The organism is Acinetobacter sp. YH12137, from assembly GCF_013418535.1.
Taxonomy (GTDB): domain Bacteria; phylum Pseudomonadota; class Gammaproteobacteria; order Pseudomonadales; family Moraxellaceae; genus Acinetobacter.
In genome coordinates, this window is record NZ_VPBW01000024.1 from 1 (window position 1) to 44,654 (window position 44,654).

Genomic DNA, 44,654 nt, shown 5'->3' on the forward strand with positions numbered 1-44,654 from the left:
TCAATTACGCAAAATAATTCGGTACTATTAAACATCGGGACTAGAGTTTTAAGTTTTGTGTGGTAACTCAACTGATGGCTCTAGTCCTCTTATTTTTCAAGTCAATTTTTTATCCGCGATTCGGGTTAAATAGTCTAATAAATGACTAAAGTTCTCAATCGTATACTTGGGCTGCGCCTGCTGTAATTCAATTTCTGAACCATAGCCGTATTTGACTGCAATCGACTCAATCCCATTATGGCGGGCACCAAAAATATCATGCTCACGGTCATCCACCATAATGCATTGATCAGCCTGTATGCCTTGTTGTTCCAGGATATACTGAATCAGTTCCCCTTTATTGGTCCGGTCGCCATTCAGCTCACTGCCATAAATCTCAGTAAAATACTGGGCCAGATTAAAATGTTCCAGAATCTGTTTGGCATAAACGGTTGGTTTTGCTGTTGCGAGAAACAGGCGATAACCACGGCGTTTAAGTTCCACCAGAGTTTCAGCTACGCCTTCAAAGACGTGATTTTCATATAAGCCAGTCACTGCAAAACGCTCGCGATATGCCATTAGTGCCTGTTCAGCTAGAGTATCATCCGCATCTACATTCAGAATTTTGGCTAACGAAGCTTTTAGAGGAGGCCCGATAATCCAGTCAATATTCGTGTCTTCACTAATCGGATGACCTACCTTTTCCAGACCATAGCGGGCAGAAGTTGTAATCCCCACTTTCGGGTCAGTTAATGTACCATCCAAGTCAATTAAAATATTCTGAATCACACCTTGTCCCCTATGTTTGCAGCCGACATCAATTCATATCGTGAGTATAGCCAGATTTGTCTACCCTAAAGCAATTATTAGGCCATAAAAACAAGCCCAAAACGTTCATTTCCAGGGTAATCAATCCTGTATTTTAATCAGATAAAACATATGAAATTTTGCCTAACAGACAGTTCTTGCAAGTGATAGAAATTAATATCGAGAGTTTGAATAAATTTGCCTATACTAAGGCAATTTTAGTGAATGAAGGACATCATTTTGCGACCTACCGTACTTTGCTTTTCAGGTTTAGATCCTTCAGGTGGAGCAGGCCTTCAAGCAGATATTGAAGCCATCGGTCAAAGTGGTGCTCATGCTGCAATTGCCTGTACAGCCTTGACCATCCAGAACTCGCAACAGGTCTTTGGTTTTGAAGCAACTTCAAAGGAACTACTGCTGGCTCAGGCCAATGCCGTGGTAAATGATCTGCCGATTCGCTGTGTTAAATCAGGTATGCTGGGAACGACTGAAAATATTGAAGCACTGGCAGAATTTCTAACTGCGCATCCGGACTATCAGTATGTACTGGATCCAGTGCTGGTAGCCAATAGTGGTGGCTCACTCGGCAATCAAGCCACACTGGTCAAAGCGTTTAAACAACTGATTCCGCTAGCCACGATTTTAACTCCAAATACAGTCGAGTTGCGCGCTCTGACAGGTGAGCAGGATTTAGATCAAGCCACGCAGAAACTGTTCGAAATGGGTGCCCACGCGATTCTTGTTAAAGGTGGCCACGAAGATACTCCCGACTATATCCAGAACCGTCTATATATTCAGGGTGAATTGATCAACGAAACCCGTTGTCCGCGCCTGGAAGGTGAATATCATGGCTCAGGCTGTTCACTGGCGAGTTTCATTGCCGGACGTCTAGCCTTGGGTGAACAGTTGAAAACAGCCGTACAACATGCAGAAACCTGGTTATTTGGTGTATTAAAAAATGCGGAAATTCCGGTACCGAATGGTCAGCGCATTCCAAAACGCTTTTAATCTTCCCTAAATAAAAAAGCCTGAACGATTCAGGCTTTTTTATGGCGATTTTTTTCAAGAATGGACAAATAGATGTGATCATCTTGTTTCAATGAAATTTAAAACTTTTGCCTTAACCTGCCAGTTTCACAGGGCGCAGTTTTTCAGTCTTCTCCTGAACAGGGACAGAAATATGTTGATAATGCAATTGCCACTGATCTTGCTGCTTGCTCAAGACCATGCTGAAGCGACACCACTGTAAAGGAAAATATCGCTCCATCGCCGCATAGGCAATCCGGACATAACCATATACGAAAGCCATGTCATTATTGACCTGAATGGTGACCTCCTTCCGTTCAACGCGCATACCATTGTTGCGCATATATGGGCGGTACTGTTGCCATGCAGCCTGATAAGCCTCGATCCCTTTCAGTTCGGAGCTAATATCAATCAGACAGACATCTGGTCGGCAAAGTTGACGAATTTCGCTGAATTCAAGTGAACAAATAGCTTGATCCCATTTTTGTAAAAATGTCCTGACTTCCTGAGCCAGACATTCTTCCCCTATTATTTTCATTGAATACCTCTCTATAAGGTTTTATTCAGACTTGAAAACCGAGATTTCAAGCATCTCATTACTTTCAGTCTTTCTTGTTTTTCATTATTTTTAATTATGTGAATGGGTCCTTACCCATCCCCCATATATCAGGTCAAAAGTGTGACCTAATACCTAAAATTACACTATTTTTTTAATTATAGGCAAAATTTTCTGATCAACTGCAATAATCAGGTGAATTTTGACTGATTATTTAAATTTTCATGCTCTAGTTTTATTTATCGTTCTTTATATTTCAAAATCGCTTTGATACTTCTCAATTTTTTGTTTAGTTCTTATGCATTCAAGATAAAGAGAGGAGCTCAGAAAACTTTATTTCCTAGTCCTCACTTCAATCTAAAAAAATCAAATAATAGCTTTAGTATAAGTCTCTTTGTCCATTTCCAGAATTTCAACACAGAGCTGAATCTTTAACCCCGGCTGCGAGACAATGTGCTGCTGCATGACCTGAAGTACCAGCTTGGAAATTGCCTGGCGGATGTCCAGACTACGACCAGTCAGGAGAGAAACTTTAGCATGCACATAAGCCTGATCTGTCTCCTGCTCTAGTCCAATCACAAAATCCTGCTGTACAATCGCCCTACTTTTTAAATCATTCGGGTCATTAATATAACCGGCGTTAAATAAGGCCTGGTGAATTGCCAACATTAAAGGTCGGGTTTCAAGCTGCTGAATATTATCTGAATATTCAAGATGAAGATGAGGCATAAAGCATAGATCCAAGCATGATATGGCAATCAGAAGAGATTGATCTTCGAGTTTGAGGAATAAGCATAAACCTTCAAACACGAAGACCGAAAGCACTCATTCGTATAAGAATGTATCAGGCTTTTTTCACATATTCAGATTTGAGCTTCATGGCGCCAATGCCATCAATTTTACAGTCAATATCATGTCCATCAGTTGCATCGGGTAATAGACGAATATTTTTGACCTTAGTCCCGACTTTAACCACTGAAGAAGATCCTTTAATTTTAAGATCCTTAATCACCGTAACTGTGTCGCCATCAGTCAGCAGATTGCCATGCGCATCCTTGATGACCACGGTTTCCTCAGTTGCTTCCCCTTCTTTCCACTCATATCCACATTCTGGGCAGATTAACAAGTCACCATCTTCATAAGTATATTCAGACTGGCATTTTGGGCATTGTGGTAGAGCCATAGCAACCTCAACAAAATAAAAAATAAAAGAAAAAACAAAAAATTAAAGCTGAATTATAGCATCTTTGGGTGGGCTCATGCTCAAGCTTTAAAAGGATCTCCCGCTCAACTTAATTAACTGAACCTAACCATCCAAAATATGTGGATTGACCAACCAGGACAAAAGCTGCAATGACTCCTGCCAGCTTAAGTGGCATGCAGATGGCGGTACCAGATCCGGATAACCCACCTGAATCATATGCAGACTGGTGCCTACAGACACTTTTTCAAAGATGAGCGTGACTTCAATTTCGCCTTTGACCTCAGGTGTAGAAAAGCAATCGGTATAACGCAGTAGCTGGTTGGGAATAACTTCATGATAGGTGCCATGTAAATGATGCTGGGTACCAGTAGCAAAATTGGTCAGGGTAATTTTATAGTTGCCTCCCGGTTTGACTTCGGCATGCTCAACTCTGGCAGTGAAGCCATGCGGTGCCAGCCATTTTGCGATGGCATCTGGATGAATAAAGGCCCGGTACACCCGTTCCGGTGGCGCACTGAATACGCGATGCATTTTTAGGGTATAACTCATTTCAGCCTACCTTTTTTTCTTGTTCTTACTGAAAGATTATTTTTATTTATTATTCGGACGGATCATCCCGATCTCGTTGGCCTCAGTATTTAAATAACTGCCCAACATACTGTACGGCCTAAATATAATTGTTATCTATCCATTTTATAGGATGTATAACAAAAAACTACAGTTGACCCGACCGATACCGCAGGCCATAAAAAAACCCGGCTTAACCGGGCTTGAATAAGGAAATTTTGATTAGCTGCTACGCAGTTTGCTTTCACCTTCTTCCGGGTCATCTTCATCATCGTAAACATAGGCCATACAGCCCCAGCCATCATATTCACCCTGAAATTCAGCAGCAATTCTGGTAAACCATTGTTCCAGATCGACAATATTTTCATAGGTAGGTTGCATATAGACATGAATGGTAATTGTCCATTCCAGCGTATCGCTCTCCTCATCCTGATATAGGCTTATCTTTTGTTCTTCTTTGAGTAAATGCAATGCACAGCGGTCAGCCTGCTCTTCACTATTAAAGGCTATCGAGAATTCTATTTCATGGTCGTCCTGCAGATCATCACCATCCTGATACATTTGCCACAGTACATGACCATTTTCATCGTCAGGGAATTTGTCATAATCGCGTGCCATAGAGATATCCTTATTATGATGTTTTATTATTCGATTCAGCTTAACTTATTTTATTTGAATTATCGAGTACAGAATATGAAAAAAAATTGAATTTCTCTAAATAACCAACTGAATTTTATCAATATAAATTTAAGAATTTGAAAAAAAAAGCTGCATTTTCATCTAATTAAAAATACCTGCATATCAATCTGCAGATTAAAAAATTTCATCGGTTGATCTGGATTTTTTAATTGTAGTTAGGAAGTGATCACTACAGGTGGCTCAGATACTTGATTCTGTCGTAACTGTAGTAAAACGGCGGCGAATTTAAGCTCTTCCAGACGTAAGTTCAGATAGGACTCCTGAATCATGGCCTGGCTCAAGCTTTGTCCTTTATAGTTCATCAGGCGATAATCATCTTTTAAGGATTGCAGCATTTCACCCAGATTATGAGTATTTAACTGGGACAAATACAATTCTGCCCTGCTATTAAATGCCAGACTCAAAATCGCAATGGTGCTCTTGCGACGGTCTTCATCAACATAGTTGCAGCTGGCCACCTGCTGCTGTTCTTTGGCCTGCTCAATCTGTGTTCTGATAGTCAGTAAATGCCGGGCTGCATCAGTATCGTTGTAGCCACTAATGAGCTGATCCAGAAGCTGCGTGACCGGCAGATCAAAACCATGTTGATAGCCCTTGATCTTATGCTCGAGAGCTTCAACTACTTCTTGCAGTCGCTGTTGTTCTTTAGCCTGCTGATAATAAGCCTGTAAAGCTTTTCGAGCCTGTCGCTCAATATCAGCTTCGGCCTGAGTCTGTAAATTCTGTAAATACGCTTTGACCTGAGCGATATAGGCTTTGAGATCATCCAGCATAATGGAAGCATCAAGCTTGGTTACTTCTACGAAATTTTCGGCCTGCAAGCTGCGGTTAATAATGTATTGTTCGATGTCACAGATATCCTGATATTGTTTATATTTATTCAGTTCAGTTCTGGCACTTCCCAGTTGCATCCGTAGCTGGGTCATTTCATAATTTAATTCATCAACTTGTGTTTCATAATCAGCCAATTTACTGCGTGAATGATCCAGATTTTCCTGTAAGGACTGAATATTGTTTCTTGATAATTTCAGGCTATTGAATACCCCTAGTAATACAATGATTAAAACACTTGCGAGAACAAAGAGCGCGCCACTTAGCATCATCCTGTCCCTTACCCCTTGCACCATATATAGGCACTAAAAAAATTAAAAATTTATGATGTTTTAAAGTTATTCTGCATAATTTAATGATGAGAATCAAAGATAAAAAATGACCATAAACATTTAATATAATTGATCTTTTAAATGATTTTTTTACCTATAAAACCTTAATATTTTTATGCCTATCAATTTACTTAAAATGAATCTGTTGGTGATAATCAATTAAAGGGGTTTTTATTTTTATATCGAATGTTATAAGAACAAACCCCTGAGAGACTGCAAATCTTGATAAAAACTGAATAAAAATAGATAGATCAAACAGTTAAACTAAAGATAAAGTGATAAAGTCCCTTAAATGATTCCTGAAATTTTTCCGGGTACACTTTTTTAATTTCAAAAAATCATTACTTGATAAGACATGATTCAGAACATAATTTTTCTAGAAAACTGCTTAAATTCAACTTCATAATTTTCCGATGACTGAAACAAATTCTGACATTTCTGTTGCAGCTTACTAAAATTTAAATATTTATCAGAATCCATATTCATTTTTTGAATGCTTAAATTTTACTAAAATGGTGCAGGTGCAAGAATTTCAACTTTATGACCACTCAAGGGTTGAGTAAAAGTCAGTTCACTGGCATGCAAGGCCATGCGATTAAGAGGACTACGCGTTGGTTCCGGATGATAGATTTTATCGCCCGTAATCGGATGACCAATATGCAGCATGTGGACTCTGAGCTGATGTGAACGTCCGGTAATTGGCGTTAGCAATACCCGGCTGATGTCTTGCTCAGGCAGATATTCCAGCCGTTGATAGAGTGTTTTGGCAGCTTTACCCAGTTCAAAATGCACTATTTGCCGTGGGCGATTTTCCCAGTCAGTAATCAAAGGTACATCGACACTGCCCTCGGTCTGAATTTCTCCCTGTACCAGCGCAATATAGTGCTTGCTGACTGTACGTGCCTGGAACATTTTACTGACTGCCACTTCAGCATCGCGATGTTTGGCAAACATCAGGATGCCAGACGTCGCCATATCCAGACGATGGGTAATTTTGGCATTCGGATAACGCTCTAGTACCCGTAAATAAGCACTGTCATGATGCTCAGGCAAACGTCCCGGAACAGACAACAAACCGGCCGGCTTCTCAATGACGACCAGATCATCATCTTCATACAGAATATGCAATGGGTCTTGAGGCGGCGCGTAGACAAAGTTGTCGTTAATAGGCATGTGCTTTAAGCATTCAGGAGAAAACGCGCAAAATAACAATGTCAGGGAATACTGTCAATCCAGCCCTGTTACAGAATCAGTGCCTGACTAAGCTTTGGACGCTGCACTGATGGGAGATACTGAATGACCCGACTGATACTGGGTTTTCAGGCTGTCGAGATCTTCATTTAAGAATGCCATAAGATATTGCTGAACCTGTGACATAGTCAGACTACGGAATGACACATAGTCTTTGTTCTTCAGGCTAAACAGTCCCAGAATTTTATGTTGAGCTTCGACTTCAATATCACTTTCCAGCCTGAACTCAAGCTGACCTGAGGGCGCCAGTTCATTCAGTGTGATCTGAATCGACTGTTCAGCATCGGAGTCTGTTACGGTAAAAGTGGTAATGGCGGCTTGCATCTGTAATTGTAAAACCCGTAACTGTTGCCAGTTAATGGACTTGAAAGTAGAGAGAATTTCTTCTGCCGATAAGCTGCCTAGCTGCTCTGCTTCGTCTTCTTCTTGATGCGGATAACTGATTTCTAATTCATATTTTTTCATGGGACGTGCCCCTTTCTTATATGCAAAATTATCATAGCATTCTGTTTTATTTTTCAAGGATATAATTTGTGAGCAAATATTAAACATATTATACTTTAAATTATTTATATCAAATACTTATAAACAACCAGCGACATTAGAGTAGTATTTAAACATAAAATAGTCGAAAGCTATAGGCTGTAAATAAAATAGATTAGATATGTGATTAAAATAGTATTTATTTGAATCTCAAATGAATTTACAGCTATTTAGGAAGAATATAAGTGACTGGGTAGGGAAGGTGTTCAACAGTTTGGAGGAGAAGATTGTTTTTATGAGAGGAGAAAATTTTGAGGGTGTTGGGAAAACATCTTGATGGTTTACTTCAACTATCACTCTTTGTAAGAAATGATCTTATAGCCTATAAACTTTTGGTCTATAGCGTCCTAAGCCGAATCGAGACCTTTTGGGTTCGTACTGCACTCGCGTTTTGCGCCACTCACAGCATGCTACTCTTTTCGATCCCATCACACCCTTGAGATATATAGTAGCCAAGCTGCGGCAAAATTAATTTCCTAAGATTTTTTAATTTTCCCGATTTTTGAAAATATTTTTCTTTAAATACATTTGAAGAAGAATTTTTTACCTTTCACCTCAAAATAAAGATCTTTTATTGCAGAAAGAGCAGAATTACTGGAATTTATCTTCATGTAAAACCTCATTCTGCTCTAAATTTTTTAGACCCCTCTATTCAGCTTTCCAGCCATTTAATCAGCCAGATAATAATCCACTGTAGAAACCACACGAACTTTCTTTAGATAAGGCGTATTGCTGTCACGGTCCTCAATGCTAAACAAACCTTGATTGGCCGTCTTGATTTTCCCGAGACGGCTTTGAGAATCCGCGGCAAACTTTTCTGCCACACTGCGGGCATTTTGCGTGGCTTCTTCAATCATGGCTGGTTTGATGTCATTCAATTTGGTAAAGATATATTCCGTTCTTTGCCCGGAATCATCACCACCAAAAGCAATGCCCTTTTTACCCAGAGCGACCAGACGGGTTTGCGCTGCACGGACTGCATCAATATTGTGGGTATAAACCGTAATGGTCTGATGCGCGGTATAACGTAAGGCAACATTGGCATCACCGCCGTATTGCTGGGCATATTTATCTGTAGTGACTGGAGAACCGGTGGTAATTTCTTCTGCCTTAAAACCTTCACCTTTTAAGAAAGCCTGAATTTGCTGGGTTTGCAGCTCCATAGTGTCATACAGTTCTGTCAGATCCTGACTACCGCCACTAAAACGGATGGGCCAGACTGCAACATCGGCTTTAACCTCACGTTCCGATAAACCTTTTACGGAAACAATCCGCTCATACTGTTTAATCTTGACCGCACTATTACCCAGAATGAATCCGGCAATAATCATTCCCAAGCCGATCAAAGCCCCTAAAATCAAGGCGGATTTAAACTGATTCATTGAGCCGAACTCCTTTTCCATATTGTTATTTTGTTTCGAGCATTTTAAGCGTTTAAACTGCTCTGTGTAATGCTGATGCGACTATCAGTTTTATTTATTCTTGAAACTTTGGAAAGTTTTATCTCCTAACTTTTCCCCATCAAATATATGGCAATCAGCGGAACCAGATTGAACAGGAATATCCCGACTTTATAAATGGCCATGCCGCTATAGTGAATGGTATCAAAAGTTGGATCTGAGAGCTGAAACCATTGACCATGCAATCGTTTCACCCAGTCTCGTGCAAAGACAATCAGCAAAAACCAGAGCATTAAAATGCTGTAATTCAAAGCCAATGTATAAAGTAAAAACCGACACCAGAAATCGAGATTCATAGTGATTCCCTGCCTGTAGAGCCATCTATCCTTAAGTTAACAGATTGATCAAATATTCAGGAACTGCTGATTTGTATCTGTGATCTAAAGGGAAATGGTTTAAATATTTTCAGCTAAAAGTTTCAGTTCTCACTTCCAGCGATCACTTTTTAGCGTACAAACAGATGACGGGTATGATGATTGATATAGGCATTTAGGCCATCGCCATACTGGGCCAGCTGTTTCATATTTTCCACATGCTGATAACCAGCACTGCTATAGCTATAGGTATACACTTTCGAGGTTTTCTTGAATTGAACCCGAATAAACTCATTGCCAATCTCATAATTGGCCACACCCGAGTCATGATTGAGATCAAGATAATGTTGCAATTGAGCAGCCCTAAACATGATAAATCTATAATTTTAAATGGAGTCAAATTGATCAATTTTCAAACAGAATAAATGATAAAACCCACTGTATAGCAAGTTTTAAATGACGCCCAATATATTTATAAATCTCATTCTGTACAGCACTTATGACAGCCCTCTACTTTTTCCCTCGGCCAGTTCATTCTTGCCCGTTTATAAGCCAAATCATAATTGGCAAAATATCCAATCAGAATCTGGTTATCAAATTCTGGCAGGTCTTCACAGCCTTCAGTTGCGTTATGAATATAGTGCACGCCTTGGGCAGACTCTTGTTCATCTACAATAAATTTAATCATTCACAGTTCTCCTAATATTATTTTTATAAAGTTCAACCACCAAAAAACCATACAAAAATTATGTCTTTTGCAATCCCATAATAAAATTATGTCTTTATTGAATAAAAATCAAGCAATTTAATGAACAAGATGAGAACCTTTCTTTAAGCAAATATTTCATTAAGAATGAGTGATAAATATTTATTTATCTGATTCTTATAAGGCGGAATTTTCTAGCTTGTTTTTCTTTTTTAGACGTATCCAGCGAATTGCCATGATGGCTAGCATTACAACCAGCAAGGCAGCTAGCACTGGCAAAAGCAATGACAGAATGGATAACAGAATAGCCCCGATCCACTCTCCGGTTGAGAGTACGGGATTCGCAACACCGCCTGTAGTGGCAGTTGATAGTCCACGTGCTGCAACACTGCTCAGTTGCACGGCCCCTGCTGTTCCGCCACCGACAATAATCGCTGCGGCCCAAGCTGCAAACTGGGACATTTCTCCACTGCTCACAGCCATCGTGGTCAGAGTTCCGGCGAGCATGGCTGCAGGCGTTGCAATCATATCGATGGCATTGTCCACCCACGGAATATAATACGCAGCAATTTCACAGAGGGTCGCGATGGCTAAAGCCAGACAGACTGCCGGCATGGCCAGCCATTTAAAACCGGTCATCGGTTCAAACCAGCCCATCAATGCGGCAATACTCATTATCAGCAAAGGCACAAAAACACGGAAACCAGAGGCTGCACTCAAGCCGATACCGATACATAAACCGAGGATTGTTTCCATGCTGTTTGTCCTTGAGATTTAAGCCATTTTTATGATCCAAATTCTACGCTAACAAAAAAGCCCTATCGGGTGATAGGGCTTTTATTTAAAACAGGATCTTCTGTTTTGAATATCGTGTGCTTAGGCAACCTTATCGTTATATTGGGTGCCGAGGCATTTGGTACACGGTGGTAGTCGGTCTGTACCAATTTCTAAGAAGACGCGATGTCCGCATTGAACACAAAAATAGAAACCTGTTCCCGGTTTTGAGCCAGCTGTAACCATCTTTGTTCTCCGTTGTTTTAGAAAATGGTCTAAGCAGTATAACTCTGTTGTGATGAATGTCTATTGTCCATTTTTGTAAATGATAGTGTCGTTAAAGCTAAGTGATATTTTTATTTGTGATTTAATGATATTCCGTCGCTGCGCCTAGTCACTTTCACTTTCTATGATAAATAGCTTGATAGCATTGGAATAAATGGAGCTAAGAAAGTATATATAGTGACATGATTAGAGAGAAAACTCATTAGCTCACCATATTGGGAAGTATATTCTGGTGTTCCAATTGAGGTTCCTAATTTTTCAATTCTTAGTTCTAGATCGCTAACTAACTCTTCCTCGATTTTAGATTTTCTCAACGTGCTTAATAAATTTAGAAACTCTTCAGGAATTTGAGAGTTATTAATTTCTTGATGGATAGTGCTGTGATGATTTCCTGAAGCTAAGTTTTGAACATTACCAGCAATATTAAAATTAAAAATCTGGGTGACTTTTTCTTGAGGAATCGGATTAGAATTCAATGCAGCTTCACCTGCTTGCGGATTTAACAGCTCAATTTCTAAAGCAAAATTTAAGATTTTTGTTTTTACTGTATCTATTATTCCTACTACAGCTGAAGCAGGTATTACTTTCCAAGCTTGCATACAATTATAACCCTCATACATCTTAGAACCGTAATGAGCAATAATCGCTGGATTCCAATCTTGAGTTAAGACCTCACTTTCATTATTTGTTAAACTCTCAAGGGTTGCAATAGGACTAAAAAAATATGCTTTTGATAAACTTTTTTGAAGTTGCTTTGGCAAACTGTAAGTCAACATATCTGCATTATTTAAAGCACTTCCAAAAGCACCTGCAAAATGGCCTTTTGAATTAACATTTAAGATTCTATAGTCAGGTACATTTTTTGGGTCTTGTGGATAGCCTTGCAATTCGAAGCTAATCCAATTCTTAAAATCTTCATTACCCAATCTATAAGCTAATATTTGACATTTTCTTAATAAATCTGAAATCTTAGCATTTGAGTTTATAGCATCAATTTGTATCTCTCTTAAAAGTGACATTTTTTTCTCTAAACAATTTCAACAACTTTAATCCACCCCAACCCTCCTTTAAAAAAGGAGGGAGTTCCCCTCTTTAGAAAAGAGGGGTTAGGGGAGATTTTTACTAGTAACTAGAAAAATTAAGCCACATTCCCTTCCAAGAAATCCTGCGCAAAGCGCTGTAATACCCCACCCGCTTCATACACAGAAACCTCTTCTTCAGTATCCAGACGGCAAGTCACCGGCACTTCAATGGTCTGTTTTTTGCCATCCTCAGTCGCACGCTCAATCACCAGAGTCAAAGTCGAACGTGGCGCAATATTACCGATCACGCTATATAGCTCAGTACCATCCAGCTTCAAAGTTTTACGATCTGTACCCGGCTTAAACTCAAGTGGAAGTACACCCATACCGACCAGATTCGTACGGTGAATACGTTCAAAGCCTTCAGCCACAATCGCTTCTACACCTGCCAGACGCACACCTTTCGCAGCCCAGTCACGGCTTGAACCTTGACCATAATCTTTACCTGCAACAATGATGAGCGGCTGCTTACGGTTCATGTAGGTTTCAATCGCTTCCCACATACGCATCACTTCACCTTCCGGCTCGACACGTGCTTTAGAACCTTGCTTAATGGTACCGTCGGAACGCACCACCATTTCGTTATACAGCTTCGGATTCGCCAAGGTTGCACGCTGTGCAGTCAGGTGATCGCCACGGTGCGTTGCATACGAGTTAAAGTCTTCCTCAGGCAAGCCCATTTTCGCCAGATATTGACCTGCTGCCGAATCCAACACAATCGCATTCGATGGAGATAAATGATCAGTGGTGATGTTATCGCCCAGAATGGCTAAAGGACGCATATTTGCAAGGGTACGCGGTGCAGCCAAAGCCCCTTCCCAATATGGTGGACGGCGGATATAAGTACTTTGCGGACGCCAGTCATACAGTGGACTTGCTGCCTGCTCACGCTCGCCCAGATCAAACATCGGAATATACACTTTCTTGAACTGTTCCGGCTTCACGGACTCTTTCACCAAAGCATCAATTTCTTCATCCGATGGCCAGATGTCTTTCAGGTAAATCGGATTGCCATCTTTGTCTGTGCCTAGTGCATCTTTCTCAATGTCAAAACGAATGGTACCGGCAATCGCATAAGCCACGACAAGCGGTGGAGATGCCAGGAAAGCCTGTTTTGCATAAGGATGGATACGACCATCGAAGTTACGGTTGCCCGACAATACCGCAGTGGCATACAGGTCACGGTCAATAATTTCCTGCTGAATCTTCGGATCAAGCGCACCCGACATCCCGTTACAGGTGGTACATGCATAGGCCACGATACCAAAGCCCAGTTTCTCCAGATCTTTTAGTACGCCTGCTTCTTCCAAATACAACGCCGCTGCTTTAGAACCCGGAGCAAAAGATGATTTCACCCACGGTTTACGCACTAAACCAAGTTCATTAGCCTTACGTGCCAACAAGCCTGCTGCCACGGTATTACGTGGGTTAGACGTATTGGTACACGAAGTAATTGCCGCGATGATGATTGCACCATCTGGCATTAAGCCATCCGTACGGTTTTCTACCACACCCGCAATGCCTTTTTCTTTCAGGTCAGATGTTGATACACGCGCATGTGGATTGGATGGACCAGCGATGTTACGGGTGACAGTCGATAGGTCAAAACGCAATACACGTGGATATTCTGCCTGAGTCATTTCTGATGACCACAGACCAATCTCTTTCGCATAGGTTTCAACCAGTTTGACCTGTTCAGATTCACGACCAGTCAGCGTCAGATAATCAATGGTGTTCTGATCAATATAGAACATGGCTGCAGTTGCACCATATTCCGGGGTCATATTGGAAATCGTGGCACGATCACCGACTGACATGCTGTCTGCGCCTTCACCGAAGAATTCCAGATAAGCACCAACCACACGTTCTTTACGCAGGAATTCGGTTAGAGCTAAAACAATATCCGTTGCGGTAATGCCCGGCTGACGCTGTCCTACCAGTTCGACACCGATAATGTCTGGCAAACGCATCCATGATGCACGGCCCAGCATCACGTTCTCAGCTTCTAATCCACCAACACCGACTGAAATCACGCCTAGCGCATCCGTATGTGGAGTATGCGAGTCAGTCCCCACACAGGTATCCGGGAATGCCACGCCATCACGGTTCTGAATGACTGGTGACATTTTTTCCAGATTGATCTGGTGCATGATGCCGTTACCCGCAGGAATTACATCGACATTTTCAAACGCAGTTTTAGTCCATTCAATAAAATGGAAACGGTCTTCATTGCGGCGGTCTTCTACCGCACGGTTTTTCTCAAATGCATCTGGGTCAAAGCCGCCATATTCGACTGCCAGCGAGTGATCGACAATCAGCTGGGTCGGCACCACTGGATTGACTTTAGACGGATCACCGCCTTGATCGGCAATCGCATCACGCAGACCGGCAAGATCGACCAGTGCTGTTTGCCCTAAGATGTCATGACACACTACACGCGCCGGATACCAAGGAAAATCATGTTCCTGTTTACGCTCAATCAACTGGCGTAAAGACTGTTCTAAAATCGCAGGGTCGCAACGGCGTACCAGCTGCTCGGCCAGCACTTTAGATGTATAAGGAAGTTTGGCATATGCGCCTGGCTGAATATCTTCTACGGCTTGACGCACGTCATAATATTCCAGCTGGGTACCTTGCAACGGTTTCCGGTAGTTATTGTTCATAGCTTGCCTGCCCTCTTTCATTACTCTTTTTATTCATCAAAATATCTTGATGACTTGTTTTTTAATAAAGGCATTGTACGCTGTCGAAAGTCCATTTCCCAAATCTTATAATTTTCAAAAGCTTAAATACTAAAAATGGTATTTTTACCAAAATTACTGACCCATACTTTAGAATTTTGACTCTAAATTGCATTTTTTCTGAAAAATAGGCCTAAATCTGTCTCATTCTTTAGTATGAGATGTTGATAACAGCATAAAAAATAATCAATTTCTTGGAATGAGTTTAAGGATAAATTTCATATGAAATCAAAGCTTAGAATTTTTTAATTTTAGAAATAGCTCATTTAATAAAAAACTGAATCTATATTTTTTTATTTCAGTGTTAAGCATAACTCTTAACCGAAAATGGTAAATTTCATTGCAGATATGGCTCGATGAGTGTAGGCGAAAAAATCATTTTTCAGGTTAGACATACCCCGAAATAAGTTACATTCTCAATTCCATATATTTTTTAAGACTTTCTTACAATTTTAGAAATACGTTAAATATTTATAGGACAATGATTCATAAACATGAGCTTATAAAACACATCCCTATCTAAAATACTTTACACACGTCATTTTAGCTTACCGTCTGTCGCCCTCCCCCTAATTTGGTGATAACAGTCTGTATCTCAACTTTGTAAATCTACCCTCGAATTACTTCACAACAACAACACTCATCACAAAAGCACATAAGGGTGATTACAATGATACAACTCGCCATTCTTGGTATCGTTGCTGCAGTGATCGCTGTACTGGCAGCAAGCTGGAATGGAGGTAAAAATCCCTCCAATCCTAAACCGCCAACTCCCCACAACCCTAACCCACCTACCACTCCCAATAATCCCAACAATCCACAACCTTCTCCAACAGCACCCGATACTTTGATTAGCAATCCGCCCCTATTGCAAAAAAATTCCAAGGGCACCCATGAACTGATCGTCGCTTATAAAACCGGCAAGATTTACAATCCGAGAAATAGTACCTGGGATCAACTGTTCGTCAGAGGTTATCTCACTAATGCCAGCTTGTTTAACAAGAAAAAAGCTGGAAAGTCTGTTGAAGACCTTTTAATTGGTCCGCAGATCCGGGTCAAACAAGGTGAAACCCTGAAAATTAACCTCAATAACCAGCTTCCACCTGAACAGAAAGCCACCTGCCCAGACAAAGTGGATAATGTGAATGATCCACATTGCTTTAATACCACCAACCTGCATACTCATGGCTTCTGGGTAAGCCCTCAAGGCAATAGTGATAATGTTTTCCTGAAATTTAAACCTCAGGAAAAATTTGACTATCAGTACAAAATGGAGCCGAATCATCCGGCAGGAACCTACTGGTATCATGCCCATCTGCATGGCTCAACAGCTATTCAGGTATCGAGTGGTATGGCAGGCCCATTAATTGTAGAAGGCTCAAGAACACCAAAAGTGAAAAATGGCAAAGTCACTGAAACAGGCGATATGGACATTTTATGGAAAGAAAAAAATAGCTATCCAAATGAAAACATCCTGCTATTCCAGCAAATTCAATATCGATGCTCTAACCCTGACCCGGATGTAAAATTCGATATTCCCAACAATTGCGAAGGTAAAGGCTTAGGATTACTTGAAGATTATACAGATATCGCTAATCCTGGCTCTTGGGCCGGCCAGAACTTTTATACGTCTATCAATGGTAAAGTTTTAGGGGAGATCAAAGTTAAACAGAATGCTTTTAATCGCTGGCGCATGATTCATGGTGGTGTACGCGACACCATTGGTTTGATTATTAAAGAACTGCCAAACTCCAGTAAATTTAGCGCCGCAGACACCCTTAAAGCCTGTCTGGCATATCAGGAAGCAGATCCAAAAGAGTTTAATGAGAGTTTAAAAAGCTTACCTGTTTATACGATTGCTCAAGATGGTTTGACCATGACTCAGGTACAGCGCAGAACACTGTCTGTGTTCCAGCCTGGTTATCGTCATGATGCAATGGTTACCTTCCCAACCACCAATAAATACTGTATTTATGACTCCAAATTAAATATTGAGGATGAAGTGAATGCACCGATCCCAACGGGTCAAATTACTCCTCAACTAGCTCCAAACCACCCTTTCAATGCCCAACTACTGGGATGGGTCAATGTACAGGCAAGCAAAACAAAAGCGCAGACTCCTGCCCAGTTCCTGCAAGAGCGCGCGAAAAAAATTGGTTTAAGCAAAGAGATTCAGACTCAGTTATCCAAACTTGATCTTACTGCCTTTACCGATCATCCATCCCTAATGACTCCTGCAATTGACAAGCTGGTCGCTTCCAGACCAAAACAGTACAGTAAATTTGAACTGGCTTTCGCAAATGGTCTTAAATTTGGCTTCCGCCATAAAGAAAATGGTGACTTACTCAGTTTTGGAGATGCATTTGATGGCGAAGGATCAGTCGGTCGGACACATGCCAAAGATCCGGATCGTGAATATGTACGTCAGTTACAAATTGGGCAGACGGATGAATGGGAACTGACGACCGAAGCTTTTGGTGGCCATCCTTTCCATATTCATGTTAATCCATTCCAGATTGTTAAAATCTTAAAAACTGTCACTGGTCCTAATGGCGAATCTAAAGAAGTTGATGTGAGTGAATTAGCGCCTGATGATAATGACACAGATGATGTGCAATATCGTGGCATGAAAGGACAATTCAAAGATACCCTGTTTATCAAAGCGAACTATAAATTTATTCTTCGCAGTCATTACAAGAAATTTGAAGGTGATTTTGTACAGCACTGTCATATCCTCGATCATGAAGATCAGGGCATGATGGAAACGGTACGGGTCTGTGGAGGCAAATTCCCTTGTGATTCACCTCTGCCAACCTCGTCGCATCATCACTAATTAGACACTCCTGAAAAGGCCAATGATCCCGATTGTTGGCTTTTTTGTTTGCCTCTATTAAATGCTTGCTGCACAATAGTTTGATTGATTTTTAGTATTCAAACTGAGGCTGATCATGGCAACATCTCCTGCTTTTACCTTATTTACGCTGAATGGAGTAGATGCGCAAAAATTCCTTCAGGGTCAAGTTACTTTAAATGTCGAAACTCTGGCTAAAAACCTGACTCGCTATACAGCGATCTGTAGCTTGAAAGGACGTATCCAGTTTGGTATCTGGTTGAAAAAAATTAATCCGGAAAGCTTTGAAATTGTCAGCCCTGAAGATCAGGCAGCAGAACTGGCCAGCCATATTAAAAAGTTTGGTGCATTTTCAAAAATGAAACTGGAACAGGTTGGCCCGGTTTATCCAGTTATTAATGATATCCAGACTGATTTTGTTGAAACTGAAACGGATATTACCCTTTGGCAACAGCAAGCTATTGCTTCAGGTCAGGCTTGGATTCAAGCAACTACTGCGACCCTGTTCCAGCCACAGGAATTGCGTCTTCATCAACGTGAAGGCATTCACTATGACAAAGGCTGTTATCTGGGTCAGGAAGTGATTGCTCGCTTATGGTTCAAAGCCAAGCCAAAACACTGGTTGCATTTGATTCAAGGTACAGGTGAAGCACCTGCTGTTGCGACCAAGCTGCACAATGACGTCGAAGTGGTCAATAGCATTGGTACAGATGAGGGTTATCAGGCTTTGGTAGTTGCCAAACCTGAAGCATTGGCTGAGCTAGACGTACAAGTTCTGGAATTGCCTGAAGCTTTAAGTGGTGATGTGGCACGTCCACAATAATAACCTGTTATCTTGATGCAAAAGCCAGAATTCAATTCTGGCTTTTTTATTTTTATTAGGCTAAACAATTAAATAGACAAAGATTGACTGAATAAAACACACCTTAAACCGAGCACGCTTTTATTGATTCATCTCCTATATGATTCTCAAATAATTTGTAATTAGTCACATATTCAGTATTTACAAAGCCTGAAATCGTCTTATGATGTAGATGAAAACGACAAAAATCGCACCATGGAATTAGGTGTTAGAAAAATTAAGGTTATCGGAACAATGAAAAAATTAGTACTTGCTGCAATTCTTGCAGTGTCCAGCCAATTTGCCCTAGCAAACACTTCAAATGCCCCAGTTGACCCTCAATTTGCCAAAATTGAAGAGATGGTGAATGCCAAGAATTTCAAGGGTGCCTACGATGCTTTAAGCAAACTGGCCAGCCAGGGAAATGCACAGGCTATCTATAACTTAGGCTATTTAACGCAAACTGGCCAAGGCACTGCCAAGGACGAAAAAAAGGCTATTCAGCTATATGAACAGGCCGCCAGCAAAGGTTATCCAGTGGCCAACTATGTACTGGGCAAGAATTATACCGGTGGTACTTTAGGCCTTAAGCAGGATTTGGGCAAAGCCAAACAATACCTGGAACGTGCATCGGCAGCCAATTTCGATGAAGCAACCGTAGATCTGGCTATACTTTTATTTGCTGAAGGTACAACAGCTTCTGACCAGCAGGCCTTGAAAAAATTACAGCCTCTTATTAGCAAAGGCAATATGCCGGCCATTCATGCCAAAGCCTTATATGACATCAGCAACGGCTTTAAAACCAAAAATGAAAAGCCGATCCAGCAAGGCTTGAGCAGTATTCAGGATCTGGCAAAAAAAGGCTATGTCCCTGCCCTGATGGCGATTGGCAATATGTTTGCCAACGGCAGTATTGTTGCGCAAAACCTGCCTGAAGCGAAAAAGATCTTTGCAGCCCTGGCACAGGAAAATATCCCAAAGGCCAGAGAATCTCTAGCAGCAGTGGATAAAATGATTGCTGAACAGAAAAAAGCACCTGCCAAAAAAAGTTGATCAGACTTAATCAAAATAAAAAAGCTCCTATTGCAGCTTTTTTATGGGATATAGATTTGTAAGTCAGCTTGTTTAACTCCACCACAAAGTAATAAGTCCACTGGCAACCACAAAACCTGCGATAGTACTCATCAATAAAGGGGTTAAGGTTCGCTCATTGAGGCCATACGCCTGCCCCAACATACCGAAAATCGTTGGCATAGGAAGTGCTGCGATCAAGGTCCCGGCATAAATCATTTCCTGACTTAGCTGACTCAGTCGACTAAGACCCAGATACATCAGGATCGGCATCAGGATATTGCTGGAAAATACCAAATAGAAACTTTGCAGATTCACATATTTCAGGCTCATGCCCACGATTCCGCCACCAATCGCAAACAGCGCCAAAGGTGAGGCAGTCTGTCCAATCATGGCAAAGACCTGGTCCAGATAAATTGGCAAGCGAATTTCAAAAATCGCACAGGCCATACCCAGCATCACCCCCATAAATAAAGGGTTCTTGAACAGCATGAGAATGGTACTTTTCACAAGACTACCCAGATTGGCTTGATGTTGGGTACCGAGTGCAGCCAGGATCAAGACCATCGGTATCAGAATCATGCTTTCAATAATGACCACCAATGAGGTATAGGTCATTGCATGCTGTCCCACCAATAAAGTGAGTACTGCTGTACCGATCAATCCGGTATTGGACATTGCTGCCCCTAAGGACAGAACAGCACTATGCGAGGAGGTATTCCGGAACTGACGGTGCATCAGCCAGAAGCTGAAACCATAAAGTAATAAAGTGACAGAGGTATAGACCGCAAAGTATTCAAAATACCAGATTTCATGCAGATCTTTAGAGGCTAAAAACTGGAAGAACAGTAACGGCAAGGCCACTTTGATGACAAAGGCCCCTACCATTTCGACCTGTTCTTTTTTTAGAATTTGACATTTCACACTCAGGTAACCTAGTGCCAATAATAAAAATATGGGCACAATTACCGCAATAATCATATGAAATGTCCTGTTGTTTGAGATGCGTTATTATAAGCCTTTCTAAGAAAAAATGGCCTTAAAACGATTCAAACAACTGATTTAAGCCATGCGGTGCAGAACGTAAATATTGTGGAGAAATGGCTATTTTCTCATCCAGCGTTACTGCGGCATGCCAAGGCCAGCGTGGATCATAAAGCAAGGCACGTGCAATCGCGATCGCATCAGCCTGTTTATACTCCAGTATGCCTTCTGCCTGCTGTGCATCGGTAATCAAACCCACAGCAATGACTGGAATATTCACGTCCTTTTTAATCGCTTCAGCAAAAGGGACCTGATAATTCGGATGTACATCAATTTTCTGATCTACATGTAAACCTGCACTCGAAACATGAATATAGACTGCACCTAGCTTCTCTAGTGCTTTGGATAGTTCGACTGAAGATTCTACATCCCAACTTTCTACACTATCCATCCAGTCCGTTGCTGAGATACGAACACCAATTGGAAAACCTTCTGGTACGGCGGCTTTTATTGCTTCAAATACTTCAAGCGTCAGACGAATACGGTTTTCAAATGAACCGCCATATTGATCCTGACGATGATTCGATAACGGTGACATGAACTGATGCAATAGATAACCATGTGCTGCATGTAGTTCAATCAATTCAAAGCCTGCTTCAACCGCTCGCTTGGCACTGGCTGCAAAATCCTGAATCACTTGCTGGATTTCATCAACACTTAAAGACTTGGGTGGATGTTCATGAGCCTGGAAAGGAATATCACTGGCAGAGACAGTTTGCCAGCCGAGTGAATGATCTGGGGCGAACTGCCCTTTGCCACCCCAAGGTTTATCTGTAGAGGCTTTACGGCCTGCATGTGCAAGCTGTATTGCAAAAGGCATAGGAGAAATTGACTTGACCTTTTGCAGTAAGGTTTTGATCTGGCTGGCCTGCTGGTCATTCCAAAGCCCTAAATCGGCATAACTGATGCGACCTTCAGGTTGTACAGCGGTGGCTTCCACAATGCAAAGACCTGCACTGGATAAGGCATAATTGGCCCATTGTTGTTCATGCCAGTAAGTGATTTCACCTTGCTCGGTTGCAGAGTACTGACACATCGGGGCAATCACAATTTTATTTTTAAGTTGCAATGATCCAAACTGAACCGGCTGAAATAGTAGTGACACGCGGTATTCCCTCTTTTTGTGAAGTGGCTTTTCAGAACTTTTTACCAAAAAATAAAAAACAGGCTCTGATGAGCCTGTTTATTTATAACGTGATTAAATTCTTTTTAGAAGATCACTCGTGTAGTCAAACCTAACACCAATGCATTATCCACTTGATTGCTAGACCCCGGATTTATAACGTATTGCAGGTTTGGACGTAGCATCAGCCATTTTGTTGCGTTATAGCTGTAGTTGAGTTCGATATTGTATTCGGCACTCGCATCATAAATTGGACGTGAATCTGCAAAGCGGTCATTTACATGTACACGGTTAACCGCTAAACCCAATATATCATTCGGCTGGCTATCCACCAGACCAATATATTTCAGACCCAACTGTTGTGAATTATCTACTTTATTGGTATCACGATCATGCCAGGTAAAGTTAGCGAATGAGTGTAAACCCTGACGGTCATTACCCGTTGAAGTCAATTGCTGCTCTACAGCTAACCAGCCCGCAAAGGTGCGGTTTTTTCCTTCACCTGTCGCAACATCTTTCTGGTTGGCAACATCATCAGCAGTGTTATACATACCGCCTACACGATAGCTGCCAGGCAAACCATTTACCAATGATTTTGGTGTCCAGATTACTTCTGCAGGAATGGTCACACCATCAGCATTGTCGGTATCCAGACTCCAGCCCTGACCTTCGGCTTTGGCATTACCATTATCTGGATTAAATTCATAAACACCGACTTGTACAGCAACGTCAGGATTTAACTGCTGTTTTACACGTGCACCCCATTGTGCGACTGGGGTATTCATCCAGATATTGCCCTGCCATTTACCCATCTGCGCAGCACAAAATGCTGTACTGGCAAAATCACAGGCCATCACATTAAAGTCCATACCGAGACCCAGACGACCAGCTTTAATGCTCAGTCCTTGATCCTTATAGTTCTTTTCGATTGAAAGTTCGGTTAAACGGCTGTCCTGGTTACCACGGCCAAATGTCCCTTGAACATTGGCCCATTGAGCTGCATCACCTTGTAAATCACGTACCGATGTACTTTGACCCTGACGCGCAGTCGCCACTGCACGAACAGTTACACCATCCCAGCCAGCCAGTTTTTCCATGTCTAACTGTGTACCCAACCATAACTGTGCAGAAGTTAGAGGATCAGCCCCTTCATTACGTCCGCCATCAGCCAGATACGCTGTATCTGTCAGTAAGTTTGCTTCAAACTTGACACCTTGTTGAGCAAGTTCAGTACGTTTTCCATTCCAGTCACCTAACAGGTACTGTCCTTGAGGATCAAATGCAGATTCAGCCTGCGCAGAGGTCATGGCTGCCATCAATGGCAATAAAGCTAGACTTAACTTTTTCATATAAAACCTAAACATATGGAGAGAGTAAAGGCAGCCTGATGCATGCCCTGTATGACTTGATACAGAACGTTACATAACTTTTCACTTAAAAACGCAGCAATTTTTTTATTATTAGTAAAACTTTGAGTTATAAGAAAAGATATCTTATATAACAATAAATTCTTCATAATTTATATTTTTCAGTAAGTTAAATACTAAAAATCAACCTATATATTTCCTATTTTTATTATTCAAATCTAAAACCTGCTCAATATTAAAGTTTATTTTTTAACCAAATGTTAAAATATTTTTGAATGTCCTGCCTATAACTTCTAGTCAAACAGGACTTGCATTCAGACTTAAAACGCCCAATATTAGCCTCATGATATTAGCTGCTAAGTATTATGCCCGAATTACCTGAAGTTGAAACCACCAAAACCAGCCTCCTTCCCCTTCTTAATCAGCAAGTGCTAAAAGTTGAAGTGCGTCAGCCTAGTTTACGTTGGCCAATTCCTGATGACCTCGCGCGCCTGCAAGGACAACGCCTGATTCAGCTTACGCGTCGCTCTAAATATATTCTGGCGCAATTTGAACAGGATACAATGCTCTGGCATCTGGGTATGTCAGGCAGCTTTCGCTTGTGTGAAGCCAATGAAGAATTACGCAAGCATGATCATCTGATTATTCAGTTTGAAGAGATTCAGCTGCGTTACCATGATCCGCGCCGTTTCGGCTGTATTCTCTGGTTAGACGCTCAATCACAAAGCAAACTGATTGATACGCTTGGGCCGGAGCCATTAAACGATGCTTTTAATGCCGAATATCTATTTGAAAAACTAAAAAATAAAAATGTTGGCACCAAAGTTGCAATTATGGATAACCATGTCGTGGTCGGCGTAGGCAATATCTATGCAACTGAAAGCCTGTTCAATATGGGTATTCATCCAGCCCAGCCAGCCTCAAGTTTGAGTTTCGAACAGGTTGAAAAACTGGTGGTTGAGATCAAGCGCATTTTAAAACAGGCAATTGACCTAGGGGGTTCTACTTTACGCGACTATACCAATGCCATGGGAGAAAATGGTTATTTCCAACAGACGCTGCTGGCTTATGGCCGTGCAGGAGAAATGTGCGTGAACTGCGAAACCACACTGGAAAATATCAAACTCGGCCAGCGCGCATCCGTCTATTGTCCTGAATGCCAGCCGCTGAAAAAGGTAAAACTTTCACCTAAGCGTATGGCTGCCGTACGAGGTAAGAAATCATGAAGACTGCAATTGTCCGTCATATTCTGGTTAAGGATAAAGATACTGCCGAACAACTCAAAAAGAAAATTCTAGCAGGTGCAGATTTTTCTAAGATTGCCAAACAATATTCGACCTGTAACTCTGCCAAACGTGGTGGTGAACTCGGTGAAGTGAAAAAAGGCCAACTTGTTCCAGTGATTGATAAACTGGTCTTTACTGCTGCAGAACATGTTCTACATGGCCCAATCAAAAGTCAGTTCGGTTTTCATTTGGTCGAAATTAAGTTTCGGATGGATTTTTAATTTTATAAATCCATCCCAACCTCCCTTTAAGAAAGGGAGGAGTCCCCCTTTGAAAAAGGGGGATTTAGGGGGATTAAAAAAACGGCACACTCAGCGCCGTTTTTTATTTATCCCTAAAGCTTAAGCTTCCGGACGTTTTTTTAGCTCATCACGAATTTCACGTAACAATGCAATATCTTCCGGAGTCGCTTCAGGTTCAGGCGCTGCTTCTTCTGCTTTATCACGGCGCAGTTTGTTCATCAGTTTCACCAACCAGAATACAACCCATGCCAATAACAGGAAGTTAATGAGAATGGTCAAGAAATTACCATAAGCAAAGACATTCAGACCGGCTGCCTGTGCTTCAGCCAGATTGGTCACATTATTTGGATTATCGCCTAACACGACAAACCAGTTAGAGTAATCAACATCACCACCCAAGATCCAGCTCACGACAGGCATGATGATGTCTTTCACCATAGAATCGATAATTTTACCGAAAGCACCGCCAATGATCACACCCACTGCGAGATCCATGACATTGCCTTTTACCGCAAATTCTTTAAATTCTTGAATAATGCTCATAAAGTCACCAGTATTTTTATACAATTTTGTGATGGATTATACATTAGTTAGGGATTTCTATTTAAAACTAATTTATTAAGTGTATGTAATTTCTACCCAATAAAAAAGCCGCTGAACTGATTCAGCGGCTTTTTTCGTATCAGTGACCGGTCTTATTTAGAACGGTTACGTTTACGTTCGTTTTCAGTCAGGTAACGTTTACGGATACGGATTGACTTAGGTGTTACTTCAACTAGCTCGTCATCTTCAATGAATTCAAGCGCTTGTTCTAGCGTGTATTCAAGGTTTGGAACAAGAGTCAATGCTTCATCAGTACCAGACGCACGTACGTTAGTTAACTGTTTCGCTTTAGTTGGGTTAACCACCATGTCGTCAGAACGTGAGTTGATACCTACGATCATACCTTCATAAACTTCTAACTGTGGTTTAGCAAACAGACGACCACGGTCTTGAAGTGTGAACAGTGCATAGCCCAGGCAAGTACCTTGAACCATAGAAATCAGTACACCGTTTTGACGTTTCGCAACAGTACCTTGTTTAGCAGGACCGTAGTGCGAGAAGCTTGAAGTCATGATACCAGTACCAGAAGTCATGGTCATGAATTCAGAACGGAAACCGATCAAGCCACGTGAAGGAACAGTTGCTTCAATACGGATACGGCCTTTACCGTCAACTTCCATATTGGTCATTTCGCCTTTACGGTGACCCATTTGTTCCATTACAGAACCTTGGTGCTGTTCTTCAACGTCAAACGTTACGTTTTCGTACGGTTCTTGCATTTGACCGTCGATTTCTTTCATGATCACTTGTGGACGTGATACACCAAGCTCGAAGCCTTCACGACGCATGTTTTCGATCAGTACAGAAAGGTGAAGCTCACCACGACCAGATACTTTGAAACGGTCAGGACTGTCAGTATCTTCAACACGAAGTGCTACGTTGTGGATCAATTCGCGGTCAAGACGCTCACGGATATTACGTGAAGTTACGAATTTACCTTCTTTACCAGCGAACGGAGAGTTGTTCACCTGGAAAGTCATAGACACAGTCGGTTCATCTACAGAAAGTGCTGGAAGCGCTTCAACATTTTTAGGATCACAAATTGTATCTGAAATGTTCAGTGCATCGATACCAGTTACACAAACGATATCACCTGCAGAAGCTTCTTCAATATCAACACGTTCTAGACCATGGTAACCCATGATTTTCAAGATACGGCCGTTACGGGTTTTGCCTTCTTTGTCGATCACAGTCACAGGAGTGTTTAATTTCACTGAACCGCGCTGGATACGACCAACACCGATTACACCTACGAAGCTGTTATAGTCCAAAGATGAAATTTGCATCTGGAATGGACCGTCAACGTCAACTGCTGGTGGCTCAACGATGTCTACGATTGTTTGGAACAATGGAGTCATGTCGTCAGCAAGTTCTTCTGGAGAAGGACCAGCAACACCACGAAGACCAGAAGCATAAACTACTGGGAAGTCTAACTGTTCGTCAGTACCGCCAAGGTTGTCGAACAGGTCGAATACTTGGTCGATTACCCAGTCTGGACGCGCACTTGGTTTATCAACTTTATTGATAATTACGATTGGTTTCAAACCACGCGCGAACGCTTTTTGCGTTACGAAACGGGTTTGTGGCATAGGACCTTCTTGTGAATCTACAAGAAGCAGTACGCAGTCAACCATCGACATTACACGTTCAACTTCACCACCAAAGTCGGCGTGTCCCGGGGTGTCCACGATGTTAATACGGTATTCTGTATCTGTACGTTTATCTAACCACTTGATTGCAGTGTTTTTTGCAAGAATGGTAATACCACGTTCAGATTCTAACGCGTTCGAATCCATGACACGCTCGATCTCACCCGCGCGATCACCGAGAGCACCTGATTGTTGCAAAAGTTTGTCTACAAGAGTGGTTTTACCATGGTCGACGTGCGCGATAATGGCAATGTTACGGAGAGTTTTAATATCTGACATGTAAATTCGATACGTTTTAAATTTGAGGGCAAATTATACAGAAAAATACAAACTTTTGACAGTGACTGTTTGTAGAGAGCGTCAATTTTTTTTCCAATTACTTTTGTAATGACGTGTAACTCGATTAGAATAGCGCCACCCAGCCTTAATTTGCATTGACACATGTCTGATTTTAATCAATCTCCTCTTTCTAAAGATCAACTTGACCTTGTCTACGGCCTTGAAGATCGTCCTAAACCGTTTATCGCATTTTTAGCCGCATTCCAGCATTTATTGGCCATTATTGTCCCAATTGTAACGCCAGGTTTACTGATCTGTCTGGCATTGGGTGTGTCTAAAGAAGACACCAACATGATCTTGTCCATGTCTTTGGTGATCTCTGGTATCGCAACTTTCTTACAATCCAAGAAAGTGGGTCCCTTTGGCGCAGGCTTGCTGATTGTTCAGGGTACAAGTTTTAACTTTATTGGCCCAATCATCGGGATCGGTTCAGCGATGGTCGCTGCAGGCACACCGGTAGAAGCGGTGATGGCTTCGATCTTTGGTGTAGTGATTGCAGGTTCATTTATTGAAATGGGCGTGTCACGCATTTTGCCATGGGTGAAGAAACTCATTACTCCACTAGTAACGGGTATTGTAGTTCTATTGATTGGTTTAACCTTGATTAAAGAAGGTCTGATCAGCATGGGTGGTGGTTATCAAGCCATGGGTGACAAAACTTTCGCCAATGCAGATAACCTGATCATGTCATGTACCGTTCTGGCATTAATTATTTTACTGAACCGTGTGCGTATTACCTGGGTAAAAAGCTCAGCAATTCTGATTGCACTGGTTGTGGGTTATATCCTTGCCGGCTTTATGGGTCATCTCAACTTTGATGGTTTAAAAGATGCACCTCTGGTTCAGATTCCTACCCCAATGCATTTTGGTTTAAGCTTCTCATGGAGCTTATTCATTCCAATGGCATTCATTTACCTGGTGACTTCACTAGAAGCCATTGGTGATATTACCGCAACATCAAAATTATCGAATCAGCCAGTGGATGGTCAAACCTGGATGAATCGCATTAAAGGTGGTGTGTTAGTGAATGGTGCTAACTCTCTGCTTGCAGGCTTATTTAATACCTTCCCAAGTTCAGTTTTCGCACAAAATAATGGTGTGATTCAATTGACTGGTGTAGCTAGCCGTTATGTTGGGATATGGATCGCAGCACTCCTTGTGATTCTAGGTCTACTGCCTGCTGTTGCAGGTGTGATCCAAGCCGTTCCTCAAGCTGTGCTTGGTGGCGCAGTGATGGTGATGTTTGGTGCAGTCGCTGCATCTGGGATTAATATCCTGTCTGGTATTCACTTAGACCGTCGTGCCCTGCTGATCATTGCAATCTCGCTTGCACTTGGCTTAGGCGTTGCACAGGTACCTCAGATTCTGGAACATCTTCCTGAATTATTCCGTAACATCTTTAGTTCCGGTGTTGCGACAGGCGGTATTGCAGCCCTCATATTGAATATTGTACTTCCTGAAGTAAAGAAGTAATTTCATGTCCAAAGAACACTGTCTGAGTTGGACTCGGACAGTGTTTTTTCTATTGGAGAAAGATCTATGGATCCTAAAAGCGAAGTTTTATTAAGACAATATGATTATTTGTCTGGTCGCGTATTGCTGGTAAATGCCCCGACCGATGAGCTTCTTGCTGAATGTGGTGAATCTATCCAGCCCTTTGTTTGGACATGGAATTATAATGATTTTCAATATTTCCAGTCACAGCAGGCCCAGATTCATTTCGGCGCAGAATTTCCTGATCAGGAATTTGATCAGGCAGTTATTTTCGTACCTAAATCAAAAGAATTATTGAATTATCTGATTCACAATATTGCAGCCCGATTAAAACAAGGCAGCAGTGTCTTTCTGGTCGGTGAAAAGAAAGGTGGCGTAGAGCGTGCGGCAAAGCAGCTACAGGCTTATGGTAAACTCATCAAGCTCGACAGCGCACGACATTGCCAATTGTGGCAATTGACTCTAGACTGCACGGTCGAAGCAAAAGCGTTGGCAGATTGGGCACAGACCTATACAGTGGCCACACCAAAAGGTGATTTGCAGATTTGTGCACTTCCAGGTGTATTCAGTCAGGATCATCTGGATGTAGGAACAGCGGTGTTCTTACCCTATTTATCTCAGGTGACCTCAGGCAAGATTGCCGACTTTGGCTGTGGTGCAGGCGTGATCAGTGCTTATTTAGCCAAACTGAATCCTGAGAACCGTATTTTTGCTCTGGACGTGGATGCCTTTGCCTTGGCTTCTACTCAAATGACATTTGAGAAAAATCAGCTCAGTCCTCAGCAGCTGGAAATTAAAGCTGTGTCAGGTATTGAAGATGCACCGCTCTTTTTACATGCCATTGTCAGCAATCCTCCTTTCCATCAGGGAATCCAGACCAATTATGCGGCCAGCGAAACTTTATGCAAGACTTCGCGTCGTCATCTCAAGTCTGGCGGTGAATTATGGATTGTGGCAAACCGCTTCTTAAATTATCCAATTTTAATTGAACAAAGTTTTGGCCAATGTACAGTCAAAACTGATCAACAAGGTTTTAAAGTGCTCTTCGCCAGCACTCAAAAAAATGCTAAGGAATCATGATGAGCGAAACTCAGAACAGCGTGCAGCTGCAGCGTAAGCTTGGTGCTCGTCATCTCAATATGATCGCGATTGGCGGGTCTATCGGTACAGGTTTATTCCTGGCCTCAGGTGCGACTATTGCCAGCGCAGGCCCGGGTGGCGCACTTCTCGCCTATGCCCTGATTGGCGTAATGATTTATTTCTTGATGACCAGCCTTGGAGAACTTGCGACTCATAATCCGACCTCGGGCGCATTCTTTACCTACGGTACCAAATATGTCGAAGGTGGTTTCGGTTTCGCTTTAGGCTGGAACTACTGGTACAACTGGGCGATTACCGTTGCCTTTGAACTGGTTGCCGTACAGTTCATTATGAAATTCTGGTTCCCTGATATTCCGGGCTTTTACTGGAGTGCGATCTTCCTCGCTGTGATCTTTGGGATTAACGCTCTCACAGTAAAAGGTTTTGGTGAATCAGAATTCTTCTTCTCATTAGTGAAAGTTCTGGCAATTATTGCCTTTATCATCATCGGGATCTGGATGATTGCCAAGATCATGCTCACACCGGGTGTTTCGGCATTTGCAAACTGGAGCGTAGGTGAAGCGCCTTTTGTAGGCGGTTTCCAGGCCTTGATTGGTGTTGCCATGATTGCCGGATTCTCGTTCCAGGGTACCGAGATGGTTGGTGTAGCGGCTGGTGAATCTAAAGATCCGCAAAAAACCATTCCAGTCGCGATCAAGCAAATCTTCTGGCGAATCCTGCTGTTCTATATCGTATGTATTTTCATTATCGGTACATTGGTTGCTTATAATGATCCGCGTCTCTTACAGGCAGCTGCAACTGAAGATATTGCCCTTTCTCCATTCACTTTATTGTATGAGAAAGCAGGTTTTGCTTTTGCAGCCAGTATGATGAATGCGGTAATTCTGACTGCGATTCTGTCTGCAGGTAACTCAGGCATGTATTCTTCGACCCGTATGCTGTTCGATATGGCACGTAAAGGCAGTGCGCCTAAGCTGTTTGCCCATCTGGATTCACGCGGTGTACCGATGAATGCCCTGTATGCGACCACGGCGATTGCGGCACTATGCTTCTTGACCACATTCTTTGGCGAGCAGGAAGTCTTTAACTGGTTGCTGAATATGTCAGGTATGTGTGGCTTCATTGTCTGGCTCGGAATTGCGATCTCACATTACCGCTTCCGTAAAGCTTATCTGGCTCAAGGCTATCAACTTGAAGGTCTAGCCTATAGAGCTAAATTCTTCCCGTTCGCGCCTTGGTTTGCCTTCGTCCTTTGTTCAATTGTTGTTCTAGGTCAAAATTATCAAGCTGTCCTAGATGGTGAGTGGTTGGCTGTCCTTTCTACTTATATCGGTATTTTATTATTCCTGGTGATCTGGCTAGGTTATAAGTGGAAATATAAAACCAAACTGGTTTCCTATCAGGAGATGGATGTTCGACCGATAAATATTGAAAAACACTAAGTTCTCACCTTTATTAAAAAAGCAGCTCAAGTAGCTGCTTTTTTATATTCTGAAATCAGCTATGACGCATGACAAAATTACGGTCATCAATCACGATGACTTGCTGACAAATACCTTTTACTCGACGCTGCTGTTCGAAAACTTCTTTAGACATAGCATTAAAACTATCAAAGAAACTGATTTCTTTTTCATTGATTTCATAAATTAATGAATGGTTCCCTACCCCTTCCAGCGTATCGTAGAACACGATTACAAAACGGCCTTTATCTACTGATTTTTGAATATCTGTATAAGAAAGTGGATATTCATGAACAGACACTTTGAGTTCTTGTGCTTTTTGATAAAACTGGATTTCAAGCGGCTGTTTATCGGGATCAGTTTCTGTAAAAAATTCAACATCAAGCCCTAGTGTTTTAAGTGCAACAGCGAGTGCAATACTTGAAGCTCCCATCTCATCATTATACTGTGTCAATTGCACCAGATCAGGAATATGCAGATCCATTCCATAATGATGAAAGATCATCCAGATTGCATATATACCACTATTAGCTTCCAGACTTTGTAAGTCTTGAGGGAGTTCTATACTCATGCTTTAACTCCAAATCAGTTTCGAGCAGCAAGTGTATGCAAAAAACAGCCATAAAAAAAGCGACTCAAAGAGTCGCTTTTTTTAATCACTGTTCAATAACGAATTATTGAGCAGCTGGTTGTTCAGCTAGAACAGTACGGCTACCAGTGATTGTCGCGAATACACGACGGTTCATAGCACGACCTTCTTTAGTGTTGTTGTCAGCAATCGGTTGATCCCAAGCGAAACCTTGAGTAGACAAACGAGATGCATCTACGTTGTATTCGTTAACAAGTGCAGATTTAACAGAGTTAGCACGAGCTAGAGATAAACGTTCGTTCAATGCACGTGGACCAGTGCTGTCTGTGTGACCTTCGATACGAGCAGTTGCGTTTGGATATTCAACTAGCTTCTCAGCAACTTTCGCGATTTCTGGTTTGTATTGGTCTTTGATGTTTGATTTATTCGTATCAAAGAACACGCGAAGTTCCATGTTCAGGTCTTCAGTCAACTCTTGTGGAGCTGGAGCAACTGGAGCAACTGGCTCAACTGGAGCAACTTCTACAACGTCAGCAGCTGGTTTCAAACGACCACCTAGAACTACGTTAAGACCAGCAAGTGCTGTATAGTTCCAGAATTTTTCGTCGAAGTGGTAAGTACCACGAGCTTCAGTACGTAGAGCTAAGGCATCGTTGATGTGCCAGAATGCACCGATACCAGCATTACCCAGTGTACCTTCTTCTTCATCACCACGAGTACCGCGTTCTACACCATCAAATTCATATTTGTAGTGACCAGCACCTAACAATGCATATGGTTTGATTTTGCTGTCATAGTTGCCAGTGAACACATCAGAAGTTGCATAGAAGTTACCTGCGATGTTCTGACCTTTGTATTCTGCACCAGGAGCAGCGCCATCTACATCACCTTTAACCTGGCTATATTCAGCTTCAAAACCTAACCATGGAGTTAGTTCAACACCAATCGCAGCACCTACAAACAAATCATCCTGTAATTCAGGACCACTTGTTAGTTCACCATCATTACCGTCATTGTTGTGTTGGGTGTCTTGCCAAGTATAACCTAACATTAATGGAGTAACAGTTACGCCTGCATTTGCAGCAGCAAAAGGAGCAGCTACAAGCATTGCTAAAGCAATACGACTCATTTTCATGGATTTATCCTCCAGAGATAACAATTGTTGTTCAAGCTCAAGCCTTCTAATAGGCCATTCTGAGATAGGCTTTTTTTACCCCAGTGTTATTTTTAAGCTATTCACTGCGCATCATACAAACACTTTATTATTTTTCCAAGTGCTTGATTAATCTAATCAAGTAAATTATTGACAAAATTACTTACAATTTCCGTTGTAATTCAGTAATTTTTTACTCAATTTTTTGTTGTGAATCGCCTATTGTCATTGCCAATTTATTTTTAAGCGCCTTTTTGAATTTTGAGTAAGACATTTCTTACTCGCTCAATTAAGCATAAAAAACGCACAATTAATAGCATGTTTCAAATAAAAATAATATATAAATCAGGTAACTCTATGTATAAAAAGATAACAAGAGCGTTCACTATTGTTGAGTTAATTATCTGTATTGCCCTTATTGGAATTGTGGTCACAATTGCCTTGCCTTACTTTCATGATTACCTATCCAAGCAGGAAGCCAAAAATATTCCAATGAAACTTACAGCAACCAATCGTTATGCACGCAGCCAGGCAGCTGTGTTTCACCAGAATATTGTGATTTGTCCCAGTCAAGATTCATTAACTTGCCAAGCAAACCAATGGAATAAAAATTTGCTGGTATTTATTGATAAAAACCGTAATCGTCAAGTCGACAATGACGAACAAATTTTACACATTGAACAACTTAATCTTAAATACGGTAACTTAAGTTGGCGAGGCGCTTTAAGTATGCCGAACGTAACTTATCAAGCTCAGACGGCTTTACCGATTGGATCGAATGGCAGCTTTTATTATTGTTCTACTCACCTTGCATCTCAGCAACGTATTGTCTTGAATAAAATGGGACATATCCGGATCGAACATATGGCCTCCTGTTAATAAAACCCTAGAGTCTATGATTTATCCAGATTAGGACTTTAATCCTGTACTTTTTTCAATATACTGCTTAGGTTCGAGAAAAAATGATCAAAACTTATAGGGAGATATAACAATGACTGACATCGTAATTGTCAATGGTGCACGTACAGCGATGGGCGGCTTTCAAGGCAGCTTGGCTAGCGTTACTGCACCTGAACTAGGTGCTGCCACCATCAAGGAGGCGATTGCGCGTTCAGGTTTGCAGCCAACCGATATTGAAGAAGTCATTATGGGTTGTGTACTCCCGGCAGGTTTAAAACAAGGCCCTGCCCGTCAAGCGATGCGTAAAGCAGGTCTGCCTGATTCTACCGGTGCTGTTACCATCAACAAATTATGTGGTTCAGGCATGAAAGCAGTCATGCAAGCGGCAGATATGATTAAGGCAGGTTCTGCAACTTATGTGGTTGCAGGTGGGATGGAATCCATGACCAATGCGCCATATGTATTACCAAAAGCGCGTGGCGGTTTCCGTATGGGTCATGGTGAAATCAAGGATCATATGTTCCTCGATGGCCTGGAAGATGCCGAAACTGGTCGCCTGATGGGTTCATTTGCTCAAGATATGGCAAATAGCAAAGGTTATACACGTGAACAGATGGATGAATTTGCAATCCGTTCACTGAAACGTGCTCAAACTGCAGTCAATGAAGGCTACTTTGCTGATGAAATCGTGCCAGTCACTGTTTCCACCCGTAAAGGTGATGTCGTCGTTGATAAGGACGAACAACCTTTCAATGCCAATATTGATAAGATTCCAACTTTACGTCCTGCTTTTGCAAAAGACGGGACAATTACGGCAGCAAATGCCAGCTCAATTTCAGACGGTGCCTCTGCCCTTGTTCTGACTTCAAGCGAAAATGCAGCAGCTAAAGGTTTAGCGCCTTTGGCTAAAATCATCGCTTATGCTTCAAACTCCCAGCATCCATCTGAATTCACGATTGCGCCAGTGGGTGCGATTCAGAAAGTTCTGGATAAAACTGGCTGGAAAGCTGAGGAAGTTGACCTTTGGGAAATCAATGAAGCGTTTGCTATGGTCACCATGTGCCCAATGGATGAGTTCAAGCTTGATCCTGAGAAAGTCAACATCAATGGTGGTGCATGTGCACTCGGTCACCCGGTTGGCTCTACAGGTTCACGTATTATCCTGACCTTGATCCATGCATTGAAACGTACAGGCGGTAAACGTGGTATCGCTGCGCTATGTATTGGTGGTGGTGAAGCAACTGCGGTCGCAATCGAACTAATCTAATTCTTTTATAATCAAGTAGTAGAGAGGGCTTTTATAGCCCTCTTTTTATTTTATAAATATTTCATTTTTTTATTATCTGTCCATAAAGTAAATTCTTTTAATTACATTTTCATAAAGCTTCTTTATCAATCAAATTCAGTTCAAGGCGTAAATTAAAGGGATTCAGAACAAGAAAAGGAATCCTACATGCGACTTAATCATTACCTTAATTTCCAGGGTGAGACCGAAGCTGCCTTTACCTTTTATCGCTCGGTATTTGGTGGCGAATTTTCCAGTCTAACCCGTTATGGAGATACGCCTGGGCAGCAAGGAATTGATTTATCAGATGAAGAAAAAAATCTGATTTTGCATATCTCACTTCCAATCAATGAATACACAGAACTCATGGGCTCTGATATCAATGATAAGCTCTGTACTGAAAACACACCAGCATTTAGTAAAGGTACTAACCACTATATTGCGATTATTTTAGGTGCCAATGAACAGGATGAAGCCAAACGACTCTATGAAGCTTTATCGGTGAATGGTCAAATCGAAATGCCTTTAGAAAAAACCTTTTGGGGTGCGCTTTATAGTGCCTTTACGGATCAATTCGGAGTGCAATGGATGATTAACTGCCTACTTGAAGAACGTGCACCCTAAGGTTTAAATACAAAAAAGCCTCCAGATGGAGGCTTTTTTAGTTGAAGGCGAATTAAGCCCCAGTTTGATAATTCGGTGTTGGTACTGCTGTTGAAGCTTGGTACGGATTAGTGAAATCACCCAAGCCTGCAGCTGCTTCCTGAATATCTTTACCTTCTTTAATGACAAAAGTATCGAAACCAGAACGCTTCATGTAGTTCAAGACATCTTTGAACACATCACCAGTCGCACGCAGCTCACCTTGGAAACCTTGACGGCGAAGCAATGCAGCAAATGAATAACCACGGCCATCATTAAAACCTGCAAACTCAATAAAAATCGCATCAAGTTGCTCAAGCGGAAATTCATTGGTTTCAGGTGAAGCATCAACCGTTAAGTACAATGCTTTTTTACCAGAAATATTGGCAATCTGGTCTAACTGCTCTACAGTCAGAACTACATCACCCTGTGGCAATATACCATCTTCACCAATTAGCTGGTAAGTGTTATCTGCAATTGTGCCATCTTTAGAGAGCACTTGTAGTGCGGTATTAAGCATATGCGCGCTCCTTGAATGGTTGAATGCCGACACGACGATAAGTATCGATAAACTCTTCACCATCCTGACGCAAGTCAAGATAAGTATTCAGAATTTCTTCTACGATATCCGGCACCACTTCTGCAGCAAATGATGGTCCAAGAATATCGCCAATAGAGGCATCATGGTCAGCGTTACCACCTAAAGTGATCTGATAGAACTCAGCACCTTTTTTGTCTACACCCAAGATACCGATGTTACCTACGTGATGATGGCCACAGGCATTCATACAACCTGAAATATTCAGGTCCAGTTTACCCAAGTTGTAAATGGTATCCAAATCATCAAAACGGCGTGAAATTGCTTCAGAAATTGGAATAGATTTCGCATTCGCTAGTGAGCAGAAGTCACCGCCTGGACAGCAAATAATATCAGTCAAGAAACCGATATGCGCACGTGCCAGGTTATGCTGATCCAGCGTCTGCCACAATTCGAACAGGTCTTTTTGTGGTACATCTACCAGCGCAATATTTTGCTCATGAGTCGTACGCAGTTCACCGAAGGTGTACTTGTCTGCAAGATCTGCAATCAGGTTCATTTCCTCAGTGGTCACATCACCCGGTGCAATGCCTGCACGTTTCAGTGAAATCGTGACAATACGATAACCTTTCACTTTATGTGCATTGGTATTGATGTTGAACCATTGCTTAAACTTCGGATACTGAGCAAACAGCTCTGTGAAGTCTTCATCTGCATAATCTTGGTAATCAAATGGAGTAAAGTTTTCATCCATTCTCGCCAGCGTTTCAGCATCAATCTTCAACGTTTTAACAGTATGTGCAAATTCGGCTTCAACTTTCTCAGCAAAGACTTCAGGCGTCAGAGCTTTTACCAAGATTTTGATACGCGCCTTATATTTGTTGTCGCGACGGCCGTGCAGGTTATAGACACGTAGTACTGCTTCAAGATAAGCAATCAGGTCTTCACGTGGTAGGAAGTCACGAATAAAACTACCAATTACTGGCGTACGGCCCAAGCCACCACCGACTTTAATTTTATAACCGATTTCTCCAGCTTCATTTTTTACGATATAGACACCGATATCGTGGAATGAAGTTGCTGCACGGTCAATCTCTTCCAGCGCAGATACCGCAATCTTGAACTTACGTGGCAGGAAAGCAAATTCCGGGTGGAAAGTTGACCATTGACGGATCAATTCACAGGTCGGACGTGGATCTGCAATTTCACCTGCCACCACACCTGCATACTGGTCAGTGGTAGTATTACGGATACAGTTCCCTGAAGTCTGGATCGCATGCATTTGCACGGTTGCCAGTTCAGCCAGCATATCAGGCACGTTTTCTAGTGCAGGCCAGTTAAACTGGATATTCTGACGGGTTGAAACGTGTGCATAGCCACGATCATACTCTTTCGCCAGATCAGCCACTTTACGAAGTTGTTTAGAATTCATCAGGCCATAAGGTACCGCAATACGCAACATAGGCGCATAACGTTGTACATAAAGACCATTTTGAAGGCGGAGCGGACGGTATTCATCTTCCGTCAATTTGCCCGCTAAATAACGTTCCGTCTGGTCACGGAACTGTGCAACACGTTCATTAATCAGTTGCTGATCGAAATCAGTATATAAATACATGGCGTACAGCTAGTAGTTTCTATTATATCGTCGGCAAGGATAACGACATTGAATCTATCAATAAAATGCTTTTTATACATATTTCATAGCGATTTTATTGATAAGCCTAGCAAACTTTCAATGATATAAAGCTTTAGATCAGCTTCTTCTGATTTTTAACGTGAATGATTTATTTTTTAAATCTTTAGCAGTTTTTTTCATAAACCAAAATGAGAAAGTCGCTCAATTACCACTCTTTGGTTTCGCCTAAAGCCTGACCAATAAATTGATATCGCATAGTTGATCTTGAAAACTTGATCGGGCAAGCCAGTTGAGCTTCGGTTTGCTCCCGCTGATCTACTTTAACTGGTACCTGCACCACCCATTCGCGTTGCTGTGCCAACTCAGAATGCAGGGCTTCATCAAGCTTTAATACAGGCTCGACACAGAAATCCGCCTGAGAAAATAAGGCTTGCCAGTGAGATAGAGGTTGGGATCTGATTTTATCGCGAATTGCCTGTTTTACTAAGGCATGATCTTCAGGCGCGAAAGAAGCACCTTTTTCCAGAATAATCGGCAAATCCAGCAATTGTGCCAGACCTTGCATGAATTGAGGCTCCAGACTGCCTATTGATAGATAGCGATCATCCTGAGTCTGATAATAGTCATAAAAGGTACCGCCATTTAAGTAACCTGATTCTATCTGCTGATGCTGATTACCCGCCAGACTAGCAGAAGCTGCCATATTATTTAATGTCGCCGCGCAATCGGTCATGGAAATATCAATATATTGTCCCTGACCACTGCTCTGCCGCTCAATCACCGCTGCCAGAATGGCAACCAGCGCATGCATGGAGCCACCCGCGACATCGGCAATCTGGATCCCCATTGCCGGTGGTCCGCTTTCGATCCGGCCACTATGCCCAGCAATCCCAGATAAAGCCAAATAGTTAATGTCATGCCCTGCCCGATCTTTATATAGACCCGTTTGGCCATAACCGGTAATCGAGCAATAAATTAAGCGTGGGTTGAGCGCACTGAGCGTTGGATAATCCAGACCAAGCCGTTGCATCACACCTGGACGAAATTGCTCTACGACAATGTCATAATCTGCAATTCGGGATTTGATTTGTTCAATATGTTCGGGATTCTTTAAATCCAGTGCGACAGAATGTTTGTTTCTGTTCAGATAATTATGCGTTGTGGCCTGTCCATGTGCAAAAGGTGGCATTAAACGTACCAGATCGGGACGTGTGGGTGATTCAATATGCACAACTTCTGCACCCATGTCTGCAAGATATAATGTGGCAAATGGACCGGGTAATAGTGTAGAAAAATCTAATATTTTCAAACCTTTTAATGCATATGACATTGGAGTTATTACTCTATTTATATCGCTTTTTGTCTCATCATAAGAACATAAATGCCCAAAAACAATGTCATGTTCAGCCATTTACCTTGATAGTTTCGGCAATTTAACATGTAAGAAAATGGTAATTGGATTCTTGTAAATTGCCATTGATTTTTTATTTTTTGTCATTTAGGTCAAATATTAGTGAACATTAAAGAGACTGAAGGATTAAACATGAGTCGTGATACGATCAGTATCCATTTCGTCAATGCAGCCTTATACGGCGTTAAGCGCCTGGGCATGGATGTCGATACTTTATTGTCTCACGTTGGGATTGAAGCCGAGCTTCTGCATCAGCCCAAGGCCCGTATTTCGCCTGAACAATATACCCGTTTTATCAAGATGCTCTGGATGGTGACCCAGGACGAACATGTCGGTTTTGACAAACAGCCGCGTCGTCTGGGCACTTTCGCGATTATGTGCCAGTTGATCATCCATGCCAAAACGCTGGGCGATGCACTCGAGCTTTCTTCTCAATTCTACAAACTCTTTGGTGATGACTGGTCTGTAACCCTGGAACGTGACAAGCATGAAGCGCGCCTGGTTCCCCTGATCCCAAATTCGATGGATCCGGAACACTTTATTACTGAAAGTATGTTGATGATCTGGCATGGTCTGGCATCGTGGTTAATTGAACGTCGTCTGCCGCTGGAACGTGTACATTTCAGCTACCCTCGCCCTGCGCATGCAGATGAATACGATGCGCTGTTCTTTGCACCTGTGATGCAGTTCGATATGCCGCGTACTGAAATTACCTTTGCAGCGGATTATCTGGATTTGCCAATTCGCCAGAATGAAGAAACTCTGGAAGAATTCCTGAAAGCAGCACCTGCTCAACTTCTAGTTAAATTTAAAAATACCAACTCGCTGACTTCGCGGATCCGGGATGTATTGAAGAGCCAGATCGGTGAAGAAATGCCGACCTTGAATGATGTCGCATCAATGCTCTACCTTTCTCCACAAACCTTGCGTCGCCGTCTGGCTGCTGAAGGCAAGAGCTATCAGGGCGTGAAAGATGCGCTACGTCGCGATGCCGCGATTCACCTGTTATTGAATCCGGATTTAACGCTGGAAGACGTGGCACAACAGGTGGGCTTTAGTGAAACCAGTACTTTCCACCGTGCTTTCAAAAAATGGACAGGGGTAACACCTGGTCTATACCGTCAGTTACACGGTTACCATTAAAAACCTTGCTATAAAACTGTATACTTGAAAAGTATCGTTTATTAAGCGCTACAAGCCCCTAGCCCAAGCTCCAGACTTGGGCTTTTTTATGCCCGCTTTTTAATCCATCAAGACTGACCAAATTGTTCAAATGATCTGGTCCGTTCTCGTCATTGCACTTCAAGATTTAATCATTACACTCGAAGCATTAGAACAATTTCAGTAAAGCAAGAAAAGGATATTGTATGAGCGAGGCCTATATTATTGATGCCATTCGCACGCCACGCGGAAAGGGAAAAAAAGACGGATCATTACATGAAGTTAAACCAATTAGTTTACTGACTACGCTCTTAAATGAACTGAAAGAACGCCATAACCTGGATACATCTCAGGTGGATGATATTGTGCTGGGCTGTGTGACTCCAATCGGTGATCAGGGTGCAGACATTGCCAAAACTGCTGCAATTGCCGCAGGCTGGGACAATGATGTGGCTGGCGTTCAGATCAACCGTTTCTGTGCTTCGGGTCTGGAAGCTGTAAATCTGGCAGCACAAAAAGTTCGTTCAGGCTGGGAAGATCTGGTCGTTGCGGGTGGTGTTGAATCCATGTCTCGCGTTCCGATGGGTTCTGATGGCGGCCCGTGGGCATTAGATCCTGAAACCAATATGGCTTGCGATTTTATTCCACAAGGCATAGGGGCTGACCTGATCGCGACCATTGATGGTTATAGTCGTGCAGATGTAGATCAATTCGCCGAGCAATCACAAAAGAAAGCGGCAGCAGCCCAAGCGAATGGTTATTTTGATAAATCTATTATTCCAGTGAAAGATAAAGCTGGCGTCGTGATTCTAGACAAAGATGAATTCATTAAACCGACAACAACTGCAGAAGGCTTAAGTGCATTAAAGCCAAGTTTTGCAACGATGGGCCAGATAGGCTTTGATGCTATCGCCCTACAGAAATATCCGGAAGTAGGCTCTGTAAACCATGTCCACCATGCAGGTAATTCTTCAGGCATCGTAGATGGTGCAGCAGTCGTATTACTTGCCTCCGAACAGGCAGTGCAACAGCAAAATCTCAAGCCACGCGCCAAAGTACTGGCAACAGCGCTAGTTGGTGCCGATCCAACCATTATGCTGACCGGCCCTGCCCCGGCTGCACGTAAGGCTTTAGCCAAAGCCGGACTCACTATTGATGATATTGATCTGTTTGAAGTCAATGAAGCTTTCGCTGCTGTGGTGATGCGCTTTATTAATGAAATGAAAGTTGATCCTGCCAAAGTCAATGTCAATGGTGGTGCCATTGCCATGGGACATCCACTCGGTGCGACCGGCGCCATGATTCTAGGCACTTTACTGGATGAACTGGAATGTCAAGGTAAGAAACGTGGACTGGCTACCCTGTGTGTGGGTGGTGGTATGGGCATCGCAACCATTATTGAGTTGGTATAAGGAGATCAGCATGAGCGCAATTCAATATCAAAAAACTGAAGATCACATTGTCATTCTGACCTTTGATTCTCCGAACCAGTCCGCCAATACCATGAATGCCGACTTTCGTACGGCTCTGGAAGAAGCCGTTGCCCAGTTACAGGCTGATGAACAGATTGCCGGGATTATTTTCCGATCAGCAAAAAAAACATTTTTTGCTGGCGGTGATCTGGATGAGTTAATTCAGGCGACGCCTGAACATGCCACCGAATTCTTCAATATGATTGAAGATATGAAAGCCAAACTGCGTTATATCGAAACGCGTGGCATTCCAGTAGTGGCAGCTTTAAATGGTACAGCCTTAGGCGGTGGTTGGGAAATTGCTTTATGTGCCCATCATCGTATTGCGCTGAATGATGCCAAAACCAAGTTTGGTTTGCCTGAAGTCACTTTAGGCTTGCTGCCAGGCGGTGGTGGTATTGTCCGTATGGTTCGTCTACTAGGCCTGCAAAATGCCTTACCTTTGCTGACGGAAGGCAAACAGTTCGGTGTAGAGAAAGCCAAGTCTTTGGGACTGGTGCATGACACAGCCGACTCACTGGATGAGTTACTAGATAAATCTATAGCCTGGATTAAACAACATCCGCAATCTCAACAGCCTTTCGATGTAAAAGGCTACAAAATTCCGGGAGGCTCTCCTTCTTCGCCTGCCGTTGCACAGATGCTGGCCATTGCTCCTGCGATGTTGCGTGATAAAACCAAGGGTTGTTATCCAGCACCAGAATCTATTCTCTCCGCTGCGGTTGAAGGTGCTCAGGTTGATGTCGATACTGCGCTAAGAATTGAGTCGCGTTATTTCACCTATCTCGCTACCGGCCAGATTTCCAAGAACATGATCGGTACATTCTGGCATGGCATGAATGCCATCAAGTCGGGTGCCAGCCGTCCTAAAGACTTTACGCTATGGAAAGCCACTAAAGTAGGTATTTTGGGTGCAGGCATGATGGGTGCTGGTATTGCCTATGTCACTGCCAGTAAAGGCATTCAGGTGGTGCTGAAGGATATTTCGGTCGAAACTGCGGAAAAAGGCAAAGCGTATAGCCAGAAATTACTGGATAAAAAAGTGGCTCAAGGCCGCTTAACAGCCGAAAAACGTGACCAGATTTTAGCTCTGATCCATGCTACTGCGAACATGGCAGATTTAGCAGGTTGTGACCTGATTATTGAAGCAGTATTTGAAAATCAGGAACTCAAAGCCAAAGTTACTCAGGAAGCAGAGCAATATTTATCAGCCAACGGTGTAATGGCATCCAATACCTCAACTCTACCCATCAGTGACCTAGCTCAAGCCTCTCAGAATCAGGCAAATTTTATCGGTCTGCATTTCTTTAGCCCAGTCGACAAAATGCAACTGGTCGAGATCATTAAGGGGAAAAATACTTCAGCAGAAACACTGGCCAAGGCATTTGACTATGTGCAGCAAATTGGCAAGCTACCGATTGTAGTGAATGACAGCCGTGGCTTCTTTACTAGCCGTGTCTTTGGCACCTTTGTACAGGAAGGATTACGTTTGCTTGCCGAAGGTGTGCATCCAGCTCGTATTGAAATGGCTGCACTGAAAGCCGGTATGCCAGTCGGACCACTTGCTATTCAGGATGAAGTCTCTCTGACGCTTTCTGAGCATGTAGCTGCAGAAAGCCGTAAGGCTCTGGCTACACAAGGCAAAGAACGTCCAAGCACCGATGCGGATGCCGTGATTCAAACCATGATTCATGAGTTTAACCGTAAAGGCAAAGCTGCTGGTGCAGGTTTTTATGATTATCCTGAAGGAGGCAAAAAGCAGCTGTGGTCTGGCCTAGAGCATTGGTATAAAGAAGTGGATATTTCTGAACAGGAAATGATAGACCGCTTCCTGTTTGTTCAAGCCCTCGATACTGTGCGCTGTCTGGAAGAAGGTGTGCTGGAGTCAGTGGTCGATGCGAATATCGGGTCAATCTTTGGAATTGGTTTTGCCGCCTGGACGGGAGGTGCTGTGCAGTTCTTGAACCAGTATGGTTTAACCAAAGCCTTGAATCGTGCTGAAATCTTGGAACGTAAATATGGCGAACGTTTCAAAGCGCCACAGTTACTCAAACAGAAAGTTGCTGAAGGTCAGCGTTTTTAAAACCTGAGTCTAAAAAGAGGAGCTTAGCTCACTGCTGTCCCATAGTTTGCTTTAAATAAAAAAACCTGAGTCCTAACAGTTAAAATATGAGTGCAAACAAACACTTTAACGACCAGGATTCAGGTTTTGTCACATCAGAATACCGTATTTCAT

Annotated in this window: 42 protein-coding genes; 15 read left to right on the plus strand and 27 right to left on the minus strand. The window is 42.3% G+C overall.

The genetic code is table 11. The annotated features are described in order from the left end of the window. Positions 1 to 96 precede the first annotated feature (96 nt). Entirely contained in the window at positions 97 to 768 is a 672-nt protein-coding gene (locus tag FTU72_RS11445; RefSeq protein ID WP_180052870.1) for an HAD-IA family hydrolase, read from the minus strand. A 258-nt stretch (positions 769 to 1,026) separates the two neighbouring features. Between FTU72_RS11445 and FTU72_RS11450 the strand changes: the two genes are divergently transcribed. Continuing rightward, positions 1,027 to 1,794, plus strand: coding sequence for a hydroxymethylpyrimidine/phosphomethylpyrimidine kinase (locus FTU72_RS11450; protein WP_180052872.1), 768 nt, complete (start codon positions 1,027 to 1,029; stop codon positions 1,792 to 1,794). A gap of 112 nt (positions 1,795 to 1,906) precedes the next feature. On the opposite strand, the gene FTU72_RS11455 is transcribed toward FTU72_RS11450, so the two are convergent. The 16 genes from FTU72_RS11455 to acnD all read right to left on the minus strand — a co-directional run bounded on the left by FTU72_RS11455 (position 1,907) and on the right by acnD (position 15,079). After that, the gene (locus FTU72_RS11455; RefSeq protein WP_159123697.1) at positions 1,907 to 2,350 is read right to left on the minus strand and encodes a nuclear transport factor 2 family protein; all 444 of its coding nucleotides are present in this window, start codon (positions 2,348 to 2,350) and stop codon (positions 1,907 to 1,909) included. A 384-nt stretch (positions 2,351 to 2,734) separates the two neighbouring features. Next, positions 2,735 to 3,097, minus strand: a complete 363-nt coding sequence (locus tag FTU72_RS11460; RefSeq protein ID WP_004785128.1) for a 5-carboxymethyl-2-hydroxymuconate Delta-isomerase — start codon at positions 3,095 to 3,097, stop codon at positions 2,735 to 2,737. Positions 3,098 to 3,212: 115 nt separating this feature from the next. Beyond that, the gene (locus FTU72_RS11465; protein WP_180052869.1) at positions 3,213 to 3,551 is read right to left on the minus strand and encodes a zinc ribbon domain-containing protein YjdM; all 339 of its coding nucleotides are present in this window, start codon (positions 3,549 to 3,551) and stop codon (positions 3,213 to 3,215) included. A gap of 123 nt (positions 3,552 to 3,674) precedes the next feature. Beyond that, positions 3,675 to 4,121, minus strand: coding sequence for an SRPBCC domain-containing protein (locus tag FTU72_RS11470; RefSeq protein ID WP_159123695.1), 447 nt, complete (start codon positions 4,119 to 4,121; stop codon positions 3,675 to 3,677). Between the two features lie 240 nt (positions 4,122 to 4,361). Next, complete coding sequence (locus FTU72_RS11475) at positions 4,362 to 4,757, minus strand: ribonuclease E inhibitor RraB (protein WP_004785133.1); 396 nt, start codon at positions 4,755 to 4,757, stop codon at positions 4,362 to 4,364. 236 nt (positions 4,758 to 4,993) lie between these two features. Further along, positions 4,994 to 5,938 (minus strand): DUF4041 domain-containing protein, encoded by a 945-nt coding sequence (locus FTU72_RS11480; RefSeq protein WP_180052871.1) that lies wholly within the window; start codon positions 5,936 to 5,938, stop codon positions 4,994 to 4,996. Between the two features lie 570 nt (positions 5,939 to 6,508). Next, complete coding sequence (locus tag FTU72_RS11485; protein WP_180052868.1) at positions 6,509 to 7,174, minus strand: pseudouridine synthase; 666 nt, start codon at positions 7,172 to 7,174, stop codon at positions 6,509 to 6,511. A gap of 87 nt (positions 7,175 to 7,261) precedes the next feature. Further along, complete coding sequence (locus FTU72_RS11490; protein ID WP_034705275.1) at positions 7,262 to 7,717, minus strand: hypothetical protein; 456 nt, start codon at positions 7,715 to 7,717, stop codon at positions 7,262 to 7,264. A gap of 746 nt (positions 7,718 to 8,463) precedes the next feature. Beyond that, positions 8,464 to 9,177 carry an SIMPL domain-containing protein gene (locus FTU72_RS11495; RefSeq protein WP_034705273.1) on the minus strand — a complete coding sequence of 238 codons (714 nt, stop codon included), beginning with the start codon at positions 9,175 to 9,177 and terminating at the stop codon, positions 8,464 to 8,466. Between the two features lie 125 nt (positions 9,178 to 9,302). Next, positions 9,303 to 9,551: a DUF6868 family protein gene (locus tag FTU72_RS11500; protein WP_034705271.1), complete on the minus strand. Its 249-nt coding sequence runs from the start codon at positions 9,549 to 9,551 to the stop codon at positions 9,303 to 9,305. A 149-nt stretch (positions 9,552 to 9,700) separates the two neighbouring features. Next, positions 9,701 to 9,922, minus strand: coding sequence for a hypothetical protein (locus FTU72_RS11505; RefSeq protein ID WP_004785142.1), 222 nt, complete (start codon positions 9,920 to 9,922; stop codon positions 9,701 to 9,703). 128 nt (positions 9,923 to 10,050) lie between these two features. Next, entirely contained in the window at positions 10,051 to 10,257 is a 207-nt protein-coding gene (locus FTU72_RS11510) for a hypothetical protein (protein WP_034705268.1), read from the minus strand. A gap of 195 nt (positions 10,258 to 10,452) precedes the next feature. Then, positions 10,453 to 11,031 (minus strand): DUF4126 domain-containing protein, encoded by a 579-nt coding sequence (locus tag FTU72_RS11515; protein ID WP_180052867.1) that lies wholly within the window; start codon positions 11,029 to 11,031, stop codon positions 10,453 to 10,455. A 120-nt stretch (positions 11,032 to 11,151) separates the two neighbouring features. After that, a complete protein-coding gene (locus FTU72_RS11520) occupies positions 11,152 to 11,349 on the minus strand; it encodes a zinc ribbon-containing protein (protein ID WP_257229525.1) in 198 nt (65 codons plus the stop codon). A gap of 107 nt (positions 11,350 to 11,456) precedes the next feature. After that, positions 11,457 to 12,353: a hypothetical protein gene (locus FTU72_RS11525; RefSeq protein WP_180052866.1), complete on the minus strand. Its 897-nt coding sequence runs from the start codon at positions 12,351 to 12,353 to the stop codon at positions 11,457 to 11,459. 119 nt (positions 12,354 to 12,472) lie between these two features. After that, the gene (gene acnD, locus FTU72_RS11530; protein WP_180013564.1) at positions 12,473 to 15,079 is read right to left on the minus strand and encodes a Fe/S-dependent 2-methylisocitrate dehydratase AcnD; all 2,607 of its coding nucleotides are present in this window, start codon (positions 15,077 to 15,079) and stop codon (positions 12,473 to 12,475) included. Positions 15,080 to 15,827: 748 nt separating this feature from the next. Here acnD and FTU72_RS11535 point away from each other — a divergent pair. The 3 genes from FTU72_RS11535 to FTU72_RS11545 all read left to right on the plus strand — a co-directional run bounded on the left by FTU72_RS11535 (position 15,828) and on the right by FTU72_RS11545 (position 19,902). After that, positions 15,828 to 17,990, plus strand: coding sequence for a multicopper oxidase family protein (locus FTU72_RS11535; protein WP_180052865.1), 2,163 nt, complete (start codon positions 15,828 to 15,830; stop codon positions 17,988 to 17,990). Between the two features lie 115 nt (positions 17,991 to 18,105). Beyond that, positions 18,106 to 18,831, plus strand: coding sequence for a folate-binding protein YgfZ (locus FTU72_RS11540; RefSeq protein WP_180052864.1), 726 nt, complete (start codon positions 18,106 to 18,108; stop codon positions 18,829 to 18,831). Positions 18,832 to 19,104: 273 nt separating this feature from the next. Then, on the plus strand, positions 19,105 to 19,902 hold the full coding sequence (locus FTU72_RS11545) for a tetratricopeptide repeat protein (protein WP_180048158.1): 798 nt from the start codon (positions 19,105 to 19,107) through the stop codon (positions 19,900 to 19,902). Positions 19,903 to 19,974: 72 nt separating this feature from the next. On the opposite strand, the gene FTU72_RS11550 is transcribed toward FTU72_RS11545, so the two are convergent. The 3 genes from FTU72_RS11550 to FTU72_RS11560 form a co-directional block, all read right to left on the minus strand. Next, positions 19,975 to 20,901 carry an AEC family transporter gene (locus tag FTU72_RS11550; protein ID WP_180052863.1) on the minus strand — a complete coding sequence of 309 codons (927 nt, stop codon included), beginning with the start codon at positions 20,899 to 20,901 and terminating at the stop codon, positions 19,975 to 19,977. 58 nt (positions 20,902 to 20,959) lie between these two features. Next, entirely contained in the window at positions 20,960 to 22,069 is a 1,110-nt protein-coding gene (locus tag FTU72_RS11555) for an NADH:flavin oxidoreductase/NADH oxidase (RefSeq protein ID WP_166139114.1), read from the minus strand. Positions 22,070 to 22,173: 104 nt separating this feature from the next. Further along, positions 22,174 to 23,436, minus strand: coding sequence for a carbohydrate porin (locus tag FTU72_RS11560; protein WP_180052862.1), 1,263 nt, complete (start codon positions 23,434 to 23,436; stop codon positions 22,174 to 22,176). A 383-nt stretch (positions 23,437 to 23,819) separates the two neighbouring features. On the opposite strand from FTU72_RS11560, the gene mutM reads away from it, so the two are divergent. Both mutM and FTU72_RS11570 read left to right on the plus strand, forming a co-directional pair. After that, on the plus strand, positions 23,820 to 24,680 hold the full coding sequence (mutM, locus tag FTU72_RS11565; RefSeq protein ID WP_180052861.1) for a bifunctional DNA-formamidopyrimidine glycosylase/DNA-(apurinic or apyrimidinic site) lyase: 861 nt from the start codon (positions 23,820 to 23,822) through the stop codon (positions 24,678 to 24,680). Beyond that, entirely contained in the window at positions 24,677 to 24,961 is a 285-nt protein-coding gene (locus FTU72_RS11570) for a peptidylprolyl isomerase (protein ID WP_004785172.1), read from the plus strand. Before mutM ends, FTU72_RS11570 begins: the two co-directional genes overlap by 4 nt. 120 nt (positions 24,962 to 25,081) lie before the next feature. Here FTU72_RS11570 and mscL read toward each other — a convergent pair whose 3' ends face one another. Together mscL and typA are read right to left on the minus strand one after the other, a co-directional pair. Beyond that, the gene (mscL, locus tag FTU72_RS11575) at positions 25,082 to 25,525 is read right to left on the minus strand and encodes a large conductance mechanosensitive channel protein MscL (RefSeq protein ID WP_159123684.1); all 444 of its coding nucleotides are present in this window, start codon (positions 25,523 to 25,525) and stop codon (positions 25,082 to 25,084) included. 152 nt (positions 25,526 to 25,677) lie between these two features. Continuing rightward, a complete protein-coding gene (gene typA / locus FTU72_RS11580) occupies positions 25,678 to 27,513 on the minus strand; it encodes a translational GTPase TypA (protein ID WP_004785176.1) in 1,836 nt (611 codons plus the stop codon). A 162-nt stretch (positions 27,514 to 27,675) separates the two neighbouring features. On the opposite strand from typA, the gene FTU72_RS11585 reads away from it, so the two are divergent. The 3 genes from FTU72_RS11585 (at position 27,676) to FTU72_RS11595 (ending at position 31,610) form a co-directional block, all read left to right on the plus strand. Beyond that, positions 27,676 to 29,046 (plus strand): uracil-xanthine permease family protein, encoded by a 1,371-nt coding sequence (locus tag FTU72_RS11585; RefSeq protein ID WP_166139125.1) that lies wholly within the window; start codon positions 27,676 to 27,678, stop codon positions 29,044 to 29,046. Between the two features lie 66 nt (positions 29,047 to 29,112). Next, positions 29,113 to 30,147 (plus strand): methyltransferase, encoded by a 1,035-nt coding sequence (locus FTU72_RS11590; RefSeq protein WP_159123682.1) that lies wholly within the window; start codon positions 29,113 to 29,115, stop codon positions 30,145 to 30,147. After that, on the plus strand, positions 30,147 to 31,610 hold the full coding sequence (locus FTU72_RS11595) for an amino acid permease (protein WP_180052860.1): 1,464 nt from the start codon (positions 30,147 to 30,149) through the stop codon (positions 31,608 to 31,610). The genes FTU72_RS11590 and FTU72_RS11595 overlap by 1 nt, the downstream gene beginning before the upstream one ends. A gap of 55 nt (positions 31,611 to 31,665) precedes the next feature. On the opposite strand, the gene FTU72_RS11600 is transcribed toward FTU72_RS11595, so the two are convergent. Next, positions 31,666 to 32,199, minus strand: coding sequence for a peptidase C39 (locus tag FTU72_RS11600; protein WP_180052859.1), 534 nt, complete (start codon positions 32,197 to 32,199; stop codon positions 31,666 to 31,668). 103 nt (positions 32,200 to 32,302) lie between these two features. After that, a complete protein-coding gene (gene omp38, locus FTU72_RS11605; RefSeq protein WP_159123679.1) occupies positions 32,303 to 33,352 on the minus strand; it encodes an outer membrane protein Omp38 in 1,050 nt (349 codons plus the stop codon). A 375-nt stretch (positions 33,353 to 33,727) separates the two neighbouring features. Here omp38 and FTU72_RS11610 point away from each other — a divergent pair, with 375 nt between their 5' ends. From FTU72_RS11610 to FTU72_RS11620, 3 genes are all read left to right on the plus strand, one after another. Further along, a complete protein-coding gene (locus tag FTU72_RS11610; RefSeq protein ID WP_180052858.1) occupies positions 33,728 to 34,249 on the plus strand; it encodes a GspH/FimT family pseudopilin in 522 nt (173 codons plus the stop codon). 112 nt (positions 34,250 to 34,361) lie between these two features. Beyond that, a complete protein-coding gene (locus FTU72_RS11615; RefSeq protein ID WP_180052857.1) occupies positions 34,362 to 35,537 on the plus strand; it encodes an acetyl-CoA C-acyltransferase in 1,176 nt (391 codons plus the stop codon). Between the two features lie 186 nt (positions 35,538 to 35,723). Then, positions 35,724 to 36,179 (plus strand): VOC family protein, encoded by a 456-nt coding sequence (locus FTU72_RS11620; RefSeq protein ID WP_180048165.1) that lies wholly within the window; start codon positions 35,724 to 35,726, stop codon positions 36,177 to 36,179. A 52-nt stretch (positions 36,180 to 36,231) separates the two neighbouring features. Here FTU72_RS11620 and FTU72_RS11625 read toward each other — a convergent pair whose 3' ends face one another. The 3 genes from FTU72_RS11625 to FTU72_RS11635 all read right to left on the minus strand — a co-directional run bounded on the left by FTU72_RS11625 (position 36,232) and on the right by FTU72_RS11635 (position 39,704). Then, entirely contained in the window at positions 36,232 to 36,717 is a 486-nt protein-coding gene (locus FTU72_RS11625; protein ID WP_179993198.1) for a DUF934 domain-containing protein, read from the minus strand. Further along, positions 36,710 to 38,353, minus strand: coding sequence for a nitrite/sulfite reductase (locus tag FTU72_RS11630; RefSeq protein ID WP_159123674.1), 1,644 nt, complete (start codon positions 38,351 to 38,353; stop codon positions 36,710 to 36,712). The genes FTU72_RS11625 and FTU72_RS11630 overlap by 8 nt, the downstream gene beginning before the upstream one ends. Positions 38,354 to 38,579: 226 nt before the next feature. Then, positions 38,580 to 39,704 (minus strand): CaiB/BaiF CoA-transferase family protein, encoded by a 1,125-nt coding sequence (locus FTU72_RS11635; RefSeq protein ID WP_180052856.1) that lies wholly within the window; start codon positions 39,702 to 39,704, stop codon positions 38,580 to 38,582. Positions 39,705 to 39,917: 213 nt separating this feature from the next. On the opposite strand from FTU72_RS11635, the gene FTU72_RS11640 reads away from it, so the two are divergent. The 3 genes from FTU72_RS11640 to FTU72_RS11650 all read left to right on the plus strand — a co-directional run bounded on the left by FTU72_RS11640 (position 39,918) and on the right by FTU72_RS11650 (position 44,501). Then, entirely contained in the window at positions 39,918 to 40,928 is a 1,011-nt protein-coding gene (locus tag FTU72_RS11640; protein ID WP_004785199.1) for an AraC family transcriptional regulator, read from the plus strand. 224 nt (positions 40,929 to 41,152) lie between these two features. Then, positions 41,153 to 42,358 (plus strand): acetyl-CoA C-acetyltransferase, encoded by a 1,206-nt coding sequence (locus FTU72_RS11645; protein WP_180052855.1) that lies wholly within the window; start codon positions 41,153 to 41,155, stop codon positions 42,356 to 42,358. Between the two features lie 10 nt (positions 42,359 to 42,368). Then, a complete protein-coding gene (locus FTU72_RS11650) occupies positions 42,369 to 44,501 on the plus strand; it encodes a 3-hydroxyacyl-CoA dehydrogenase NAD-binding domain-containing protein (RefSeq protein ID WP_180052854.1) in 2,133 nt (710 codons plus the stop codon). Positions 44,502 to 44,654 lie beyond the last annotated feature (153 nt).

Bases quoted from the DNA above. Each gene is read 5' to 3' on its own strand.
- FTU72_RS11500 (WP_034705271.1), bottom strand. From the start codon at position 9,551: ATGAATCTCGATTTCTGGTGTCGGTTTTTACTTTATACATTGGCTTTG.
- FTU72_RS11590 (WP_159123682.1), top strand. From the start codon at position 29,113: ATGGATCCTAAAAGCGAAGTTTTATTAAGACAATATGATTATTTGTCT.
- FTU72_RS11570 (WP_004785172.1), top strand. From the start codon at position 24,677: ATGAAGACTGCAATTGTCCGTCATATTCTGGTTAAGGATAAAGATACT.
- FTU72_RS11620 (WP_180048165.1), top strand. From the start codon at position 35,724: ATGCGACTTAATCATTACCTTAATTTCCAGGGTGAGACCGAAGCTGCC.
- FTU72_RS11455 (WP_159123697.1), bottom strand. From the start codon at position 2,350: ATGAAAATAATAGGGGAAGAATGTCTGGCTCAGGAAGTCAGGACATTT.
- FTU72_RS11545 (WP_180048158.1), top strand. From the start codon at position 19,105: ATGAAAAAATTAGTACTTGCTGCAATTCTTGCAGTGTCCAGCCAATTT.
- FTU72_RS11495 (WP_034705273.1), bottom strand. From the start codon at position 9,177: ATGAATCAGTTTAAATCCGCCTTGATTTTAGGGGCTTTGATCGGCTTG.
- FTU72_RS11470 (WP_159123695.1), bottom strand. From the start codon at position 4,121: ATGAGTTATACCCTAAAAATGCATCGCGTATTCAGTGCGCCACCGGAA.
- FTU72_RS11465 (WP_180052869.1), bottom strand. From the start codon at position 3,551: ATGGCTCTACCACAATGCCCAAAATGCCAGTCTGAATATACTTATGAA.
- FTU72_RS11510 (WP_034705268.1), bottom strand. From the start codon at position 10,257: ATGATTAAATTTATTGTAGATGAACAAGAGTCTGCCCAAGGCGTGCAC.
- FTU72_RS11625 (WP_179993198.1), bottom strand. From the start codon at position 36,717: ATGCTTAATACCGCACTACAAGTGCTCTCTAAAGATGGCACAATTGCA.
- FTU72_RS11560 (WP_180052862.1), bottom strand. From the start codon at position 23,436: ATGAAAAAGTTAAGTCTAGCTTTATTGCCATTGATGGCAGCCATGACC.
- FTU72_RS11515 (WP_180052867.1), bottom strand. From the start codon at position 11,031: ATGGAAACAATCCTCGGTTTATGTATCGGTATCGGCTTGAGTGCAGCC.
- FTU72_RS11645 (WP_180052855.1), top strand. From the start codon at position 41,153: ATGAGCGAGGCCTATATTATTGATGCCATTCGCACGCCACGCGGAAAG.
- FTU72_RS11540 (WP_180052864.1), top strand. From the start codon at position 18,106: ATGGCAACATCTCCTGCTTTTACCTTATTTACGCTGAATGGAGTAGAT.
- FTU72_RS11635 (WP_180052856.1), bottom strand. From the start codon at position 39,704: ATGTCATATGCATTAAAAGGTTTGAAAATATTAGATTTTTCTACACTA.
- acnD (WP_180013564.1), bottom strand. From the start codon at position 15,079: ATGAACAATAACTACCGGAAACCGTTGCAAGGTACCCAGCTGGAATAT.
- FTU72_RS11485 (WP_180052868.1), bottom strand. From the start codon at position 7,174: ATGCCTATTAACGACAACTTTGTCTACGCGCCGCCTCAAGACCCATTG.
- FTU72_RS11630 (WP_159123674.1), bottom strand. From the start codon at position 38,353: ATGTATTTATATACTGATTTCGATCAGCAACTGATTAATGAACGTGTT.
- FTU72_RS11640 (WP_004785199.1), top strand. From the start codon at position 39,918: ATGAGTCGTGATACGATCAGTATCCATTTCGTCAATGCAGCCTTATAC.
- FTU72_RS11525 (WP_180052866.1), bottom strand. From the start codon at position 12,353: ATGTCACTTTTAAGAGAGATACAAATTGATGCTATAAACTCAAATGCT.
- FTU72_RS11600 (WP_180052859.1), bottom strand. From the start codon at position 32,199: ATGAGTATAGAACTCCCTCAAGACTTACAAAGTCTGGAAGCTAATAGT.
- FTU72_RS11610 (WP_180052858.1), top strand. From the start codon at position 33,728: ATGTATAAAAAGATAACAAGAGCGTTCACTATTGTTGAGTTAATTATC.
- FTU72_RS11480 (WP_180052871.1), bottom strand. From the start codon at position 5,938: ATGCTAAGTGGCGCGCTCTTTGTTCTCGCAAGTGTTTTAATCATTGTA.
- FTU72_RS11595 (WP_180052860.1), top strand. From the start codon at position 30,147: ATGAGCGAAACTCAGAACAGCGTGCAGCTGCAGCGTAAGCTTGGTGCT.
- FTU72_RS11550 (WP_180052863.1), bottom strand. From the start codon at position 20,901: ATGATTATTGCGGTAATTGTGCCCATATTTTTATTATTGGCACTAGGT.
- FTU72_RS11585 (WP_166139125.1), top strand. From the start codon at position 27,676: ATGTCTGATTTTAATCAATCTCCTCTTTCTAAAGATCAACTTGACCTT.
- FTU72_RS11535 (WP_180052865.1), top strand. From the start codon at position 15,828: ATGATACAACTCGCCATTCTTGGTATCGTTGCTGCAGTGATCGCTGTA.
- mutM (WP_180052861.1), top strand. From the start codon at position 23,820: ATGCCCGAATTACCTGAAGTTGAAACCACCAAAACCAGCCTCCTTCCC.
- mscL (WP_159123684.1), bottom strand. From the start codon at position 25,525: ATGAGCATTATTCAAGAATTTAAAGAATTTGCGGTAAAAGGCAATGTC.
- typA (WP_004785176.1), bottom strand. From the start codon at position 27,513: ATGTCAGATATTAAAACTCTCCGTAACATTGCCATTATCGCGCACGTC.
- FTU72_RS11490 (WP_034705275.1), bottom strand. From the start codon at position 7,717: ATGAAAAAATATGAATTAGAAATCAGTTATCCGCATCAAGAAGAAGAC.
- FTU72_RS11650 (WP_180052854.1), top strand. From the start codon at position 42,369: ATGAGCGCAATTCAATATCAAAAAACTGAAGATCACATTGTCATTCTG.
- FTU72_RS11460 (WP_004785128.1), bottom strand. From the start codon at position 3,097: ATGCCTCATCTTCATCTTGAATATTCAGATAATATTCAGCAGCTTGAA.
- FTU72_RS11615 (WP_180052857.1), top strand. From the start codon at position 34,362: ATGACTGACATCGTAATTGTCAATGGTGCACGTACAGCGATGGGCGGC.
- omp38 (WP_159123679.1), bottom strand. From the start codon at position 33,352: ATGAAAATGAGTCGTATTGCTTTAGCAATGCTTGTAGCTGCTCCTTTT.
- FTU72_RS11475 (WP_004785133.1), bottom strand. From the start codon at position 4,757: ATGGCACGCGATTATGACAAATTCCCTGACGATGAAAATGGTCATGTA.